The organism is Streptomyces sp. NPDC003300 (assembly GCF_040610915.1).
GTDB lineage: Bacteria > Actinomycetota > Actinomycetes > Streptomycetales > Streptomycetaceae > Actinacidiphila.
In genome coordinates, this window is the sequence record NZ_JBEXNE010000002.1 from 458,361 (window position 1) to 516,031 (window position 57,671).

Annotated in this window: 45 protein-coding genes and 1 pseudogene (1 of these 46 only partly in view); 31 read left to right on the forward strand and 15 right to left on the reverse strand. The window is 72.1% G+C overall.

All coding sequences use genetic code 11. The annotated features are described in order from the left end of the window. Positions 1 to 2 precede the first annotated feature (2 nt). Positions 3 to 1,271 carry a helix-turn-helix domain-containing protein gene (locus ABZX65_RS04515; protein WP_355334463.1) on the forward strand — a complete coding sequence of 423 codons (1,269 nt, stop codon included), beginning with the start codon at positions 3 to 5 and terminating at the stop codon, positions 1,269 to 1,271. Here ABZX65_RS04515 and ABZX65_RS04520 read toward each other — a convergent pair. Further along, the gene (locus ABZX65_RS04520; protein WP_355334465.1) at positions 1,259 to 3,505 is read right to left on the reverse strand and encodes a discoidin domain-containing protein; all 2,247 of its coding nucleotides are present in this window, start codon (positions 3,503 to 3,505) and stop codon (positions 1,259 to 1,261) included. The genes ABZX65_RS04515 and ABZX65_RS04520 overlap by 13 nt on opposite strands. Before the next feature lie 170 nt (positions 3,506 to 3,675). Between ABZX65_RS04520 and ABZX65_RS04525 the strand changes: the two genes are divergently transcribed. From ABZX65_RS04525 to ABZX65_RS04555, 7 genes are all read left to right on the forward strand, one after another. After that, on the forward strand, positions 3,676 to 4,701 hold the full coding sequence (locus ABZX65_RS04525) for a LacI family DNA-binding transcriptional regulator (RefSeq protein WP_188279764.1): 1,026 nt from the start codon (positions 3,676 to 3,678) through the stop codon (positions 4,699 to 4,701). A gap of 519 nt (positions 4,702 to 5,220) precedes the next feature. Next, on the forward strand, positions 5,221 to 6,633 hold the full coding sequence (locus ABZX65_RS04530) for an extracellular solute-binding protein (protein WP_355334468.1): 1,413 nt from the start codon (positions 5,221 to 5,223) through the stop codon (positions 6,631 to 6,633). 83 nt (positions 6,634 to 6,716) lie between these two features. Further along, positions 6,717 to 7,673, forward strand: a complete 957-nt coding sequence (locus ABZX65_RS04535; RefSeq protein WP_355334470.1) for a sugar ABC transporter permease — start codon at positions 6,717 to 6,719, stop codon at positions 7,671 to 7,673. Positions 7,674 to 7,687: 14 nt separating this feature from the next. Continuing rightward, a complete protein-coding gene (locus tag ABZX65_RS04540) occupies positions 7,688 to 8,578 on the forward strand; it encodes a carbohydrate ABC transporter permease (protein WP_355334473.1) in 891 nt (296 codons plus the stop codon). Positions 8,579 to 8,700: 122 nt separating this feature from the next. Continuing rightward, complete coding sequence (locus ABZX65_RS04545; protein WP_355334474.1) at positions 8,701 to 10,338, forward strand: alpha-amylase family glycosyl hydrolase; 1,638 nt, start codon at positions 8,701 to 8,703, stop codon at positions 10,336 to 10,338. A gap of 346 nt (positions 10,339 to 10,684) precedes the next feature. Beyond that, a complete protein-coding gene (locus ABZX65_RS04550) occupies positions 10,685 to 12,445 on the forward strand; it encodes an NAD+ synthase (RefSeq protein WP_355334477.1) in 1,761 nt (586 codons plus the stop codon). Positions 12,446 to 12,770: 325 nt separating this feature from the next. Then, positions 12,771 to 14,192: a N,N-dimethylformamidase beta subunit family domain-containing protein gene (locus ABZX65_RS04555; protein WP_355334734.1), complete on the forward strand. Its 1,422-nt coding sequence runs from the start codon at positions 12,771 to 12,773 to the stop codon at positions 14,190 to 14,192. Here ABZX65_RS04555 and ABZX65_RS04560 read toward each other — a convergent pair. The 4 genes from ABZX65_RS04560 to ABZX65_RS04575 form a co-directional block, all read right to left on the reverse strand. After that, positions 14,098 to 15,474 (reverse strand): glycosyltransferase 87 family protein, encoded by a 1,377-nt coding sequence (locus ABZX65_RS04560; protein WP_355334480.1) that lies wholly within the window; start codon positions 15,472 to 15,474, stop codon positions 14,098 to 14,100. The genes ABZX65_RS04555 and ABZX65_RS04560 overlap by 95 nt on opposite strands. Positions 15,475 to 15,614: 140 nt before the next feature. Further along, positions 15,615 to 16,646, reverse strand: coding sequence for an endonuclease/exonuclease/phosphatase family protein (locus ABZX65_RS04565; protein WP_355334483.1), 1,032 nt, complete (start codon positions 16,644 to 16,646; stop codon positions 15,615 to 15,617). A 200-nt stretch (positions 16,647 to 16,846) separates the two neighbouring features. Further along, positions 16,847 to 17,464 carry a TetR/AcrR family transcriptional regulator gene (locus tag ABZX65_RS04570; protein WP_355334485.1) on the reverse strand — a complete coding sequence of 206 codons (618 nt, stop codon included), beginning with the start codon at positions 17,462 to 17,464 and terminating at the stop codon, positions 16,847 to 16,849. Next, positions 17,461 to 19,062 carry an MFS transporter gene (locus tag ABZX65_RS04575; RefSeq protein ID WP_355334487.1) on the reverse strand — a complete coding sequence of 534 codons (1,602 nt, stop codon included), beginning with the start codon at positions 19,060 to 19,062 and terminating at the stop codon, positions 17,461 to 17,463. Before ABZX65_RS04575 ends, ABZX65_RS04570 begins: the two co-directional genes overlap by 4 nt. Before the next feature lie 160 nt (positions 19,063 to 19,222). Between ABZX65_RS04575 and panB the strand changes: the two genes are divergently transcribed. The 5 genes from panB (at position 19,223) to ABZX65_RS04600 (ending at position 23,669) form a co-directional block, all read left to right on the forward strand. Next, positions 19,223 to 20,146: a 3-methyl-2-oxobutanoate hydroxymethyltransferase gene (gene panB / locus ABZX65_RS04580; RefSeq protein ID WP_355334490.1), complete on the forward strand. Its 924-nt coding sequence runs from the start codon at positions 19,223 to 19,225 to the stop codon at positions 20,144 to 20,146. Between the two features lie 207 nt (positions 20,147 to 20,353). Beyond that, complete coding sequence (locus tag ABZX65_RS04585; protein ID WP_355334493.1) at positions 20,354 to 20,980, forward strand: sigma-70 family RNA polymerase sigma factor; 627 nt, start codon at positions 20,354 to 20,356, stop codon at positions 20,978 to 20,980. After that, a complete protein-coding gene (locus tag ABZX65_RS04590) occupies positions 20,977 to 21,654 on the forward strand; it encodes a zf-HC2 domain-containing protein (RefSeq protein WP_355334496.1) in 678 nt (225 codons plus the stop codon). Before ABZX65_RS04585 ends, ABZX65_RS04590 begins: the two co-directional genes overlap by 4 nt. A gap of 132 nt (positions 21,655 to 21,786) precedes the next feature. Beyond that, the gene (locus ABZX65_RS04595; protein ID WP_355334499.1) at positions 21,787 to 22,839 is read left to right on the forward strand and encodes an ATP-binding cassette domain-containing protein; all 1,053 of its coding nucleotides are present in this window, start codon (positions 21,787 to 21,789) and stop codon (positions 22,837 to 22,839) included. Beyond that, entirely contained in the window at positions 22,836 to 23,669 is an 834-nt protein-coding gene (locus tag ABZX65_RS04600; protein WP_188280623.1) for an ABC transporter permease, read from the forward strand. Before ABZX65_RS04595 ends, ABZX65_RS04600 begins: the two co-directional genes overlap by 4 nt. A 32-nt stretch (positions 23,670 to 23,701) precedes the next feature. On the opposite strand, the gene ABZX65_RS04605 is transcribed toward ABZX65_RS04600, so the two are convergent. Further along, the gene (locus tag ABZX65_RS04605) at positions 23,702 to 27,424 is read right to left on the reverse strand and encodes a BTAD domain-containing putative transcriptional regulator (RefSeq protein WP_355334503.1); all 3,723 of its coding nucleotides are present in this window, start codon (positions 27,422 to 27,424) and stop codon (positions 23,702 to 23,704) included. A gap of 342 nt (positions 27,425 to 27,766) precedes the next feature. Between ABZX65_RS04605 and ABZX65_RS04610 the strand changes: the two genes are divergently transcribed. Next, positions 27,767 to 28,558 (forward strand): site-2 protease family protein, encoded by a 792-nt coding sequence (locus ABZX65_RS04610; protein WP_355334506.1) that lies wholly within the window; start codon positions 27,767 to 27,769, stop codon positions 28,556 to 28,558. A 2-nt stretch (positions 28,559 to 28,560) separates the two neighbouring features. Here ABZX65_RS04610 and ABZX65_RS04615 read toward each other — a convergent pair whose 3' ends face one another. Then, positions 28,561 to 28,764 carry a hypothetical protein gene (locus tag ABZX65_RS04615; protein ID WP_355334509.1) on the reverse strand — a complete coding sequence of 68 codons (204 nt, stop codon included), beginning with the start codon at positions 28,762 to 28,764 and terminating at the stop codon, positions 28,561 to 28,563. Positions 28,765 to 28,933: 169 nt separating this feature from the next. Beyond that, positions 28,934 to 29,647 carry an NADPH-dependent F420 reductase gene (npdG, locus tag ABZX65_RS04620; RefSeq protein ID WP_355334512.1) on the reverse strand — a complete coding sequence of 238 codons (714 nt, stop codon included), beginning with the start codon at positions 29,645 to 29,647 and terminating at the stop codon, positions 28,934 to 28,936. 82 nt (positions 29,648 to 29,729) lie between these two features. Here npdG and ABZX65_RS04625 point away from each other — a divergent pair. After that, positions 29,730 to 30,331, forward strand: a pseudogene (locus ABZX65_RS04625) (hypothetical protein). Positions 30,332 to 30,592: 261 nt separating this feature from the next. Continuing rightward, positions 30,593 to 31,882: an MFS transporter gene (locus ABZX65_RS04630; RefSeq protein WP_355334515.1), complete on the forward strand. Its 1,290-nt coding sequence runs from the start codon at positions 30,593 to 30,595 to the stop codon at positions 31,880 to 31,882. Positions 31,883 to 31,907: 25 nt separating this feature from the next. On the opposite strand, the gene ABZX65_RS04635 is transcribed toward ABZX65_RS04630, so the two are convergent. Further along, entirely contained in the window at positions 31,908 to 32,165 is a 258-nt protein-coding gene (locus tag ABZX65_RS04635; protein WP_355334518.1) for a hypothetical protein, read from the reverse strand. A gap of 81 nt (positions 32,166 to 32,246) precedes the next feature. Here ABZX65_RS04635 and map point away from each other — a divergent pair, with 81 nt between their 5' ends. Together map and ABZX65_RS04645 are read left to right on the forward strand one after the other, a co-directional pair. After that, positions 32,247 to 33,104, forward strand: a complete 858-nt coding sequence (gene map, locus ABZX65_RS04640) for a type I methionyl aminopeptidase (RefSeq protein ID WP_355334521.1) — start codon at positions 32,247 to 32,249, stop codon at positions 33,102 to 33,104. Further along, complete coding sequence (locus ABZX65_RS04645; RefSeq protein WP_355334523.1) at positions 33,101 to 34,075, forward strand: hypothetical protein; 975 nt, start codon at positions 33,101 to 33,103, stop codon at positions 34,073 to 34,075. The genes map and ABZX65_RS04645 overlap by 4 nt, the downstream gene beginning before the upstream one ends. Before the next feature lie 65 nt (positions 34,076 to 34,140). On the opposite strand, the gene ABZX65_RS04650 is transcribed toward ABZX65_RS04645, so the two are convergent. Next, complete coding sequence (locus tag ABZX65_RS04650) at positions 34,141 to 34,881, reverse strand: bifunctional DNA primase/polymerase (RefSeq protein WP_355334526.1); 741 nt, start codon at positions 34,879 to 34,881, stop codon at positions 34,141 to 34,143. Positions 34,882 to 35,102: 221 nt separating this feature from the next. Here ABZX65_RS04650 and ABZX65_RS04655 point away from each other — a divergent pair, with 221 nt between their 5' ends. Further along, the gene (locus ABZX65_RS04655) at positions 35,103 to 35,801 is read left to right on the forward strand and encodes a biliverdin-producing heme oxygenase (protein WP_355334737.1); all 699 of its coding nucleotides are present in this window, start codon (positions 35,103 to 35,105) and stop codon (positions 35,799 to 35,801) included. A gap of 154 nt (positions 35,802 to 35,955) precedes the next feature. Here ABZX65_RS04655 and ABZX65_RS04660 read toward each other — a convergent pair whose 3' ends face one another. Together ABZX65_RS04660 and ABZX65_RS04665 are read right to left on the reverse strand one after the other, a co-directional pair. Continuing rightward, positions 35,956 to 37,470 carry an HtaA domain-containing protein gene (locus tag ABZX65_RS04660; protein ID WP_355334529.1) on the reverse strand — a complete coding sequence of 505 codons (1,515 nt, stop codon included), beginning with the start codon at positions 37,468 to 37,470 and terminating at the stop codon, positions 35,956 to 35,958. Between the two features lie 208 nt (positions 37,471 to 37,678). Next, positions 37,679 to 39,169: an HtaA domain-containing protein gene (locus ABZX65_RS04665; protein ID WP_355334532.1), complete on the reverse strand. Its 1,491-nt coding sequence runs from the start codon at positions 39,167 to 39,169 to the stop codon at positions 37,679 to 37,681. A gap of 562 nt (positions 39,170 to 39,731) precedes the next feature. Between ABZX65_RS04665 and ABZX65_RS04670 the strand changes: the two genes are divergently transcribed. The 6 genes from ABZX65_RS04670 (at position 39,732) to corA (ending at position 46,852) form a co-directional block, all read left to right on the forward strand. Then, complete coding sequence (locus ABZX65_RS04670) at positions 39,732 to 40,766, forward strand: ABC transporter substrate-binding protein (protein WP_355334535.1); 1,035 nt, start codon at positions 39,732 to 39,734, stop codon at positions 40,764 to 40,766. A 194-nt stretch (positions 40,767 to 40,960) separates the two neighbouring features. Continuing rightward, positions 40,961 to 42,031 carry an iron ABC transporter permease gene (locus ABZX65_RS04675; RefSeq protein ID WP_355334740.1) on the forward strand — a complete coding sequence of 357 codons (1,071 nt, stop codon included), beginning with the start codon at positions 40,961 to 40,963 and terminating at the stop codon, positions 42,029 to 42,031. Beyond that, on the forward strand, positions 42,028 to 42,858 hold the full coding sequence (locus ABZX65_RS04680; RefSeq protein ID WP_355334538.1) for a heme ABC transporter ATP-binding protein: 831 nt from the start codon (positions 42,028 to 42,030) through the stop codon (positions 42,856 to 42,858). The genes ABZX65_RS04675 and ABZX65_RS04680 overlap by 4 nt, the downstream gene beginning before the upstream one ends. A gap of 317 nt (positions 42,859 to 43,175) precedes the next feature. After that, a complete protein-coding gene (gene ddaH, locus ABZX65_RS04685; RefSeq protein WP_355334743.1) occupies positions 43,176 to 43,967 on the forward strand; it encodes a dimethylargininase in 792 nt (263 codons plus the stop codon). A 147-nt stretch (positions 43,968 to 44,114) separates the two neighbouring features. Beyond that, positions 44,115 to 45,692: an NAD(P)/FAD-dependent oxidoreductase gene (locus tag ABZX65_RS04690; RefSeq protein WP_355334541.1), complete on the forward strand. Its 1,578-nt coding sequence runs from the start codon at positions 44,115 to 44,117 to the stop codon at positions 45,690 to 45,692. Continuing rightward, complete coding sequence (corA, locus tag ABZX65_RS04695) at positions 45,689 to 46,852, forward strand: magnesium/cobalt transporter CorA (RefSeq protein WP_355334544.1); 1,164 nt, start codon at positions 45,689 to 45,691, stop codon at positions 46,850 to 46,852. The genes ABZX65_RS04690 and corA overlap by 4 nt, the downstream gene beginning before the upstream one ends. A 4-nt stretch (positions 46,853 to 46,856) precedes the next feature. Here the strand turns inward: corA and ABZX65_RS04700 are convergent, their stop codons facing one another. After that, a complete protein-coding gene (locus ABZX65_RS04700; protein WP_355334745.1) occupies positions 46,857 to 47,843 on the reverse strand; it encodes a small ribosomal subunit Rsm22 family protein in 987 nt (328 codons plus the stop codon). Positions 47,844 to 48,201: 358 nt separating this feature from the next. On the opposite strand from ABZX65_RS04700, the gene ABZX65_RS04705 reads away from it, so the two are divergent. Further along, complete coding sequence (locus tag ABZX65_RS04705; protein WP_355334547.1) at positions 48,202 to 49,635, forward strand: sugar transferase; 1,434 nt, start codon at positions 48,202 to 48,204, stop codon at positions 49,633 to 49,635. Here the strand turns inward: ABZX65_RS04705 and ABZX65_RS04710 are convergent. Further along, positions 49,632 to 50,594: a GDP-L-fucose synthase gene (locus tag ABZX65_RS04710; RefSeq protein WP_355334550.1), complete on the reverse strand. Its 963-nt coding sequence runs from the start codon at positions 50,592 to 50,594 to the stop codon at positions 49,632 to 49,634. The two genes, ABZX65_RS04705 and ABZX65_RS04710, sit on opposite strands and share 4 nt — an antisense overlap. Before the next feature lie 95 nt (positions 50,595 to 50,689). On the opposite strand from ABZX65_RS04710, the gene gmd reads away from it, so the two are divergent. The 4 genes from gmd (at position 50,690) to ABZX65_RS04730 (ending at position 55,669) form a co-directional block, all read left to right on the forward strand. Further along, positions 50,690 to 51,703 carry a GDP-mannose 4,6-dehydratase gene (gmd, locus tag ABZX65_RS04715; RefSeq protein ID WP_188285703.1) on the forward strand — a complete coding sequence of 338 codons (1,014 nt, stop codon included), beginning with the start codon at positions 50,690 to 50,692 and terminating at the stop codon, positions 51,701 to 51,703. Between the two features lie 179 nt (positions 51,704 to 51,882). Continuing rightward, positions 51,883 to 54,045, forward strand: a complete 2,163-nt coding sequence (locus tag ABZX65_RS04720; RefSeq protein WP_355334554.1) for a LamG-like jellyroll fold domain-containing protein — start codon at positions 51,883 to 51,885, stop codon at positions 54,043 to 54,045. Continuing rightward, positions 54,042 to 54,794: a hypothetical protein gene (locus tag ABZX65_RS04725; protein WP_355334557.1), complete on the forward strand. Its 753-nt coding sequence runs from the start codon at positions 54,042 to 54,044 to the stop codon at positions 54,792 to 54,794. Before ABZX65_RS04720 ends, ABZX65_RS04725 begins: the two co-directional genes overlap by 4 nt. Positions 54,795 to 54,844: 50 nt before the next feature. Continuing rightward, a complete protein-coding gene (locus ABZX65_RS04730; protein WP_355334560.1) occupies positions 54,845 to 55,669 on the forward strand; it encodes a glycosyltransferase family 2 protein in 825 nt (274 codons plus the stop codon). Between the two features lie 155 nt (positions 55,670 to 55,824). Here the strand turns inward: ABZX65_RS04730 and ABZX65_RS04735 are convergent, their stop codons facing one another. After that, positions 55,825 to 56,970: a glycosyltransferase gene (locus ABZX65_RS04735; protein ID WP_355334563.1), complete on the reverse strand. Its 1,146-nt coding sequence runs from the start codon at positions 56,968 to 56,970 to the stop codon at positions 55,825 to 55,827. A gap of 152 nt (positions 56,971 to 57,122) precedes the next feature. Here ABZX65_RS04735 and ABZX65_RS04740 point away from each other — a divergent pair, with 152 nt between their 5' ends. Beyond that, positions 57,123 to 57,671, forward strand: partial view of an O-antigen polymerase gene (locus tag ABZX65_RS04740; RefSeq protein WP_355334566.1) — the 5' portion only. 966 nt of this gene lie beyond the right edge of the window; 549 of the gene's 1,515 nt are visible here — the first part of the coding sequence; it begins with the start codon at positions 57,123 to 57,125; its stop codon lies beyond the right edge, outside the window.

Sequence of the window (57,671 nt, forward strand, 5' to 3'; positions counted from 1 at the left end):
ACATGACCGTAACGCGGCAGACGCCGGAGCAGGCGGAATCAATCGGTCCGATTCCACGGGAGTTCGCCGCCATCATGCGGCCGGAACTCCCCAGCCTTTTAAAAGAGATGGCCACGGAAATCGTCACCACGATCCCCGAATACGGCCACTTGCTGGAGGGCCCGAACGCCCGGGTGATCAAAATCGGTATCGAGCAGAGCATCGCCACTTTCGTCGACCGGGTGGCCGCGCCGACCGCGACCACCGCGCTCCGCGACGACCTGTGCCGCCAGTTCGGCCGCTTCGAGGCGTACGAGGGCCGCAGCCTGGACAACCTCCAGGCCGCGTACCGCATCGGCTGCCAGGTGGCGCTGCGCCGGGTGCGCAGCGTGGGCCGCCGCTACAACCTGTCGGCGTCCTTCATGCTGACCTTCGCCGACGCGCTCTTCGCGTACATGGGCGATCTCGCCGAACTCTCCCGCGAGGGCTATGTGCAGGCGATGGCGGAACTGGGCGAGGAGCCCGACAATCGCCGCCGCCGGCTGTTGCGGCGGATTCTCAACGGCGCCTCCGTGGCCCGCAGCGCGCTGGCGGAGCTGGCCGAGCACTCGGCGTGGCCGCTGCCGGAGGAGGTGACGCTGATCGCGGTCGCCCCCGACACGCGTCCGGCCGGGGCGGCGCTCGACAAGGACATCCTGATGGACTTCGCGGACCCGGAGCCGCATCTGCTGGTGCCGGGACCGTTCACCGACGAGCGGCGGGAGCGGCTGCACGCGGCGCTCAACGGCTGCCGGGCGGCGATCGGGCTGACCACCTCGCTGAGCGAGGCCGCGGATTCGCTGCGCTGGGCCCGGCACACACTGGCGCTGGCCGACGCCGGGATCATCGACGACGACTCGGTGGCGCTGAGCGAGAACCATCTGCTGCCGCTGTGGTTATTGGGCGATCCCGCGCTGGTCACGCAGATCGCCAAGCGCTATCTGGGGCCGCTGGTCGGGCTGACCGCCACCCAGCGCGCCCGGCTGATCGACACCCTGCGGATCTGGCTGACCACCCGAGGCACCGCGGCGCAGATCGCCGACCAGCTCGGCGTGCACCCGCAGACCGTGCGCTACCGGATCCGTATCCTCGACCGCGCTTTCGGCGACCAACTCGCCCGCCCCGACGACCGGTTCGCCACCGAGATCGCGCTGCGCGCGCTGCACCTCCAGGAGAACGGCGAAACGCCGGACGGCGGCCTCCTGTCGGAGGACCGCCGCCCGGCGCGCGACCCCTCACGCTACGAGGAGTAGACCTCGAACTCGGAGATCTGGCCCGCGGGCCAGCCGGTGTTGCCGGTGATGGTCAGCCGTACGTAGCGGGCGCTCGCGGGAGTCACCGGGATGGTGACGGTGTTCCCGCTCGCGGGGTTGAAGGTGTAGCCCGCGGACGACTTCAGCGTGCTGTAGGTGTTGTTGTCGGTGGAGCCGAGGACGCTCAGCGTCTCGGTACGGGGGGCCCACGCCGTGGCGGGCGGGAGCTTGAGGACGACCCGGCCGACGGTCCTGGCCGCGCCGAGGTCGACGGTCAGCGACTGCGGGAAGGCGTTGTTGGTGCTCTCCCAGTAGCTGTTGGCGTTGCCGTCCACCGCGTTGCCCGCGACGTAGACATCGGAGTGACCGGTGTCGGAGGCCGGGTGCCCCTGGGCCAGGTTGCCGGAGGCCGGGGTGGTGGGGGGCGTGGTCGGCGGGGTGGTCGGGTTGCCCGAGCCCGGCTGCGGCCAGGTGGAGCAGTCGTTCCAGTTGCTGTCCCAACCGCTGTTGCCCGCACCGCGGTTGATGGTGAAGGCGGGCAGGTTCGCCGGGTAGGAGCAGTTGTACGTACCCGTCGCGCCGGTGCCGGTGGCCGTCACATTGGTGAAGGTCGCGGAGCCGGGCGTCTCGGCCTGCACCACGACCGTGCCGGTGTTGCTGGCCGTCGCGCCGCTGACGGTCACGCCGTTGATGGTGTAGCCGTGGCCGCCGCCGGAGACGAACTCGAAGTCGCTGTACGGGCTGCCGATGAAGGTCGTGTTGCTGATCCGGATGTCGTTGTTGATCGCGTAGTCATAGCTGTCCACGCGCAACGCACCCATCGGGTGGCCCCAGTTGGGGTTCAGCGCGCCGGTACGGATCAGGGTGTTGCCGGAGACCGTGACGGTGCCGGACAGCGGGTTGAAGGGCTGGAGGAACGCCTGGTTGGAGATGGCGATGCCGCCGCCGAGCGCGTTGGTGTCGGCGATCACGTTGTTGGAGACGGTGTTGTTGCTGCCGCCGTAGATCGCGATGCCGTTGGCCAGGTTGGGCTGCACGATGGTGTTGTTGCTGAAGGTGTTGCCCGTGTCGGGCGCGCCGAGCGACCACATGGCGAGACTGTCGTCGCCCTGGTTGCGCAGGAAGTTGTTCTTCACCTGGACGCCGTTGGCGCTGCCGTCCAGGTTGAGGCCGTCGGCGGTGGTGCCGAGGATGCGGTTGTTCTGCACCACGAGGTTGTTGTTGTTGCCGGTCAGCCACAGACCGCACTTCTCGCGCTGCACCCAGATCCCGGAGACCACCGAGTTCGGGCCGAGGCTGCCGGTGATGAAGCTGTCGGGCGAGCCGTCGTTGCGGACGCTGACCTCGCCGAAGACGGCGAAGTCGTACAGCTTGGTGTTGCCGCTCGCGCTGGTCTGGTCGATCAGGTGCGAGCTGTGCAGCACGGAGTACCAGTTGCCCGCGCCGCGGATGGTGACGCCGTCGGCCTGGATGGTGGAGCCCAGCTTGAAGTCGCCGGACGGGATCCAGACCTCCTTGCCCTGCGACTTCGCCTGGGCGATGGTCGTGTTGAAGGCGCTGGTGGAGTCGGCGCCCCCGGTGGCGTCGGCGCCGTTGCTGACGACGGATATGGAGTTCGCCGGCGCGCTCGCCGCCCCCGCCACCTGCTCGAAGTCGGCGACGTCGATGGTGGCCTGGCCGGTGTCGCCCGCGTCGAGCTGGAGCTTGACCTTGGCGCCGGCGGCCAGATTCTGGCCCAGCTTGATCCGCGAGTCGTCGAAGAAGTGGTGGGTCTTGGAACCGGCGATCCACGACGTGTCGACGTAGCTGTACTGCGCGGTGACCGCCAGCTTCTGGCTGATCTTGGTGCCGTTGACGTAGACCGAGACGGTGCCTGAGGCGCCGCGCGGCAGGTTGTAGGCGACATCCACCGCGTTGGCCGGGGCGGTCAGGGTGAACTCGACGTACTTGCCCTGGCCGTTGAGGCTGACCGCGCGGCGGCCCGACGCCTCGGAGGCGACGGTGGACTGGGTGTAGTCGGGGCCGACCGCCGAGCCGTTGGTGGCGGCGGCCTCGGCCTCGTACTCGGTGAACGGGACGCTCGCGCCTCCGCTCACGGCGAAGGGCGAGACGGTCGATACGGAGGGGGCGGCGCTGGCCGACTGGGCCGTCACGGCGAGCGCGAGCCCGCCCGCGACGACCGCCGCCGCGGTGGCGGAAGCCAACCAGGCCGTGGAACGACGTCTGTTGTCCATGGGGTGGGGGGTGTCCCTTCTGACTGGAGTCACAGAGGTGACGCACACCCTAGAGATGTCATGCATGAGACAGCAAGATGTCGATTGGATTTCGCAAAATTTGGATGACTTGCAGAGATCTCGCAAATTCACCGCAAGAAACTTGCGCCACCTGTACTAGAATCGACGCCATGACACGACGACTTGCCGAGGTGGCAAAGAAGGTCGGGGTGAGTGAGGCCACCGTCAGCCGCGTGCTGAACGGGAAGCCTGGCGTCTCCGACGGAACCCGGGCAGCGGTCCTCACCGCTCTTGACGTGCTCGGTTACGAACGGCCCACCCAGCTCCGGGGGGAACGCGCCCGGCTGGTCGGCATGGTCATGCCCGAGCTGCAAAATCCGATCTTCCCGGCTTTCGCCGAGGTGGTCGGCGGCGCGCTGGCGCAGCAGGGCTTCACCCCGGTGCTGTGCACCCAGACCGCGGGCGGCGTCTCCGAGGCCGACTACGTGGAACTGCTGCTCCAGCAGCATGTCTCCGGCGTGGTCTTCTTCGGCGGGCTCTACGCCCAGGCCGAGTCACCGCACGACCACTACGCGCGGCTGGCCGAGCGCAATCTGCCCACCGTGCTGATGAACGCGGCCATCGACCATCTCGACTTCCCGCGCGTCAGTTGTGACGACGCGGTCGCGGTCGAGCAGGCGATGAACCACCTCATCTCGCTCGGCCATCAGCGGATAGCCCTCGTGCTCGGCCCGCCCGACCACGTACCGTCGCGCCGCAAGCTCGCCGCCGCCCGCCGGGTCGACCCGTCGGTGACCGTCGAGCACGCGCTGTTCACGTTGGAGGGCGGCCAGGCGGCGGCCAGCCGGCTGCTCGCGCGCGGCATCACGGCCTTCATCTGCGCGAGCGACCTGCTGGCGCTCGGCACCATAAGGGCGGCTCGCAGAAGGCGGCTGTCGGTGCCGGAGGACGTGTCGGTAATCGGTTACGACGACTCGTCGCTGATGAACTGCACCGAGCCGCCGCTGACCACCGTCCGGCAGCCGATCGAGGCGATGGGCCGGGCGGCCGTGGACCTGCTGGCCGGAGAGATCAGCGGGGCGTCGGTCGACCACGACGAGCTGTTCTTCGAACCGGAACTGGTAGTACGCGGTTCCACCGGTCCCGCCCCGCACCCCTCCCGCCTCCCCCACCCGGAGGCCCGCGCCAACGTCTGACCCCGCACCACGAGTCACCCGCGAACCCGGACCTGAGCCAGGGCCCGAGCCAGGATCAGGGCCAGGACCTGGGCTGAGCCCGTCCCGGGCTCGGCCCGAGCTCAGCCATGCCACCACGGCGCCGGGGCGGAGAGCCGTGCTCCCGCCCCGGCGCCGCCGTCCGCTCCCCCGGCGACCCGCCGGCCGCGGCCCCCTGGGGCCCGCCGGGCGACCCTCCCGGGCCCGTGGGCACCCCCTCCGGCCCGGCCCGCGCCGGGCCCGCGGAGGGGCCGTCACGGGCCGTCCGCGAGCACACGGCCGGTGACCCCGCTTCCACTTGCGAGCCGTCCGACGTCGTAACCAAGTCGTGTCTTTGCGAAATTCGCGCGACATCTTGCGGACATCTATCGGGTTAAGTACGTTGAGCCAACCCGAAACGGCGGCGTGCAACTGCGCCGAGCATCACGTGCACCATGTGCCGCGGGGGTCCCAGATCGCAGTCCAACGACGCGCAGTGGTTCAGGGGAAAGGGTTTTGAACATGAGCAGAATCGGCTACCGCAGACTGGTGGCGGTCGCGCTGGTCGCGGGCATCGGATTGTCCGCTGCCGCGTGTTCCAGCAGCGACGACAAGAAGGATGACCCGGGAACGAAGGCCAGCAGCAGCTCCAGCAGCGCCGGCACCCCCTTGGACCCGAAGACCAAGGTGTCGATCACGGTCGACTGTGAGCCGCCGACCACGAAGAAGGCCGAGCGCCAGCAGTGGATCGACGACGTCGCCGAGTTCAACAAGACGTACCCGAACGTCACGGTCAACAGCAAGGACGCGTTCCCTTGCGAGGACCCGGCCAAGTTCACCGCCCAGCTCCAGGGCGGTAGCCAGACCGACGCGTTCTACACGTACATGACCGACCTCCAGCAGGTGCTGGACGCCGGCCAGGCGGCCGACATCACGGAATACGTCAACGACAAGACGGTCCCGAACCTCAAGGACATCGACCCCGGTGTCCTCGACGTCCTCAAGGACGGCGGCAAGCTGTACGGTCTGCCCACCTCGAACTACCAGATGGGCCTGATCTACAACCGGAAGATCTTCAAGGACGCCGGTCTGGACCCGAACAACCCGCCCACCACGTGGGAAGGCGTCCGCGCCGCCTCCAAGCAGATCGAGGACAAGCTCGGCAGCAAGGGCATCCACGGCTTCATCGAGAACGCCGGCGGCAACCAGGGCGGCTGGCACTTCACGTCCGAGCTGTACGGCCTCGGCGGCACCATGGTGTCCGAGGACGGCAAGAAGGCGACGTTCAACGACGACAGCGCCAAGACCCTGCTGACCACGCTGCACGACATGCGCTGGACGGACAACAGCATGCCCGCCACCCCGGGCAAGGAGTGGGGCGACGTCCAGAAGGCGATGGGCACCGGCGTCGTCGGCATGTACGTCGGCGCTCCCGACGACATCCCGCTGGTCGTCCAGCAGTACAAGGCCAAGTTCGAGGACCTCGGCATGGCCCCGATCCCCGGCGGCAAGACCTCGCTGTTCGGCGGCGCCGACTACATGTTCAAGAAGTCGGCCTCCCCGGACCAGATCAAGGCCGGCATCGCCTGGATCAACTTCAAGTACCTGACCCTCGAGAAGGGCCAGTTCAACTACCCGCGGAACAAGACGGACGGCCTGCCCGTCGGTCTCCCGCAGCCCTTCTTCTTCACCGGCGCGTCGAAGGAGAAGGACAACTCCACCAAGGCCGCGAACGCGACCGTCCCGGTCGAGAACTTCAAGACGTACGTCGACGCCCAGGTGCCCGTGAAGCCCGAGCCGCCGAACGCCCAGAAGATCTACACCGTGCTCGACACGGTGATGTCCGGTGTTCTGACCAACAAGAACGCTGACATCTCCAAGCTGCTCTCCACTGCCGAGTCCCAGGTCAACAGCCTCCTGGCCGCCTCTCAGTAACGACAGCCCGCGGGGGCCGGTCCGGCGACCGGCCCCCGCTCAGCGGTACCGGCCCGACGCATCACTTCAGTCGAGGAGCACCCATGGCGGCGACAACCGTCCCCGAGAAATCGAGTAGGCGCCACGCCGGGCGTCCCGTTGGTCAGCCCGATGGAACGCAGCGCCGTTCCGGCCTGAGCCGTAAAGTCCGGCAGAACGTCCAGGCGTACGGCTTCCTGATCGGCGCGGTCCTCTGCTTCGGGTTCTTCTCGTGGTACCCGATGGTCCGCGAGTTCATCATGAGCTTCCAGAAGACCAAGCGCGGTGTCACCACCTGGGTGGGCTTCGACAATCTCAAGCAGGTCTACCACGACCCGTATTTCTGGACGGCCTGGCGCAACACCCTGCAATTCACGGTGTACGCGCTGGTGATCGGCTTCATCGTGCCGTTCTTCGTGGCGATCCTGCTCAATGAACTGCGGCACGCACAGGCGTACCTGCGCATTCTGGTGTACCTGCCGGTGATGCTTCCGCCGGTCGCCGGTGTGCTGCTGTTCAAGTACTTCTACAACCCGGAGTACGGGCTCTTCAACCACATTCTGAAGACCCTGCACCTGCCGACCTCCGCATGGCTGGACTCGTCGCACACGGCGATGATCTCGGTGGTGATCGCGGCCACCTGGATGAGCATGGGAAGCGCCACGCTGATCTATCTGGCCGCGCTCCAGAACATCCCCGGCGAGCTGTACGAGGCCGCCGACCTGGACGGGGCCGGGCTGTTCAGCAAGATCTGGCACGTCACGATCCCGCAGACCCGCATGGTGCTCTCACTCATGCTGCTGCTCCAGATCGTGGCGACCATGCAGGAGTTCACCAACGTCTATCTGCTGACCGGCGGCAACGGCCCGGAGAACTCCACCACGACGGTCGTGTACATGGTCTACCAGTACGCGTTCCGCTACAACAATTTCGGAAGCGCCGCGGCGCTGGGCCTTTTCCTGCTGCTGGTGCTGGCCGGATTCTCCGGTGTGTACGCGCGGCTGAGCCGGAACAGCGACTAGGACGGAAGACGGACATGGCAGCGTTCACCCAGCAAAACCGGACCCTGATCTCGTCGGCCGCTTTGAGCCGACCGCGGGCGAAATTCGTCTACTGGACCGTGCTGAGCCTGGTCATCCTGGTCTTCACCCTGGTGTTCCTCGGCCCGCTCTACTGGATGGTGACCGGCGGCTTCAAGTCGGCCCAGGAAGTCCTGGCGAATCCGCCGACGCTCTTCCCGAAACACCCGAAGGCGAGCAACTACTCGGACGCCTGGAGCGAGCTGAAGATCGCCCGGCTGCTCTTCAACACCTTCTATTACGCGTTCGGCGCGCTGCTGCTGCAACTCGTCTTCGACGTGGCGGCGGCGTACGCGATCTCCAAGCTCCGGCCGGTGCTCGGCAATCTGATCCTCGGCATGATGCTCGCCACGCTGATGATCCCGGCGGCGGTGCTGATCGTCCCGCAGTACATGACGGTCCTCGACCTGCCGCTGCTGCACGTGAACCTGATCGGCACCCCGTGGGCGATCTGGCTGCCCACGGTGGCCAACGGCTTCAACATCTTCCTGCTGAAGCGATTCTTCGACTCGATTCCCGAGGATCTGATGTCCGCGGCGAAGATCGACGGCGCCGGGCCGCTGCGCACGCTGTGGTCGATCGTGCTGCCGATGTCGCGTCCGATCCTCGGCGTCGTGTCGATCTTCGCGGTGGTCAACGTCTGGAAGGACTTCCTCTGGCCGATGCTGGTGGAGCCCGACCCGAAGAACCAGCCGATCAACATCGGCATCAACTCGCTCTCGCAGGGCGTACCGCAGAACGTGCTGATCGCCGCGCTGGCCATCTCCGCGGTGCCGACCCTGCTGATCTTCCTGCTCTTCCAGCGCAACATCATGTCCGGCCTGACCGCGGGCAGCCTCAAGGGCTGACGGGTCACCGGACCGCAAGCCTTCCGTAACGCACCCCCAAGCACTCCGCCGCCGGCCTCTATGCCCACATCCCCGCCTCCGGGGCCGGCGGCGGGGTCCCACCTGCCCGAAAGGACGTTGACGTGGCAGACACCCCTCAGCCCGAGGCCGACGAGAACTGGTGGCGCGGCGCGGTCATCTACCAGGTCTATCCGCGGAGCTTCGCCGACAGCAACGGCGACGGCACCGGAGACCTCGCCGGGGTGCGTTCCCGGCTGCCCTACCTGGCCGAGCTGGGCGTCAACGCCCTCTGGTTCAACCCCTGGTACCCGTCGCCGATGGCCGACGGCGGATACGACGTGGCCGACTACCGGGACATCGACCCGGTCTTCGGCACGCTCGCCGAGGCCGAGAAGCTGATCTCCGAGGGCCTGGCGCTGGGCATCAGGACGATCATCGACATCGTGCCGAACCACATATCGGCGGCCCACCCGTGGTTCCGCGAGGCGCTGGCGGCCGGTCCCGGATCGCCCGCGCGCGACCGCTTCTGGTTCCGCCCCGGCCGCGGTGACGACGGCGAGCTGCCGCCGAACAACTGGCCTTCGCAGTTCGGCGGCCCGGCCTGGACGAGGACGACCGACCCGGACGGCACGCCCGGCGACTGGTTCCTGAACCTCTTCGACTCCGAGCAGCCCGACCTCAACTGGAACCACCCGGACGTCCGGGCCGAGCACGAGGACATCCTGCGGTTCTGGTTCGACCGCGGCGCGGGCGGCGTACGGATCGACTCCGCCGCGATGGTCGCCAAGGACCCGGAGCTGCCCGATCTGAGCAGCGACCCGGCCGCCCCGCACCCGTACATCGACCGGGACGACCTGCACGAGATCTACCGCGGCTGGCGGCGGATCGCCGACGGATACGACAACACGCGGATCCTGGTCGGCGAGGTGTGGCTGCCGGACGCGGTGCGTTTCGCGCACTATCTGCGGCCGGACGAGATGCACACCGCGTTCAACTTCGACTTCCTCGCCTGCCCCTGGGCGCCGGAGCAGCTCCGCAAGTCCATCGAGACGACGCTGGCCGCGCACGAGCCGGTGGGCGCGCCCGCCACGTGGGTGCTGTGCAACCACGACGTGACGCGTACGGTCACCCGCTACGGGCGGGTCGACACCGGCTTCGACTTCGCGACCAAGGCGTTCGGCATCCCGACCGACCTGGAGCTGGGCACCCGCAGGGCGCGGGCCGCCGCGCTGCTGACCCTGGCGCTGCCCGGATCCGTCTACCTCTACCAGGGCGAGGAGCTGGGGCTGCCCGAGGTCGAGGACATTCCGGCGGCCAAGCTCCAGGACCCGATGTACCTGCGGTCCGGCGGCACCGACCCCGGCCGGGACGGCTGCCGTGTGCCGCTGCCCTGGTCCGGTGACTCCTCGCCGTTCGGCTTCAGCCCCGAGGGTTCGGCGGAGCCGTGGCTTCCGCAGCCGGCCGACTGGGCGGGGCGCACCGCCGAGATCCAGTCCGCCGACCCGGCGTCGATGCTCTCGCTGTACCGGGCGGCGCTGCGGATTCGCAGCGCGGAGGCCGGTCTGGGCGACGGTCCCATGCACTGGCTCGACTCCGACCCGGGCGTCCTCGCCTTCAGCCGCACCGACGCGTTCGTCTGCGTCGTCAACCTGGCCGACACCCCCGCGGAGCTGCCCGCGCACAGTGAGCTCCTGCTCACCAGCGGACCTCTCCTCGACGGCCGTATCCCCGCCGACACCGCCGTCTGGCTGCGCCGCTGAAACGATTTTCTTGCGAGGGACGGTAAGCCGATCTTCTCCGGGGCGCGGCCCCGGCCGGTTCCCTGACCGGGGCGGTACGCCGAATTTGTGAGGGGCGCGGGGAACCGCGCGGCCAGCCACAACGGGCCGGTGGCCCGGAGACAACCGATCCGCCCCGCGGGGGCCGGTGGTGACCTGCGGGAGCACGGTGGCTGAGCGCGCGGTTCCCCGCGCCCCTTGGGGCCTGCCCTGCACCGCGAGGTGGCCGGGCGGTGGCCGCGCGGTTCCCCGCGCCCCTTCGGGGCCGACCCCCTGGGCACGGGCACCCCGGGCGACATCTCGTCGCATTGACGATTAAGATGAGGCCATGCCTCAACTACGCCTCGCCCTGAATCAGATCGACTCCCGCGTCGGCGACATCGCCGGGAACACCGAGACCGTCGTGCGCTGGGCCCATCACGCGTCCGCGCGCGGAGCGCACCTGGCGGCGTTTCCCGAGATGATGCTCACCGGGTACCCGGTGGAGGATCTGGCGCTGCGCGCCTCGTTCGTGGACGCGAGCCGCGCGGCCCTGGTGGCGCTGGCGAAGCGGCTGGCCGACGAGGGCCTGGGCGAGCTGCCGGTGGTCGTGGGGTATCTGGGCCGCAGCGAGAACGCGCGGCCGAGGTTCGGGCAGCCCGCGGGGGCGCCGCAGAACTGCGCGGCGGTGCTGCACGGCGGCGAGGTGGCGCTGCGCTTCGCCAAGCACCACCTGCCCAACTACGGGGTCTTCGACGAATTCCGGTACTTCGTGCCGGGCGACACCATGCCGGTGATCCGGGTGCGGGGCGTGGACGTGGCGCTGGCGATCTGCGAGGACCTGTGGCAGGACGGCGGCCGGGTCCCGGCGGCCCGCGCGGCCGGCGCCGGTCTGCTGCTGTCGGTCAACGCGTCGCCGTACGAGCGGGACAAGGACGACACGCGTCTGGACCTGGTGCGCAGGCGCGCGCGGGAGGCGGGCTGCACGCTGGCGTATCTGGCGATGGTCGGCGGCCAGGACGAGCTGGTCTTCGACGGTGACACGATCGTCGTCGGCGAGGACGGCGAGGTGATCGCGCGGGCCCCGCAGTTCGCCGAGGAGTGCGTGCTGCTCGACCTCGACCTGCCCGCCGCGCCCGGGCGGGCGCCGTCCGGGCGGGTGGCCGACGGCCTGGAGATCCGCCATGTGACGCTCTCCGAGACGCCGGTCGAACCGTATCCGGCGGAGTTCACCGGCGGCGAGGCCGAGCGGCTGACCGACGACGCCGAGATCTACGGCGCGCTGGTCACCGGCCTGCGCGCGTACGTCGAGAAGAACGGCTTCCGCTCGGTGCTGATCGGTCTGTCCGGCGGCATCGACTCGGCCCTGGTGGCCGCCATCGCGGTCGACGCGATCGGCGCGGCGAACGTGTACGGCGTGTCGATGCCGTCGGCGTACTCCTCGGACCACTCCAAGGGCGACGCGGCGGAGCTGGCCCGCAGGACCGGCCTCAATCTCCGTACGGTGTCGATCGCCCCGATGTTCGACGCCTACATGGCGTCGCTGTCGCTGACCGGCCTCGCCGAGGAGAACCTCCAGTCACGGCTGCGCGGCGTCACGCTGATGGGGATCTCCAACCAGGAGGGCCAGATCGTGCTCGCGCCGGGCAACAAGAGCGAGCTGGCGGTGGGGTACTCGACGCTGTACGGCGACTCGGTCGGCGCGTACGGCCCGATCAAGGACGTCTACAAGACGACCGTCTTCCGGCTGGCGCGCTGGCGCAACGCCGACGCCGAGGCGCGCGGCGAGACCCCGCCGATCCCGGAGAACTCGATCGCGAAGCCGCCGAGCGCGGAGCTGCGCCCCGGCCAGGTCGACACCGACTCACTGCCGGACTACGACGTCCTCGACCGGGTCCTGGAGATGTACGTCGACCGGGACCAGGGCCGCGAGGCGATCATCGCGGCGGGCTTCGACGCCGAGTTGGTCACGCGTATCCTCAAGCTGACCGACACCGCCGAGTACAAGCGGCGGCAGTACCCGCCGGGCACGAAGATCTCCGCGAAGGGCTTCGGCAAGGACCGCAGGCTGCCGATCACCAACCGCTGGCGCGAGGGCGAGCAGAGCTGACCAACACCGCCCGGTGACCGCCGCGTTCGGCGCGCCGGAGCCGCGGGCGGCCGGATCACGCGCAGGATCGTCCTGACGGAGCCGAGCCGCGCCCCAGCGCCCGGCGCACCGAGAAGGGGACGCGGAAGTGGACGACGAACGCGAGCACCCGGCCGCGAAGGGCCCGGCGCCCCAGCCGGGCGCCCAGGGCCCGCCGCCCGGCCCGTACGCCCGTCCCGCGGACGACGGCGCGCCGCCCGGTCCGGCCCGGCGGCGCGTGCTTCACGCGGCCGTCGCCGGGGTGGTCGGCGCGGCGGCGGCCGGGTGCGACAGCGGCTCCGCCGCGGTGCGCCGCACCCCCACCAGCGGCCCCACCCCCGTCCGGCGGGCGGGCACCGACGACTGGCGGATCCGCTCGCTGGGACCGCCGGACGCGATCGAGGGGTACGCCGACAGGGTCAGCGTCCGGCCCGGTGAGCGCGTGGGGCTGTACGTGTCGACGACCGCGCCCGGCTTCCGCGTCGCCGCCTACCGGGTCGGCTGGTACGGCGGGTCGCAGGCCACGCGGGTGTGGACGTCGCCGCGGACGGCGGGGCACCGGCAGCCGGGGCCCAGGACGTCCGGGTCCACCAGGACCGTGACGGCGGGCTGGGAGCGCGGCCTCGACGTCCCCACCGACGGCTGGCCCGAGGGCGCCTATCTGCTGCTGCTCACCTCCGACGACGGCCATCAGCGGTACGTCCCGCTCGTGGTCCGCTCGACCGCGGCCACCGGCCGGACCCTGATCATGCACGCGCCCGCGACCTGGCAGGCGTACAACGACTGGGGCGGCTACAGCCTCTACAACGGCCGGGACGGCCGCTACGGAGACCGGTCGCTTGCCGTGTCGTTCGACCGGCCGTACGCGAAGAACGGCGCCGAGAAGTTCCTGGTGTACGAGCGCGCCCTGGTGGTCCTCGCCGAGCGGCTCGGGCTGCCGCTGGCGTACACGACGGGGATCGACGTCCACCGCGACCCCGGCGTGCTGCGCGGCGCGACCACGGCCGTGGCGCTCGGCCACGACGAGTACTGGACGCCGGAGCAGCGCGCGCACGTCACGGCGGCGCGGGACGCGGGCACCAATCTGGTCTTCCTCGGCGCGAACACCTGCTTCCGGCGGATCCGCCTCGAAGCCGTCCGGGGCGGCGAACCGCGCACCGTGGTCTGCTACAAGACCGACTATCAGAGCGACCCCGGCCTCGCGCGCGACCCGGCGAAGCCGACCAACGACTTCCGCGCCCGGCCCGCCCCCGACCCCGAGTCCTCGCTGACCGGCGTCATCTACGAGGGGTATCCGACCGACGCCCCGTACGTGGTGGAGAGCGCAGACCACTGGCTCTTCGCGGGCACCGGCGCCGCGCGGGGCGACCGCTTCGCGCACCTGGTCGGCGTCGAGTACGACCGGGTGGACCCCGGCTGTCCGACCCCGGCGCCGATCGAGGTCGTCGCCCACTCGCCGCTGGTGTGCGACGGCCGCGCCAGCCACTCGGACTCGGCGTACTACACGGTGCCCGGCGGCGCGGGCGTCTTCGCCACCGGGACGATGCGCTGGGTCGAGGGGCTGATGGCGGGCACCGGTCTGATGGGCCGCGACCACGGCATGGACGAGCGCACCCGGACGTTCGTCACCAAGGTCACGGAGAATCTGCTGACCGGCTTCGCCGCGGGGCGGGCCGCCGCTTCCCGGCCCGCCCCGCGGGCGAACGTGAGCCGGCTGTACGGGACCTGAGGCGGGCTCCGCGGGAGCGCGCCGCGCGGGCCGGGGGCGGGGACTCGGTGCGCAGCGCCGTGGTCACCACGCGGCCCGCGACGGCGAGGAAGGCGAGCCCGGCCAGCGGGTAGCAGGCCGCGAGGAGCATCTGGGCGGGGTTCTCGCGCAGTTCGGGGCGTCCCCGGCCGTGCGGGAGGGCCCAGAGCGCGTACGAGCAGAACACCAGGACGGCCGCCGCCGCGCCCCAGACCCACCGCCGGTCGTGGCGGCGTACCCCCTCGGCGACGAGCAGCACAGCCATGGGCACCGCCCAGACCCAGTGGTGGGTCCACGACACCGGGCTGACCAGGAGGGCCGTCACACCGCAGGAGACCGCGGCCCAGGCGGCGGCGAACGGCAGCCGGTCCCCGGCCGTGAGCGCGCCCACCGCGACGGCCAGTCCCGCGAGGGCGACGGCGAGCGCGACGCAGAGCCAGAGCGTGCCGGGGTCGCCGCTGTGCGTCAGCCGGGCCAGGACGCCGCGCAGCGACTGGTTGGCGACCTCTTCGGCGTAACCGGCGCGGTCGGGCGAGAAGACGTCCTGGGTCCAGTAGCGGACCGAGTCGTGCGGGAGGGCCAGCGCGGCGACTCCGACGGTGGCCGCGAAGGTCCCGGCCGCGACCGACGCGCGGCGCAGATACGGGGTGCCGCGCCCGCGGGTGGTGAAGGCGGCCAGGGCGAGCAGCGCGACGAACAGCACCGGGGTGAGCTTGATGCCCGCGGCGATGCCGATGCCGACCCCCGCCCACCTGCGGTCGGCCCGGCAGGTGAGGTCGGCCAGCACCAGCACGGCGAGCAGCAGATTGACCTGCCCGTAGCGCAGGGTCGCCCAGACCGGCTCGCACCACACCACCAGCGCGGTCAGGAGCAGCGCGGACGCCACGGTCGGCCGCCGGTCGACCAGCCGCAGCGACAGGGCGGCGAAGGCCACCGCGAGCAGCAGATTCGCCACGGTCGCGGCGGTGCGCATGGCGCCCACGTCCAGCCAGGTCAGCGGGACGAACAGCAGTCCCGCGAACGGCGGATACGTCATCGGCAGTCCGTCGGCGCGCAGCGAGTACAGGTCGCCGCCGGTGCGTACCGTCCAGCCCGCCGCCCGGTAGACCATCACGTCGATCATCGAGACCCGCACCAGGCGCTGCACCAGCCACACGCCCGCGACGGACAGCAGGCACCACCCGGCGGCGACGGCGGCCCGGGCGGGGGAAAGCCACTCACGCCACCCGCGTCTGCGCGCGGCGGCGGACATCGGTTCTTGCATGGCGACACCCTCACGGCAGCGGACCGGGCGCCGGCGACGAGCACCTGCGGGTCACGCTCGCGCAACCGCCGCCGCGCCGCCACCTCGGTGCGCCATCCGGCGGAGCGCGCCGAGCCGCGGGAAAGCCGTGTGCGGAGGGGCTACGGCACCTGGAGGCGGGCGGCGACCGGGAGGTGGTCGCTGCCGGTCTTCGGCAGGGTCCAGGACGCCTTGGGCTCGATGCCCTTGACCATGATCTGGTCGATCCTGGCCATCGGGAAGGACGCGGGCCAGCTGAAGCCGAAGCCGTTGCCCGCCGCGCCCTGCGTGGAGCGCATCTGCGAGGTGACCGAGGCCAGCGCCCGGTCGTTCATGGTGCCGTTGAGGTCGCCGAGCAGCACCACGCTGTGCAGGTTCTCGTCCGCGATGGCCCGGCCGAGCGCGTCGGCCGCGTTGTCGCGCTGTCCCGCGGTGAATCCGGCGTTGAACTTCACCCGCACGGACGGCAGATGCGCCACGTACACCGCGACCTGGCCGTCCGGGGTCTTCACCGCTGCCCGCATGGCGCGGGTCCACCCCATCTTGATGTCCACCGTGCGCACCCCGGACAGCGGGTACTTGCTCCACAGCCCGACCGTGCCCTGCACCGAGTGGTACGGGTAGGCGGCGGCGAGGTCGCGCGCGTAGCGGGGCGCCTGGCTCTCGGCCAGTTCCTCCAGGGCGACGATGTCGGCGCCGGCCGCGATGACGTCCTTGGCGGTGCCGTCGGGGTCCGGGTTCTCGGCGTTCACATTGTGGGTGAGCACCGTCAGATCGCCGCCGGAGGACGTCTTGTCGGTGACCAGGCCGCCGAAGAGGTTGAGCCAGATCACCGACGGCAGCAGCAGGGCGATCAGCGCGGTCGTGGAGCGCCGCAGCACGGCGGCCACCAGCAGCACCGGCACGGCCAGGCCGATCCAGGGCAGGAAGGTCTCCAGCAGACTGCCGAGGTTGCCGATCCGGTTGGGCAGGTCGGCGTGCACGAGCAGCAGGACGGCCACGAGGACGGCGACGACGGCGAGAATGACGCCGCGCCGCCACATGCCTTCGGGCTGCCACCAGTGACGGAACCGGGCGCGGGCTCCGGAGGCGTTCCTGGGCGGCATGGCGCTGCCGTCCGTGGTCGCGTCCGTGCCGCTCTGCGCCTGGGTCATGAGGGTCCTCACTGCCTTGCCGGGTGCTCTGCCGACCTTAGGGGATCGTTATGAGAACCGACGGACAGCGGGGTGCGGCGGGTTCCTTCACCCACCGCATCGGCCCCACCTGTGACACGACGGGGACACGGAGGACATATGTGGGGGGCGCGGTGGAGATCCCCCGCGCCCCCGTGTACTCCCGTACGCCCCGCCGCTGGTCAGCCGCGTGGGCGCATCCCGTCGAGCAGCAGATCGACCAGCCGTTCGGTGAGGTCGGGCGACAGTTCGGCGTCCGGCCGGAGCGTGGAGCGCGCCAGCATCGGTCCGGTCACGAAGTCGACCAGCAGCTCGACGTCCCTGCCCAGTTCCGGCCGGATGTCGCCGTCGGCCATGCCGCGCCGCAGCAGTTGGGCCAGCGCCTCACGGCGGGTGGCGATGACCGTGTCGTGGTAGCAGCGCCACAGATCGGGGCTGCTCTGCGCCTCGGTCAGCATCGTCCGCATCAGCGCGGACTCCCGCTTGGCCACACCGCGCCGCCGTATCGACTCGACCGCGACGATCAGATCGTCACGGAAGGACGTGCCGGGCAGTTCGGGCAGCGGGTGGGAGTCGACCGTGGCGAGCACGTCGATCAGCAGCGCCTCCTTGCCCGGCCAGCGGCGGTAGACCGTGGCCTTGCCGACCCCGGCCTCCCGCGCGATGCCCTCCATGGACAGCTCGGACAGCGAGGTGCCCTCGGCGATCAGCCGCAGCACGGTCTCGATGACCGCGCCGTCGACGGCCGCGGAGCGCGGGCGACCGCGCCGCGCGGCCGACGTACTGGGAGGGTCGATCACTGCTCGGCACCCACCTTCTCCGGCTCCGCCGCGGCGTCGGGCGCCTGTCCGACCCGCTCCTTGGCGGGCAGGAAGACCAGGGTGACGACGGCGCCGACCAGGGCGACCGCGGCCGAGCACGCGGCGGTGATGTGCATGGCGTGGATGAAGGCGTCGTTCGCGGGCTGGATCAGCGACTGGCCCTTGGGGCCGAGCTTCTCCGCGATCCCGATGGTGGCCTGGATGGACTCCCCCGCCGAGTGCCGCGCGCCGGCGGGCAGGACGTCGAGGTGGTCGTCGATGCCGTTGCGGTAGACGGTGGACAGCACCGAGCCGAGGACCGCGACGCCGATCGCCCCGCCGACCTGCCGGAAAGTGTTGTTGACCGCGGACCCGGAGCCCGCCTTCTCGCGCGGCAGCGACGACATGATCATGACGGTGGCGGGCGGCATGACGTGCGCCATCGCCGTACCCATCAGGAAGAACAGCACTTCCAGCACCCAGATCGGCGTGGACTGGCCGAGCAGCAGGAAGCCGAGGAAGGAGATCGCGGTGAGGGTCAGGCCCGCGGTGCACACCGCGCGCGCCCCGAAGCGGTCGACCACCAGCCGGGCGCGCGGCGCGAAGACCATCTGCGCGGCGGCCAGCGGGAGCAGCAGCAGACCGGTCTTGAGCGGGCTGTAGCCGCGCACGGTCTGGGTGTAGAAGACGATGAAGAAGGTGACGCCCATCAGGGCGAAGAAGACCAGGCCGATGGCCGCGACGGAGGCGGAGAAGCGGCGGTCCTTGAAGTAGGTGACGTCGAAGGCCGGGTGGTCGCTGCGCTTCTCGAACAGCACGAAGGCGCCGAGGACGACGAGGCCGCCGACGATCGTGGCCCACACCTCGGGCTTGGTGAAGTCGCCGAACTGGCCGCCCTTGATGATGCCGTAGATCAGCAGGACCAGGCCGACGATGGAGAGCACCACACCGACCGGGTCGAGGCGGCCGGGGCGCGGGTCGCGCGAGTCGGGCACCAGGATGAACATGGCGACGATCGCGGCGATCACGATCGGCACGTTGATCAGGAAGACCGAGCCCCACCAGAAGTGTTCGAGCAGCGCACCGCCGGTGATCGGGCCGATGGCGATGGCGAGGCCGACCACGCCGGTCCAGATGCCGATCGCCTTGGGCTGCTCCTTGCGCTCGAAGACGTTCATGATGATCGCCAGGGTGGCGGGCATGATGAAGGCGCCGCCGAGGCCCATCACCGCGCGGTAGCCGATCAGTTCGCCCGCGGAGCCGGAGAACGCGGACAGCGCGGAGCCGGCGCCGAACACGACCATGCCGAAGAGCAGGACCTTCTTGCGGCCGAGGCGGTCGCCGAGCAGGCCGGCGGTGAACAGCAGGCCCGCGAAGACCAGGGTGTAGGAGTTGATCGCCCATTCGAGCTGGCTCTGCGAGGCGCCGAGGCCGGTGGGTGAGGGCTGGGCGATGGTCTTCATCGCCACGTTGAGGATCGAGTTGTCCAGCACCACCACGAGGAGGCTGAACAGCAGCACGGTGAGAATCGCCCAGCGGCGGCGGTGGATCGCCTCCGGCACGTGGGACGGCGGGGCGGTTATCGAGTTGTCGGCCATGGAGGTCAGCCTAAGGTCTTATTCGATACGATCCCGTCTCGTATCGTAAAGGGGCGGCAAAAACGTGCCCCCTCTTTCCGGACCGGGCGAGCCGTGCCAGCATGGAAGGGATCCGGGGACGCCGTCAGGGCGCCTCGAGATGACTGAAGGAGCCGTCACCATGACGCAGCTTTCGGCTGCCCGCGCGCAGGGCCGTGACTCCCAGGCCGGCCAGGGCACGACCGCGACCGGCACGCCCGGCGCCCAGCCCGCCGACCACCCCAAGGCGCTCTACGGGGGCACCGGCACCCGTCGTATCACCGTCCGCGACCTGGCCCTGGCCAAGGAGCGCGGCGAGAAGTGGCCCATGCTCACCGCCTACGACGCGATGACCGCGTCGGTCTTCGACGAGGCCGGTATCCCGGTCATGCTGGTCGGCGACTCGATGGGCAACTGTCACCTCGGCTACGAGACCACCGTCCCGGTCACCATGGACGAGATGACGATCCTGGCCTCCGCCGTCGTACGCGGCACCAGCCGCGCGCTGATCGTCGGCGACCTGACCTTCGGCGCGTACCAGGAAGGTCCCGTGCAGGCCCTGCGCAGCGCCACCCGGCTGATCAAGGAGGCCGGGGTCGGCGCGGTCAAGCTGGAGGGCGGCGAGCGCTCCCTGGCCCAGACCGAGGCGATCGTCCGGGCCGGTATCCCGGTCATGGCGCACCTGGGCCTGACCCCGCAGTCCGTGAACACCATGGGCTACCGCGTGCAGGGCCGCGGTGACGAGGCCGCCCACCGGCTCGTCCAGGACGCCAAGGCCGCGCAGGAGGCCGGCGCCTTCGCCGTCGTCCTCGAACTCGTCCCCGCCGAGGTGGCGGCCGAGGTCACCCGCTCGCTCCAGATCCCCACCATCGGCATCGGGGCGGGCCCCGACACCGACGCCCAGGTGCTGGTCTGGACCGACATGGCCGGGCTCACCGGCGGCAAGGTGCCGCGCTTCACCAAGCAGTACGCCGATCTGCGCCGCGTGCTCGGCGACGCCGCCAAGTCCTTCGCCGAGGACGTCGTGGGCGGCGCCTTCCCCGCCGAGGAGCACACCTTCCACTGATCCCCTTCCCCTGATCCCGCGCCCGTCAGCGCAGGGCGGCGCCCCGGTTCTGCCGGGTGCGCCGCCCTTCTCGTTTCCGTCCGAAAACTTGCCCGCGTTCTTGCCCGCGTTCCCGTCCGGAACGGTTTTGTCCGGAACGGCCTGAGTCATCCGGGCCCGGCGTCCGTATACGGGGAGGGGAGCGGCGCGGAACGGGAGGAGGTCGGCATGGGTCCCGGCACGGGCGAACTCGACCCACGGCAGCGGGTACGGCAGGATGCCGCCGTGGACGGACCACCTCCCGGCGCCCCCGGGCCGCCGGAACCGCCGGAACCGCCGGTGTCGGCTCCGGAGGAGGAGCTGATGCGGGCGCTGTACCGCGAGCACGCGGGCGCGCTCTACGCCTATGTGCTGCGGCTCGTCGCGGGCGACCGGTTCCTGGCCGAGGACGTGGTGCAGGAGACGCTGCTGCGGGCCTGGAAGAGCGCGGCCAAGCTCGACCCGGCGGCCCGTTCACTGCGGCCCTGGCTGGTGACGGTGGCCCGGCGGATCGTGATCGACGGCCACCGCAGCCGCGGCTCCCGGCCGCCGGAGACCTCGCCCGCCGCGCTCGACCTGCTCCCCGCCAGGGACGAGCTGGAACGGTCGCTGCGGCTGATGACCATCTCCGACGCCCTGCGGGACCTGTCGGACGCGCACCGCGAGGTGCTGGTCGAGACATACTTCCGCGGCCGTACGGTCAACGAGGCGGCGGACGAACTGGGACTGCCGCAGGGCACCGTACGGTCGCGGGTGTTCTACGCGCTGCGAGCCCTGCGGAACGCGCTGGAGGAGAGAGGGGTGACCACTTCATGACACCGCACGTCGATGTGGGCGCCTATCTGCTCGGGGCGCTGGACGAAGCGGAGATGACCCGCTTCGAGGAGCACCTGGCCGAGTGCGAGAGCTGCGGCCGGGAGCTGGACGAGCTGAGCGGGCTGCTGCCGGTGCTCCACGAGATGCGCGAGGACGGCGTCGCCTTCGCGCACCCGCCCGGCGGTGACGCGATGCTCGGGCGGCTGCTGGACCAGGTGGCGCGCGAGCGCGGGGCGCGCAAGCGGCGGCGGCTGGCCGCGGTGGCCGCCGTGGCGGTGCTGGTGGTCGGCGGACCGCTGGTCGCGGTGCTGGCCACCGACGACGGCGGCGGGCGCCCGGCCGCCGGGGCCTTCGCGTCCGACCAGCGCTCCGCGACCAACCCGGAGACCGGCGTCAGGGCGACCGTCGGCATCGCGGACAAGGGCTGGGGCAGCGTGGTGGACCTGCGGCTGACGGGCGTGCGCGGCCCGCAGACGTGCCGCCTGGTCGCGGTCGCGCTGGACGGCAACGGCCAGACGGTGGCCACCTGGGCGGTGCCGGAGACCGGTTACGGCACGGACGCCCAGCCGCGACCGCTGACCGTGCACGGCGCCGCAGGACTGCACAAGGACTCGATCAGCCGCTTCGAGATCCGGGCGGCGGACGGAACACTGCTGGTCAGCGTGCCGCTCTAGCATTACCGACCGATCGGTGACCGGTCGGTGACCGGTCGCTGACAGGTCGCTGACACGCCACCGATACGGTCGGTCCCCGGCTGTCGGCGCGATGTCGGCGCGGTGTCAGCGGCGCCCGCCATTGTTGTCGGCATGACGAAGCGACTGACTGACGGCGGCGGGCACTCCGCCGTAGAGGTACGGGGTCTGGTCAAGCACTACGGTGAGACCAAGGCCCTCGACGGGGTGGATCTCGATGTCCGCCAGGGCACCGTACTCGGCGTGCTCGGCCCGAACGGAGCGGGCAAGACCACCCTGGTGCGCGTGCTGTCCACGCTGGTCCAGCCCGACGCGGGCTCGGCGTGGGTCGCCGGATACGACGTGCTCAAGCAGCCCCGGCAGCTCCGCCGGGTGATCGGCCTGACCGGCCAGTACGCCTCGGTGGACGAGAAGCTGTCCGGCCGGGAGAACCTGTACATGATCGGGCGGCTGCTCGACCTGTCCGGCAAGGACGCCAAGGCCCGCGCCAACGAGCTGCTGGAGCGCTTCTCGCTCACCGAGGCCGCCAAGCGCCCGGCCCAGGAGTACTCGGGCGGCATGCGCCGCCGCCTCGACCTGGCGGCCAGCATGATCGGCAACCCGGCGGTGCTCTACCTGGACGAGCCGACCACCGGCCTGGACCCCCGCACCCGTAACGAGGTGTGGGCCGAGGTCCAGCGGATGGTCTCCGAGGGCGCGACCGTCCTGCTCACCACCCAGTACATGGAGGAGGCCGAGCAGCTCGCCAACGAGCTGACGGTCATCGACCGCGGCCGGGTGATCGCCAACGGCCGGGTGGAGGAGCTGAAGGCGAAGGTCGGCGGGCGCACCCTGGTGATCCGGCCGAGCGAGCCCTCGATGGTGGCGGCGATGGCCGAGGCGATCTCCGGCGCCGGACTCGACGGGGTGGCGGGCGCCACCGCCGACCGCGAGGACGGCGTGGTGAGCGTGCCGATCCTCAGCGACGAGCAACTGACCGCCGTGGTCGGCCTGCTGGGCACCCGCGGTTTCTCCATCGCGCACATCGGCACCCACCTGCCCAGCCTGGACGAGGTCTTCCTCGCCATCACCGGCAAGAAGTCCGACGACGGCGCGGGCCAGCCCGACGCCCGGCCGGACGAGGACACCCGGATCGACGACAAGAACGAAGTGGAGGTCGCGGCATGAGCGCGGCTACGGCGACGGTCACCGCGCCCGCGAAGGCAGCGGCCACCGGTGAGGGACGGATCGGCCTGCGGGCCAACCTCCGGCACATCGGCGCGCTCGCGCGCCGCAACATGCTCCAGATCAAGCAGGACCCGGAGTCGATGTTCGACGCGGTCCTGATGCCCGTCATCTTCACCCTGCTGTTCGTGTACGTCTTCGGCGGCGCGGTGGCGGGCAAGGGCAACCAGCAGGAGTACGTGAACTACGTGATCCCCGGCCTGATGGCCATGATGGGCATGAACATCTCCATGGCCGTCGGCAGCGGGGTCAACGACGACTTCCGCAAGGGGGTCATGGACCGCTTCCGCACGATGCCGATCGCGCGGTCCTCGGTGCTCATCGCGAAGATCGTCGTCGAGATGGGCCGGATGATGATCGCCATCGCGATCCTGCTGGGCATGGGCTTCGCGCTCGGCCTGTCCATCCACACCGATGTCCTGCACCTGTTCGGGGCCATCGCCCTGTCGGCGGTGTTCGGCGCCTCCCTGATGTGGATCTTCATCCTGCTGGGCCTGGCCATGAAGACGCCCCAGGCGGTCCAGGGCGTCGCCATGCTGGTGCTGATGCCCCTTCAGTTCGGCAGCTCGATCTTCGCGCCGCCGACCACCATGCCCGGCTGGCTGGAGGGCTTCACCAAGGTCAACCCGCTGTCCAACCTGGCCGACGCGGCCCGCGGGCTGATCAACGGCGGCTCGGTCACCCACCCGGTGCTGATCACGCTGGCCTGGTCGGTCGGCATCACCGCGGTGACGATGCCGCTGGCGGTGGCGCGCTTCCGCAAGAAGACCTGACCCGGCCGCCGGGCACCCGGTACCGGTTCGCGTCAGTCCACGTCACGCATGAGAGCGACGGCCTCCTCCAGGGTGAGGCCGTCGCTCTCCGCGTGCGCGGCCTCGTACCCGGCGTCGGTGAGCAACTCCCGCAGCCGGCCCTCCGCCTGCTCCATGTCCTGCCGCTCGGCCGGGGCCATCACGGACGGCCGCAGGCGGCCGTTGGCGTTGAGCAGCGCCACCGCGCGGCGCGCCCTGCGCACCGCGCGCTCCTGTTCGGCGCCGTCCGCGGTGGCGAGCATCGTCAGCAGATCCACCACCCCGGGCGAGAGCATGATCGCCAGCCGCGGGGTGATGACGGTGGCCAGCGGGTGGCGGCTGAGCTCCGCGACACCGTCGTCGATCAGCCGCAGCCCGGTCTCCGGGTCGCCGGCCCGGCCGATCAGGGAGCCGCGCATGGCGTGCAGCAGCCCCTTGATGAAGCCGGGCACACCGTTGGCGTGGCGGACCGTCGCGTCGAGGGCGTCGTCGATCAGCTCCAGCGCCTCGTCGAACCTGCCGCGGCGGCTGAGCACCTGGGCGAGCAGCACCCGGCCGAAGAAGCCTGCGCCCTCGCTGGCCGCCGCGTACTTGTCGGCGTCCGCGACCCCCTCGCGCAGCAGCCGCTCGCCCTCGTCCTCCTCGCCCGAGTGGAACAGCGCCTCGCCCATCCGGACGGTGAGCACCGGTACGTGCTGGTGGGAGCCGATCTTGCGGGCCAGCGCGATGCCCTCGCGGCAGCATTGCGCGGCGCGCGCCCACTCACCGCCGTTGGAGGCCGCCTCCGCCTCGGCGGACAGCGTCTCCGCGGTGCCCCACTCGTCACCGAGCCGCTGGAAGAGCCCGCGGCTCTCCGCGATGTCGGCCAGCGCGTCGGCGAGCCGTTCACTGATGTCGTTGTTGATCTTCGCGCGCAGTTGCAGCGCGAAGGCCAGCTCCCACTGCCGCCCGTGGACGCGGCAGCTCTCCACGGTCTCGTCCATCAGCGGGCCGAGCCGGGAGAAGTCGCCGGAGAAGAAGGCGCCGTAGGGCCGCAGGATGCCGGGGAAGCGGGCGGACTGCGGCAGATGCGGCGGGTAGGTCTCTATCAGCGCGCGGCCGATACGGGCCAGCTTCGGGTGCTCCCACCAGTCGGTCTCGCCCTGCATGGACGCCATGTCCTCGATCCGCACCCAGCGCCTGGCCTCCAGCAGCCGCTCGCCCTCCAGCGGCGGCGGATCGTCCAGCGGACCGCGGTCCAGCGGTTCGAGGGCGGGCGGCGTCTCGAACGGATCGGGACCCATCGCGGCCACCGCCGCGGGCCAATGGCGGCGCTCCGACTGGTAGTTGCGGACCTCCCAGAACCAACAGCAGCTCAGCACCAGCAGCAGCGCGTCCTGCTCGTCGCCGGTCTCCACCGCCCGGCGCAGCGCGGCCCGCAGATTCTCGTGCTCGCGCTCCAGCCGTTCCAGCCATACGAGTTGGCCCACGCCCTCCTCGCCCGCGCCCCGGTGCTGACCGCGCCCCGCGCCGCGCAGCATCGGGTCGGCGGTGCGCACGTACTCCCTGAAGTACGTGAGGTGCCGCCGCTCGACGGCCGCGCGCTCGCCGGACTCCTCCAGGCGCTCGGTCGCGTACTCCGAGATCGTCTCCAGCATCCGGTGGCGTACGCCGTCGTCGGTGAGGTCGGCCAGCACGAGGGACTTGTCGACCAGGGAGGCGAGCAGCGCCGCGGCGTCGAGGGCGTCGATGCGGACGCCCTCGCGGGCGCCGTCCGCCGCTTTCGCCGGGCCGGCTTCGTCGGGGCCGGTCCCTTCGGGCTCCGGGCAGATCGCCTCGACGGCCTCCAGGGTCCAGCCGCCGCGGAAGACGGCCAGGCGGCGGAGCAGGACGCGTTCGGCCGGCTCCAGCAGGTCCCAGCTCCAGTCCACGACGGCGCGCAGCGTCTGCTGGCGGGGCAGCAGCGTACGGCTGCCGCCGGTCAGGAGGCGGAAGCGGTCGTCGAGGCGGTCGGCGAGCTGGCGCGGCGAGAGGCTGCGCAGCCGGGCCGCGGCCAGCTCGATGGCCAGCGGCAGCCCGTCCAGGCGGCGGCACAGCTCGGCGCAGGCCACCGGGTCCTCGTCCACCGAGAAGCCGGGCCTGGCCGCCACGCCCCGGTCGGCGAGCAGCCGCAGCGCCGTCGGGTCCGGCAGCGGGTCCAGCGGCCGTACCAACTCGCCCGGCACGCCCAGGGGTTCGCGGCTGGTGGCGAGCACCGAGACGCCCGGGCAGTGCGCGAGGAGCTGTTCGGTCAGGGTCGCGGCGGCGCCGATCACGTGCTCGCAGTTGTCCAGCACCAGCAGCAGCTCGCGGCTCGCGCAGTAGTCGGTGAGCTGCCGGGCCGGGTCCTTGGTCTTGGTCTCGACGGACAGCGCGGCCTCGGTGGCGCTGCCGGAGTGCAGCAGCGTCTCGCGCAGCCCCAGCGAGCTGATCACCGCCTCGGGCACCGTCCGCGGATCGCTGACCGGCGCCAGTTCGACGTACCAGACGCCGTCCTTCCAACGGGGCGCCACCAGGTCACCGGCCTCCTGCGACAGCCGCGTCTTGCCCGTGCCGCCGGGTCCGGTGAGCGTGACGAGCCGGGCGCGCGACAGGTCGCCGCGCACCGCGGCCAGGTCGGCCTCGCGGCCGACGAAGCTGGTCAGCCGCGCGCGGGCGTTCCCCGGTACGGGCCGGGCCCCGCCCGCAACGGCCGCGCCCCGATGCCCGGACGCACCGCCGTCAGCCGCCTCGCCCGCGGCGGCGCCCATGACGGCCTCGCCGGGGCCGAAGTCGGCCGGGCCGCCCTGCCCGTGTCCGCCGGAAGCGGGTCCGGTCCGGTGGTCCCGGCCGTCCTGTCCGTGATCGCCCGGGCGTGGGCCGGGGGCCGCGGTCGGGCCGCGGGTGTCGGATCCGGGGGTGGGCGTTCGGGTGCCGCGGGCGCGGCTCTGCGCCCTTCCGGCCGCGGAACCGCCCGGGCCGGGCGGATTCCCCCCGACCGGACGGTCACCCGGCAGCGGCGGGGGGTTCAGCAGTTCCGCGTGCAGGGCGCGCAGTTCGGGGCTGGGGTCGGCGCCGAGCTGGTCGGCGAGGTCACGGCGGACCGACTCGTACGCGGCCAGGGCGTCCGCGGTACGGCCCGCGGCGCGCAGGGCGCGGATGTGGAGGGCGCGCAGCGGCTCGTCCAGGGGGTGCGCGGCGGCCAACTCCGCCAGCTCGGGGAGGATCGGACCTGCCCTGCCGAGGGCCAGTTCCGCGGTGAGCCGCTGCCGCTGGGCGTCCCGGCGCAGCGCCTCGCTGCGGACGGCGGCCGTGTCCCGGTCGGGCAGGTCCGCGAGCGCGGCCCCGCGCCACAGCGCGAGCGCGTCGCCGAGCAGCCCGGCGGCCTTGACCGGGTCGCCGTCGGCCAGCGCCCGCGCCCCCTCGTCGGCCAGCCGCTCGAACCGGTAGAGATCCACGTCCTCGGGCGCCGCCTCCAGCCGGTAGCCGCCGTCGACCGAGCCGACCGCGTCATGGCCGATGGCCCGGCGCAGCCGACCGATCAGCGCTTGCAGCGCGCCGGTCGCCCCGGCGGGCGGGTCGCCGTCCCACACCTCGTCGATGAGCGCGTCCGCGCCGATCACCCGGCCGGGCCGCAGTGCGAGCGCTGTCAGCAGCGCGCGCAGCCGACCGCCCGCCAGTGCGGCGGGCGTGCCGTCGTCGCGCAGAGCCTGGGTGGTGCCGAGAATCGCGTATCGCACGGCCCCATTGTTACGGAGCCCGCACGGTCACCGCGCCCCGGTCGGCCCCGGTCCGCCCGCGGCGGCGAGGGCGTACGGTCCACGCGGGGGCGGAGGCGTGGCGTCCGCTCGCGCGCCTCCGTACAGCGGTGGCCCGGCGTGACGCGGCGTTGGAACCTGGTCACGCCGCCGGACGTTTCCCGGGCATGGCCTGTGTCGTTTCCGTCCCGGATGGCATGATCGGGCGGCTGCCTCAGTCCGCGTCCGTCCCCACCACCGTCGGTCCCCCACCGTCGGGCCGCCGGGCCCGCGCACGACCTCCCGTAGCCTCAGCGCCCCACCGCCCACGCCAGGAGCCCGTCCATGAGCGTCACATCGATCCGCAGGGCCGACCGTCGCGGCGACAGCGACCGGAGGATCAGCCCGATCTTCCTCGCCATCGTCGCGGTGATGGCCGTGTCCGGCTGGGCGGTGTGGAGCCAGTTCGCCTCCGACCACGGCTTCGCGGTCTTCCTGTTCGTCGTGTCCGGCTGGGTCGTCTCCCTATGTCTGCACGAATACGCGCACGCCCGCAGCGCCCTGCACAGCGGTGACATCTCCATCGGCGCGAAGGGCTATCTGACCCTCAACCCGCTGAAGTACACGCACGCGCTGCTGTCCATCGTGCTGCCGGTGGTCTTCGTGATCCTGGGCGGCATCGGCCTGCCCGGCGGGGCCGTCTTCATCGAGCGCGGCCGCATCCAGGGGCGCTGGCGGCACAGCCTCATCTCGGCGGCGGGCCCGCTGGTCAACGTCGCCTTCGCGGTGCTGCTGATGCTGCCGTTCGCGCTCGGCGCGCTGGACTCCTGGCCGACCGAGTTCCTGTGCGCGCTCGCCTTCCTGGCGATGCTCCAGGTGACCGCCGCGATCCTGAACCTGCTGCCGGTCCCGGGCCTGGACGGCTACGGCATCATCGAGCCGTGGCTCTCGCCCGCCGCCCGCCGCCAGTTCGAGCCCTTCTCACAGTTCGGCCTGCTGGCGGTCTTCGGTGTGCTGTGGATTCCGGCGGTGAACGTGAAGTTCTTCCACGCCATCGACACCGTGATGGGCTGGCTGCACGTGCCGCGCGACTACGTGGACTACGGCTACACGCTGTTCCAGTTCTGGCGGAAGTGACGTCAGCTCTGCGGCTGGCCCGTCGCGTCGGCGGCAGCGGCGGCGTCCATCTTCGCCTTGCGGAAGTAGTACCAGCACATGTTGCTGGTCAGCCCGGCGAGCAGCACCCACACGATGCCCAGGAAGCTGCCGTGCGCGAAGGACACCACCGCGGCGGCGACGGCGAGCAGGCACGCGATGAGGGCGTAGAGGGCGAGGCGGGGCATGGGGTGCGGCTCCTGTCCGGGCGGACGCGTACGGTCGTCCGCCATTGTCCCCCATGCCCCGGACCGCTCGGGACGGGCTCGTACGTCTCGGACGTACGGCTCGCGTGGCCGGCCCGGGTGGCCGGCCCGGCTACGGCTCGGATGCGGCGCGGCTACGGCTCGATGCGGCTCAGACGTCGGTGAGGCGCAGGCCCGCGTGGGCCTTGTAACGGCGGTTGACCGAGATGAGGTTGGCGACCAGCGACTCGACCTGGTGGGCGTTGCGCAGCCGGCCCGCGAAGACACCGCGCATACCGGGGATACGGGCGGCGAGCGCCTGGACGATGTCGGTGTCGGCGCGGGCCTCGCCGAGGACCATCACATCGGTGTCGATCTCCGCGATCTCCGGGTCCTGGAGCAGCACCGCCGACAGGTGGTGGAAGGCGGCGGTGACCCGCGAGTCCGGGAGCAGGGCGGCGGCCTGCTGGGCGGCGCTGCCCTCGTCGGGCTTGAGGGCGTACGCGCCCTGCTTGTCGAAACCGAGCGGGTTGACGCAGTCCACGACGAGCTTGCCCGCCAGTTCCTCGCGCAGTGACTCCAGGGTCTTGGCGTGGCCGTCCCACGGCACCGCGACGATCACGATGTCGCTGCGGCGGGCGCACTCCGCGTTGTCCGCGCCCTCGACGCCGAGGCCGAGTTCGGCGGCGGCGGTCTGCGCGCGCTCGGCGTTGCGGGAGCCGATGACGACCTTCTGGCCCGACCTGGCCAGCCGGTAGGCGAGCCCGCGGCCCTGGTCACCGGTGCCGCCGAGCACTCCCACCACCAGGCCCGACACGTCGGGCAGCTCCCAGGGGTCCTTGGCCGGTGCCTTGGCCGGGGTCTTCACGTCCTCAGGGGTAGTCATACCGGCGATCCTGCCAGGTGCGGGCGGTGTTCGACGGCGTTCGGTGGCGCGGATCACTCCGGGGGCGGAAGGATGCCGTGCCATGGACGCCGTACGGGTCGCGCTGCTGCGCGAAGTGCTCGCCGGAACGGAGTGGCCGCGCGCCGCCCGCGCCTTCGGCGGGACGCTCAGAACCGCGGTCCAGCGCGGGCCGGGACCGCTGTTGCTCGTCGGCACCGACGCGTACGAGCCGTGGCATCTCGCCGCGCACCTCGACGACGAGGCCGCCTGGAGCGGGGTGCCCGAACTCTCCCCCACGCTCCTGCGGTTCCGCGTGCCGCCGGGCGCGCCGCCGCATCTCGCCGTCGGTCTGCGGCGGCTGGCCGCCGCCGGGCGCGGCGAGACCGTGCTGCTCGTCGCCCCCGACCGGCCGGGGGCCGGCATCCTCGAACGCGTCCACGACGCCAGGCGCTCCGGCGCCACCGTCCTCGCCCTGTCCGCTTCCGCGGAGGGTCACCCTTTCGACGGCGTCGCCCACGACGTCCTGAGCCTGCCCTCGCCCGACGCGCCCGCGCTCTCCCTCGACGTCCTCCAGCACCTTGTCAGCTCCGCTGCGGGTGAGGCCACGGCCCCTCGCCGCCCCCTTTCCGCGACCCCCTCTCCCGCCTGGCCGACCACCTCTCCACCCCACCTCCCCGCTGGTAACCCCCACCCCGTTCACAAGCCCTCCCGCACCTCACCACCGGCCGGTGGTGAGGTGCGGCCCGCGCTCCCGCACGTCACCACCCGCCCCAGCGGGGCGATTCGGTTGTCGCCGGACCACCGGCCCGGTGGGGGGCGGGTCGGGCGGGGGGAAAAAGGCTTTGCGGGGGGAGGCCGGGCCGGGGAGCATCGCCCTACGTGACAGTGACCGTGACCGATGACCCCCCACCCCCGCGGAAGCGGAAGAGGGCGTTGCTCCCCGACATGACGCCGTGGCGCACCTCGGCGGACTTCCGGCGAATGTGGCTGGCGGGAGCCATCACGACGTTCGGAAGCTTCCTGACGTTCGTGGCCCTGCCGGTGCAGATCAAGGAGCTGACGGGCTCGGCCGTCGCGGTGGGAGCGATCGGCGCGGTGGAGCTGGTGCCGCTGATCGTGTTCGGGCTGTACGGCGGGGCGCTCGCGGACGCGATGGACCGGAAGCTGCTGATCAACGCGACCGAGGCGGCGCAGGGCCTGCTGGCGTTGGGGCTGCTGGTCAACACGGTGGTGCCGCACCCGGTGGTGTGGCCGCTGTACGTGGTGGCGGCGCTGTCGAGCGCGCTGACGGGACTCCAGCGGCCCGCCCTGGACGCGATCGTGCCCAGGATCGTCCGGCGCGACCAACTCGCCGCCGCTGCGGCGCTCAACGCGCTGCGCTGGCAGGTCGGGGCCATCGCGGGCCCGTCCGTCGCGGGCCTGGTGATCGCGTACGCGGGCCTTTCGTGGGCGTACGCGGCCGACGCGGCGACCTTCGCGCTCTCCGTCGCGCTCGGCCTGGGCCTGAGCCGTTCACCGGCCGCGCACGACGCGAAACCGCCGTCGCTGCGCTCGATCGCGGAGGGCGCGCGCTACGCGTGGAGCCGCAAGGAACTCCTCGGCACGTACGCGATCGACCTGGCGGCGATGTTCTTCGCGTACCCGGCGGCGATCTTCCCGTTCCTCGCGGACGACCTGCACGCGCCGTGGTCGCTGGGCCTGATGTACGCGGCCGGGTCGGTCGGCTCCCTGGCGGTCAGCCTGACCAGCGGCTGGACCACCCGGATCCACCGGCACGGCCGGATGGTCGTGTACGCGGCCGTGGGCTGGGGCCTGGCCATGGCCGCGGCGGGCTGGACGGGCCGGATCTGGCTCGTACTGCTGTGCCTGGCGGCGGCGGGCGGCTGCGACATGATCAGCGGCGTCGGCCGCTCCACGATGTGGAATCAGACGATCCCCGACGAGCTGCGCGGACGCCTGGCGGGGATCGAGCTGCTGTCGTACTCGGTCGGCCCGCAGCTCGGTCAGCTCCGCAGCGGCGGCGTGGCCGCCCTCACCACCGCCCGTACCTCCGTCTGGACCGGCGGTGTCGCGTGCGCGGCGGCGGTCGTCGCCCTGGCCGCCGCTCTCCCGAAGCTGATGTCGTACGACGCGCGGCAGCACCCGGCGGCGGCGGAGACGGAGAGCGGGACGGAGAGCGGAGCGGAAGGCGGCACGGAAAGCGGTACGGAAACGGCACCCGCGACCGCGTCCTGACGACCGGCCCCGCCCGACTGCTCCGTCAGGAGCCCCCCGGCCTGTCGTTCCCGGCGTCCTGGCCGTCACCGTCGGCGGTGTCGTGCCACTTCGGGTCGGTGTCCCACTGGAGATTGCGCTCCGCGGCGGTGTCCATCGCCCGCTGCGCCTCCTCGCGGGTGGAGTAGGGGCCGAAGCGGTCCTTGGCGGGGCATTCGGGCCCCTCCTCGACCTTGTGGTGCTCGATGCAGTAGAACCATTCGCCGGGCTTTCCGGCCGGCTTCTTCGCCCTGAACAGCGCCATGATCGTCTCCTGTGGTCGGGGGTGCCGCGGGTGGCCGCCTGCGGCCATGTTCCCCGATCGGGCGCGGATACACTCGTCGGCATGTCTGGTCAGTCGCTGCTCGTTCCCGGCAAGCTCTCCCCCACCCGGCACGTGCCGGCCTCGATCCCGCGCCCCGAGTACGTGGGCAGGCCGGGGCCGGCGCCGTACACCGGGCCCGAGGTGCAGGACGCGGAGACGGTCGAGAAGATGCGGACCGCCTCGCGGATCGCGGCGCGCGCGATGGAGGAGGCCGCGAAGGCCATCGCCCCGGGGGTGACGACCGACGAGCTGGACCGGATCGCGCACGCGTACATGGTGGACCATCAGGCGTACCCCTCTGACCTGGGCTACCGCGGCTTCCCCAAGTCGCTGTGCACGTCGGTGAACGAGGTGATCTGCCACGGCATCCCGGACTCGACGGTGCTGCGCGACGGCGACATCGTGAACCTGGACGTGACCGCGTTCATCCACGGGGTGCACGGGGACTGCAACGCCACGTACTTCGTGGGCGACGTCGCCGAGGAGTCGCGGCTGCTGGTGGAGCGCACACGGGAGTCGCTCGACCGGGCGATCAAGGCGGTACGTCCCGGGCGGCAGATCAATGTGATCGGCCGGGTCATCGAGTCGTACGCGAAGCGCTTCGGGTACGGCGTGGTGCGGGACTTCACCGGGCACGGCATCCACACCGCGTTCCACTCGGGGCTGATCATCCCGCACTACGACGACCCGCGGGCGACGACGGTGATGCGGCCCGGCATGACGTTCACCATCGAGCCGATGCTGACGCTGGGCACACACGAGTACGACATGTGGGACGACGGCTGGACCGTGGTCACCAAGGACCGCAAGCGCACCGCCCAGTTCGAGCACACGCTGGTGGTCACGGCGGACGGCGCGGAGGTGCTGACCCTGCCATGAACCGTCGGAGCCTGTGTCTGGCGGCGGCGGCGACCGCGCTGGCGGTGCCGTTGGCCGGTTGTGTCACCGTGCACGGTGAGCGCGCGGACATCGCGTCGGTACGGCCCGCGGAGGCGGCCGAGGTGCTGGCGAATTTCGCGAAGGTCAACAACGCGGCGACGAAGGCGTACGACGAGTCGCTGGTCGCCGAGATCGAGTCGGGCGCGCTGGGCGCCATCGACGAGGCGGGGGTGCGGGCCAAGCACGCCAACCACCCCGAGGGCAACGCGTCGTTCACGCCGCTGGCCTTCTCCGACTCACGCTTCCTGGTGCCGAGGCAGCGCGGCTGGCCGAAGTTCTTCGTGGCGGACACCGCGACCAACCGCGGCGGCGACTCGCGGTGGCTGCTGGTCTTCCGCCGGTTCACCGCGGGCGACCCGTGGAAGGCGTCCTTCCTTGCCGTCATGGCACCGGACGCGCTGCCCGCCCTCGCCACCGACAAGGACGGTCTGGTCGAGGCGTTGCCGGCCGCGGGCACCGATCTGCTCGTGCAGCCGGGCCGGTTGAGCACGGCGTACACCTCGTATCTCCAACAGGCTCCCGCCGCACCGGCGTTCGCCGACGGTCCGGCGACCTCCGAGCTGCTGGCCGGGCGCGACAAGAACCGGCGTACGGCCAACTCCGTGACGCAGTACGCCGATCAGCCCGCCGAGGGCGGCGACTTCACCCCGGTCGCGCTGCGTACCAGGTCCGGCGGCGCGCTCGTGCTGTTCGCCAGTCGCCATCAGACCCGCGCCACGTACCGCGAGGGCTACCAGCTCAGCATCGACCAGGACACCAAGGCCCTGATGACCGGCACCCCCCGCACCTCCGTCACCCTCTCCCGCATGTCCCAGCAGGCCGCCACGGTCCCCGCCCGCAGCGCGGGACCGGACGCGAAAACGGCCGTCCTCAGCCGCCTGGCGGGCCTGGTCTCGGCGACGGGCGCGTAGGGACTCAGCGGGAACGGGCTCTGCGGGGACGGGCCTCAGCGGGAACGGGCTCAGCGGGGACGGGCTCAGCGCGTGCGGGCGACCGGTTCCGGCTCGGGTTCGTAGGCGAACTGGGCGCAGGCGTCGGTGAGGATGTCGAGGACGGGGAGCGGGTCGGGCAGCGGGAGGTCGGGGCCGAGGTCGGGGAGCCAGACGACCGTGCCGCCGGACGGCAGCCGGGCCGGGGGCAGCAGCACATAGCTGCCGCGGCAGTGCCAGCGGATGCCCGGGTGCTCGTCGGCGGTCTCCGGGTTGCAGTCGAGGGCGCAGGGCCACCACTCGTCCTCGTCGGCGGGGGTGCCGCGGGTGGCGGTGAAGAACAGCATCCGGTCCTCGCCCTGGAGGGCGACCGGGCCGATGGTGGCGCCGTCGGCGGTCAGCCGTTCCAGCGCGACGCGGCCCGCTTCCGCGGGGACGTCGAGGACGTCGTGGTTGAGCCCGGTGGCGGTGATGAAGTTGGCGAGCGGCTGGCCGCTGAGCCACTGGGCGACCCGCTGCGGGTCGGTGCTCGCCTGGGTCTGCCACGCCTGCGAGACGGGGTGCACACCGGGGATGTGACAGCCGATCCGGTCGCACGAACAGCCGAAGCCCTCGGGGTGCACGGCCGGTGCGACGGGATACGAGGCGGCGACGGCCGCCTGGATCAGCTCGTCACGGCGCAGGTCGTCGGCGGCAGCGGCGGCTGCCGCCCTGGCCGCCCGGCTGTTGCCCGAAGCGCTCTCCGTACGGCGGCGCAACCAGTCGGACACCCTGCTCTTGCCTGCCATCGGGCTCCTTTCCTCGCCACTCCCGTCCCGCGGACCACGGTACGCGGACGGTGGAGCACATCCTCCCTCTTGCCAGGAATGAACACCCACCCGGGGTGGAAGTGTTCCCGTGGCGGCCGTTTCCGACATCATGTCGGCAACCTATTGACTTAGGTAAGCCTAAGTTGGGAGGATCGAGGTCGGCGCACAGCCTTGACCAGGAGGTTCCTTTGACCACGTCGATTCCGTCGGCCACTTCGGACACGTCGGCCACTCCGGACGCACCGTCCGCCGCATCCCCGTTCTCCGCCGTGATCCGCGCCGCGACCCGGGCTCAGCACCAGGAGGCGCACGACTCGACCTTCATGGACGACCTGCTCGGCGGGCGGCTCGGCGTGGACGCGTACGCGCGCTACACCGAGCAGCTCTGGTTCGTGTACCGGGCGCTGGAGGAGGGCGCGCACCTGCTGGCCGACGACTCGGTGGCCGCGCCCTTCACCCGCACCGAGCTGCTGCGCGTCGCCTCCCTCGAACAGGACCTCGACCACCTGCTCGGCGAGGGCTGGAAGGACCGCGCGAGCGCGCTGCCCGCCACCGCCCGGTACGCGGCCCGGGTGGCCGAGGTCGCCCGCGAGTGGCCCGCCGGTTATGTCGCGCACCACTACACCCGCTACCTCGGCGACCTCTCCGGCGGCCAGGTCGTCCGCGGTGTCGCGGAGAAGACCTGGGGCTTCGCCCGCAAGGGCGACGGTGTCCGCTTCTACGTCTTCGAGGGCATCGACAACCCGGCCGCCTTCAAGCGCGAGTACCGCGAACTGCTGGACGGCCTCGCGGTCGACGACCTGGAGAAGCAGCGGGTGGTCGAGGAGTGCAGGACCGCCTTCGCGCTGAACATCGCGGTCTTCCGAGAGCTGGGGGACGCCTTCCCGCTCTCCGCGTGAGGGCGCGCTGTCCGTACGACCCCCGCGAAGCCGGGCGGCCCACCTGAACTCACGGTGGGCCGCCCGGCTTTCGGCTGTGCCTGAGGTCTTCGCGGCGGACGGTGCCGCGTCAGACGGTGTTGCGTCAGGCGTCTTCGCGTCGGACGGTGTTGCGTCAGACGGTGTTGCGGCGGCGGGCCACGGTGACGGTCGCGGCGGCGCCGGTCACCACCAGGGCGCCCGCGGCGGCGAGCAGCGCGGCGGACGGGGTGCCGGAGCCGGTGGAGGCCAGCTCGCCGTCGGTGGTGAAGTCGTTGCCGGTGCCGCCGACCGTGCTGCCGGAACCGCCGGTCGTACCGCCGCTGGTGGAGCCGCCGGTCGTACCGCCGTCGGAGGAACCGCCCGACGAACCGGCCGACGGGCTCGGCGAACCGGTCGGCAGGGTGGCGCTGTCGTCCAGCGAGACGGCGACCGTCACCGGGTCGAGCGCGTCGCCCGCCTTGTAGAAGCCGCTGAACGCCTTCGCGCCGTCCTCGGTGAGCACGGCGGAGGCGCCGGAGACCGTGACGACGTCGCCGTCGGCGGTCGGCGCGACACCGCTCAGGGTGGCCACGGCGATGCCCTTGTAGTCGGTGACCTTGCCCGAGGCCATGTCCTTGGCCGACACGTCGGCGGTGAGGGTGCCGGTGGCACCCTTGGTGGCCACCGCGAAGTTGCCGAACTTCAGGTCGAGCGCGTACGTGCCCTGCTGGAGGTGGCCGAGGAAGCGGACGCCGCCGGAGAAGGAGGCGTTGAGGGTCTTGGTGTCGGCGTCGTAGGTGCCGGCGCCCTTGGGGAAGCGGTAGCCGGAGGCGGTGCCGGTGGCGCCGTCGGTGAGCTCCACCTTGCCGTCGGCGATCGGTCCTGTGACGTAGGAGCGGAAGGACTGCTTGACGCCCCAGTCGAGGTTGCCGTCCACGACGGCGGCGGGCCCGCCGGGCGCGGTCGTGGTGGGCGTGGCGGTCGGCTCGCCCGTGGGCTCGCCGGTCGGCGGGTTGGTGGTCGGCGGGTTGGTGGTCGGCGTCGTCGTCGGGGCGGCGCCCGGAGTGACGGACAGGTCCGCGGCGTCCAGCGCCGTACCGGGCTGGTACATGCCGTTGAAGGCGCTCGACCCGTCGGCGGTCAGCGTGGCCGGGATGCCGTTGAAGGTCATCGCGCCGCCCGCGCCGCCGCCGGGCCTGACGTTCGACAGGTCGAGCGTGGCGAATTCCACGTCGTTCGACGTGCTGCCCGCGGCGGTCACGTCGGCGGTGATCTTGCCCGTGGTGCCGACGGTGACGACCTTGAGGTCGGCCAGCTTGATGTCGAAGCCGTGCAGCGTGGACGCGAACTCGACGCTGCCGTCGAAGCCGACGGTCACGCCGTGCGTCGACGTGTCGTACGAGCCTTGGCCGTTGGTGAAGTGGAAGGTGCCGTTGGAGTTGGCGGTCGCGCCGTCCGCGGTGGTGATGGTGCCCCCCGCGGGGCCGGTCACGTACGAGCGGAACGACTGCTTGACGCCCCAGTCGAAGGTGCCGCCGGTGAGCGGTACGGCCGGGGACGACGGCGAGTCGGCGGCGGCGAACGCCGGGACCAGCAGGGCGGTGGCCGCCCCCGCGGTGGCGGTGGCTATGGCCAGGGCGAGCGCGCGGGAGCTGAGGCGGGCGGTCATGGGGTGGTGTGCTCCTTGTGTTCCTCGGAAGGTGGTGCTCGGTGCGGTGGTGCCCGGTGCGGGCATGCGGCCGTACGGAGGGCGTACGGACCCTGCGGCCGCACGCTGCATGCGGCCGTACGCGTCCTGCGGTGCTGCGGTTCGAGCGGGTGGTGCGAGGTGCGGGGGGAGGTGACGCGCCGTCAGCCGACGTCTGGGTGACGCGCCGTCAGCCGCCTTCTTCGGTACGGCGTTTGCGCCGTACGACGGCGAAGACGACCGCCGCCGCGGCGAGGACCGCGGCCGACCCGCCGGCCAGCAGGCCGACCGGCGCGCCGTCGTGCGAGCTGTCCGCGGCGGACTCGGTGCGCGGCGCGGCGGGTGCGGTGCTCGGCGCCGGGGACGCCGCCGGGGTGGCGGACGCCGTGGGGTCGGAGCCGATGTCGGGCAGCGCGGGCAGGGCCGCCGCCTTGTCGAGGGCGACGGAGAGGGTGAGCGGGTCCATCGAAGTACCCGCGGTGTAGAGGCCGTTGAACGCCTTGGCGCCCTGCGCCGTCAGCGTGGTCGGGACCTCGGTCAGGGAGATCAGGCCGTTCTTCGGCGCGAGCGCGGCGGGCGCGGTGAAGGTGATGAACGGCTCGCCGTCCGCGTACAGCGTGCCCTTGCCGTCGGTGACCGTGACGCGGACCGCGCTGATCGACAGGTCGAGCCCGTACGTGCCGTCCGCCGCCTTCATCCCGACGAAGCGCACCGTCCCGCCGAACCGGGCGTCCAGCGAGTGGTGCGAGGCGTCGTACGTGCCGCGGCCCGCGCCGAAGCGGAACAGGGCGCCGCCGTCCCGCGCGCCGTCGGCCACCGTCCAGCGGCCCTTGGCGATGTCGCCGGTCACGTACTCGCGGAAGGTGCGGCGTACGCCCCAGTCGGCGGCGGCGTCAACGACCGTGCCGGGCACGGCCGTCGAGGTGGCGGTCGGCTTCCCCGACGCCTTGTCGCTCGCGCCGCCGGTCGGGGTCCGCGGCGGGGCGGTGGTCGGCGAGGCGGGCGCGCGCAGGTCGACCGAGAGGCTGACCGGGTCCAGCGGGGTGCCGGTGGTGTAGTAGCCCGCGAAGGCGCGGGCGCCCTGCGAGGTGAGGGTGGCCGGGATGCCGCTGAGGGTGATCTGCGGCCCGGTGACCCCGCGGGTGTTGACGCCGCCGACGGCGAGCGAGGCGAGCGGCACCTGGGCGGTGGTGGTGACCCGACCGGTGTTCTTGTCCTTGCTGCGCATGTCGGCGTAGAGCGTGCCGTGGCCGCCGGAGATCTTGACGGTGGGACGGCTGATGGTGAGGTCGAGCTGATAGGCGCCGCTGGCCTGCCGGTGCCCCAGGAAGTGGACGCCGCCCGCGAAGGCGGCGGTCAGCGCGCCGCTGCCCGGATCGTACGAGCCCCGCGCCGAAGGGAAGCGGAACTGGTTGCTGCCGAAGGTGCCCGCGCCGCCGGTCATCGCCCAACTGCCTTTCGCGATGGGCCCGGTGACATAGCTCTGGAACGACGCCTTGATTCCCCAGTCCAGCCGTCCCCCGGCGACCGTACGGCTCGTCGCGGCGTCCGCCCTTGACGCGGGCAGCACCGCGGTCAGCGCGGTCAGCGCGACCGCGCCGAGCAGCGCGGTGCTCACGGCCGTGAGCGAGACGGCCCGGCCGCCGGTACGGCGCACGCGGGCATGACGGAACAACGGCATGGACCCCTCCAGGACTGGCAAACTCAGGTAAGGCTAACCTAAGCTAATCACCGACCGGCGGGGAACCCTCCCGCGACGTCGCCGAACGCGCTGGCGCGCGGGCACAGCGGCATCACGACATGACGGCACCACGGCAAGGGACGGGTTGGCAGTGCGAACAGGTTCCGAACGACGTCCCGACCGAGCGGATGCCGAGCCGCATGCCGCGGGCTTCCCGACGACGGGCTCGCAGGCCGGGCGCTCCCTGGGCGCCCCGGACGCCGACACTCCGCAACGCGGGCATGCCCAGGCCGACTTGGGCGACCGCACCGCGCCGGAACCCACCCGCCCACCGGCCGCCGGTCCACAGCCGACAGCCGTCCGAGCCGCCCCGGACCTCGCCGCGTCACCAACCCCGCCTTCGTCCCCCGCCCGTTCACAGCCGACCGCCGTCCGGGCCGCCCCGGACCTCGCCGCGTCACCAACCCCGCGTTCGTACCCCGCCCGTTCACAGCCGACCAGCCTCCAGGCCGCCCCGGAAGCCGGCGGCTCGGGGCGCGGTCGCTCGCGGCGCCGCGCTTCCGTGCGGCGGAACGCGTGCGCCGCGCGGGGCGTGGCGTTCTCGCTGCTCGGCGGGCTGCTGGCACTCGCGCTCACCGCGTGCGGCGGCTCGGCGGGGAAGGCGGGGCCGTCCGCGAGCGGTACGGGGGCGACGTCGAGCGCGGGAGCGGACGCCGACCGGATCGAACCGCTGGCCGGTGCGGCGCCCGTGCCCGTACTGCCCGCCACCGTCACCTCGGCGGACGGCCGGAAGGTCACCGTCACCGCCGCCGACCGGATCGTGCCGCTCACCGGCGGGCTGTCCGAGATCGTCTTCACGCTGGGCCTCGGCAAGAACGTCGTCGCGCGCGACATCACGGCGACCTTCGCGCAGGCGGCGAAGCTGCCGGTGGTGACCCGCGCCCACGACGTCTCCGCCGAGGGCGTCCTGTCCCTGCACCCCACCCTCGTCCTCGCCGAGGACACCACGGGCCCGGCCGAGGCGATCCGCCAGATCCGCGACGCGGGCGTCCCGCTCGTCGTCGTCAAGACGGCGACCTCGCTCGACGACGTGGGCCCGCGGATCGACGCCGTGGCCGCCGCGCTCGGTGTGAAGGCAGCGGGTGACACGCTGCGCGCGCGTACGGCGCAACGGATCGACGCCGTCCGCGCGACGATTCCGAGCACGTCCGACAAGCCGCGCGTCGCCTTCCTCTACCTGCGCGGCACCGCGTCGGTCTACCTGATCGGCGGGCGCGGCTCCGGCGCCGACTCCCTCATCGCGGCGGCGGGCGGCGTCGACGCCGGGACTGCCTCCGGCCTCGACAAGGACTTCACCCCCATCACCAGCGAGGCCCTGGTGAAGGCCGCGCCCGACGTCATCCTCGTCATGACCAAGGGGCTCGACTCCGTCGGCGGGGTCAGCGGCCTCGAAAAGGTCCCGGGCGTCGCCCAGACCCCCGCCGGTCTCGACCACCGTGTCGTCGCCATCGACGACGGCACCCTCCTCAACTTCGGCCCCCGCACCGACTCCGTCCTGCGCCGGCTCACCACCGGCATCCACCAAAAGGCCCGGTGACCCGGCCCATGACGACCACGGCCTCCCCGAACGAGGAACACACCGCGCCCGCCGGGACGGACGACGACACCCGGCCGACCACGACTGCGGCTCCCGCTCGGGACGCCGGCCCAGGAACCCCGGACTCCGTACCGGCGCACGATGACGCGGCGCATACGCACACGGGGCCCAAGGAAGCGAGCGGGCCCGGGGGGATCGCGGACGACGGGCCGCGGCCGACCGGCCGTCAGGCCAACCGGCGTGGCCGGGCGACCGTGTTGATCGGGGTGCTGGCCGCGGGGCTGGTCGTGCTGAGCGTCGTGTCGGCCGGGATCGGGGCGTACGGGATTCCGGCGGGGGACGTGCTGGCGTCGGTGGCGCACCGCTGCGGCCTCGGGGGCCACCGGCTGGACCGGGTGGCGGAGTCGGTGCTGTGGGACGTACGGCTGCCGCGCATCGTGCTGGCGCTGCTGGTCGGCGGCTCGCTGGGGTGCGCGGGGGCGCTGATGCAGGGCGTGTTCGGGAATCCGCTGGCCGAGCCGGGGGTGATCGGGATCTCGTCCGGCGCCGCGGTGGGCGCCGTCGGGTCGATCGCGCTCGGCCTGACCTTCGCGGGCACCTGGTCGGTGACGGTGTGCGCCTTCGTCGCCGGGCTGCTGACCGTCCTTCTCGTGTACGGCCTGTCCCGGTCCGGCGGCCGGACGGAGGTCGTCACCCTCGTCCTCACCGGCATCGCGGTGAACGCCTTCGCGGGCGCCCTCATCGGCCTGTTCGTCTTCTTCGCGGACAACTCGCAGCTCACCCAGATCACCTTCTGGCAGCTCGGTTCGCTGGCCCAGGCGAGCTGGCCGAAAGTGCTCGCGGTGCTGCCCTGCGCGCTGGCGGGTCTCGCCGTGGCGCCGTTCTTCTCCCGCCGCCTGGACCTGCTGGCGCTCGGCGAACGCCAGGCCAAGCACCTCGGCGTGGACGTCGAACGGATGCGGATCGCGGTGATCCTGATCGTGGCGCTGCTGACGGCGGCGGCCGTCGCGGTCGCGGGGATCGTCGCCTTCGTCGGGCTCGTCGTGCCGCATCTGCTGCGGATGGCCGCGGGGCCGGGACACCGTTTCCTGGTGCCGGGCAGCGCCCTCGGCGGCGCGCTCGTCCTGGTCGCCGCCGACCTCGCCGCCCGTACGCTCGCCTCGCCCGCGGAGCTGCCGCTGGGCGTGCTGACCGCCCTCGTCGGCAGCCCCTTCTTCTTCTGGCTGCTGCGCAGGACCCGCGGCCGGCAGGGGGGTTGGGCATGAGGCCGCTCGCGGTACGACGCCGGGCCCGTACGTCCCTCCCGCCGCCGCCCGCCCCCGGCGACGTCCTGGCCGAGGCCCACGACCTGGTCGTACGGCTCGGCGGGCGCCCCGTGCTCGACGGGGTCGGCGTCGCCGTCCACGCGGGCGAAGTGCTCGCCCTGGTCGGGCCCAACGGCGCGGGCAAGTCCACGCTGCTGGGGGCGCTGGCCGGTGACGTGCCCGCCGACTCCGGGGAGGTGCGGGTCGGCGGCGCGCCCCTCGGCCGCTGGACCGCCCGGCAGCTCGCCCTGCGCCGGGCCGTGCTCCCGCAGTCCTCGCCGCTCGCCTTCCCCTTCACCGCCGACGAGGTCGTACGCATGGGGCGCGCGCCGTGGGCCGGGACCGTCCTCGCCCACGAGGACGAGGCCGCGGTGGCGGCGGCCATGCGTGCCACCGAGGTCACGGGCTTCGCCGAGCGGGCCTATCCCGCGCTCTCGGGCGGCGAGCGGGCCCGCGTCGCGCTCGCGCGAGTGCTCGCCCAACGCGCGCCGCTGCTGCTGCTCGACGAGCCGACCGCCGCCCTTGACCTTCACCACCAGGAGCTCGTCCTGCGCGTCTGCCGCGAGCAGGCCGCTCTCGGGCGCGGGGTCGTCGTCGTCCTCCACGACCTCGGTCTCGCCGCCGCCCATGCCGACCGCGTCGCCGTCCTGTCCTCCGGCCGCGTCACCGCCAACGGTTCGCCTGCGGCGGTGCTCACCGCCGAACGGCTCTCCGCCGTCTACCGCCACCCCGTCGAAGTCCTCCCCCACCCCCGCAGCGGCACCCCCCTGATCCTCCCCCTCCGCTGACCCCCCACCCACCGGGCCCGGTGGTCCGGAGACAACCGAACTGCCCCACCGGGGCCGGTGGTGACCCGCAGGAGCGTCATGGCTGAGCACGCAGTTCCCCGCGCCCCTGAAAAGACCGGCGCGCCGCCCGAAGCGAAGGAACCGTACGGGGGAAAGGGGGGAACCCTTTGGGGTACTTGGTGGTGCGGGACCCCAGCGGGAGGCGCAGAATCAGGGCGTACGTACGAACTCCGGGGGGCCGACCGTCCGCCGGAGGCGGCCCTTCACCACCCCCCGAGGAGCCCTCTTTGCGCACTGCGACACCCCGCCGGTACCTGATGTGTCCACCGGCGCACTTCCGAGTGACGTACTCGATCAACCCGTGGATGGACCCGACGAAGCCGGTGGACCCGGCACTGGCCCTGTTCCAGTGGGAGGACCTGCGCGACAGGTACCGGGCGCTGGGCCACACCGTGGAGCTGCTGGACGCGGTGGAGGACCTGCCGGACATGGTGTTCGCGGCGAACGGCGCGACCGTCGTGGACGGGAAGGTGCTGGGCGCGAGGTTCGCGAACCCCGAGCGCGAGGCCGAGGCCCCGGCGCACCTGGCGTGGTTCAGGAGCAACGGCTTTCCCGATCCGCGCGAGCCGGTGCACATCAACGAGGCGGAGGGCGACTTCGCGGTCACGGCGACATGGATCCTGGCGGGCCAGGGCTTCCGGAGCAGCCCGCTGTCGCACTCGGAGGCGCAGGAGTTCTTCGGCCGTCCGGTGATCGGCCTGGAGCTGACCGACCCGCGCTACTACCACCTGGACACGGCGCTGGCCGTGCTCGACGACGCGCGGGACGAGATCATGTACTACCCCGGCGCCTTCTCCCCCGGCAGCCGCGCCGTGCTGGCCCGGCTCTTCCCCGACGCGCTGCTCGCGACGGCGCAGGACGCCGCCGCGCTCGGCCTCAACGCGGTCAGCGACGGCCGCAACGTCCTGCTGCCGCGTACCGCCACCGGCCTGCTCGGGCCGTTGCGCGACCGGGGCTTCGAGCCGGTCCCGGTGGACATGTCGGAGCTGCACAAGGCCGGCGGCAGCGTGAAGTGCTGCACGATGGAGCTGCGCCCGGCCGTCGGCTGACCGGCGCGTGGCCCGAGCCCGCGCACGCCACGCCGCGGGTCCTCCCGGCCGGGGGCCTCGGCGTGGTGGCGGCTCGGCAGCCGACCAGCTGAACCGCCCGGTCCCGACCGCCCCATGCCGTGCGCCGCCGCGTCATAGGGTGCGGGGATGGACGTTTCGAGCGGGGCACGGCATGACGTGGTGATCGTCGGCGGCGGCCACAACGGGCTGGTCGCCGCCGCCTATCTGGCCCGCGCGGGCCGCCGGGTGCTGCTGCTCGAACGGCTGCCCGCGACGGGCGGCGCGGCCGTGTCGACCCGGGCCTTCGCCGGGGTGGACGCACGGCTGTCGCGCTACTCCTACCTGGTGAGCCTGCTGCCCGCGCGGATCACCGACGAGCTGGGGCTGCGGTTCGCGGTGCGCCGCCGCCGGATCTCCTCGTACACCCCGCGCGGCACCGGCGGCCTGCTGGTGGACGCGGGCGACGCGGCCCGTACGCGGGAGCAGTTCGCCGCGCTGACCGGCGACGACCGGGACTTCGAGGCGTGGCAGCGGTTCTACGCGATGACCGGGCGGGTCGCGCAGGCGGTGTTCCCGACGCTGACCGAGCCGCTGCCCTCGCGGGCCGCGCTGGAGAGCGCGATCGGCGACTCCGCGGCCTGGGAGGCGCTGTTCGAGCGGCCGCTGGGCGAGACGGTGGAGGCGGCCTTCGCTGACGACCTGGTGCGGGGCGTGGTCCTCACCGACGCGCTGATCGGCACCTTCACGCACGCCCACGACCCGTCGCTGCGGCAGAACCGCTGTTTCCTCTACCACGTGATCGGCGGCGGGACCGGCGACTGGGACGTGCCGGTGGGCGGGATGGGCGCGTTCACCGACGCGCTGGCGGACGCGGCCCGCGCGGCGGGCGCCGAGATCGTCACCGGCGCCGAGGTCACGGGCATCGCGGCGGACGGCGTACGCGCGGAGGTGACGTACGAGCGCGACGGGCGGCAGGTGACGGTCGGGGCGCGTGACGTGCTGGTCAACGCGGCGCCGCACACGCTGGCCGGGCTGCTGGGCGAGGCGGCGCCGGGTCCGGCCCCCGAGGGCGCGCAGCTCAAGGTCAACATGCTGCTGCGCAGGCTGCCGCGGCTGCGCGACACCTCGGTGGACCCGCGCGAGGCGTTCGCCGGGACCTTCCACATCGCCGAGGGCTACGAGCAGTTGGCGACCGCGTACGAGCAGGCCGCCGCGGGGCGCCTGCCGGACGCGCCGCCGTCGGAGATCTACTGCCACAGCCTGACCGACCCGTCGATCCTCTCGCCGGAACTGGCCGGGCGGGGCGTCCACACGCTGACCCTGTTCGGACTGCACACGCCCGCGCGGCTGTTCGCGGCGGACCCGGCGGGGGCGAAGGACGCGCTGCTGGAGGCGACGCTGGCGCAACTCGACGCGGTGCTCGCCGAGCCGCTGGCGGACTGCCTGCTGCTGGACGGCGACGGCAGGCCGTGTCTGGAGGCGAAGTCGCCGCTGGACCTGGAGCGCGAGGTGGGCCTGCCCGGCGGCCACATCTTCCACCGCGACCTGTCGTGGCCGTACGCCGCGCCGGACGCGGACCAGGTGACGTACGCCACAGGCCGCTGGGGCGTCGGCACCCCGCATGAGAACGTCTTCCTCTGCGGCGCGGGCGCGGCCCGCGGCGGCGGGGTGAGCGGTGTTCCCGGGCACAACGCGGCCATGGCGGTACTGGAGAAGGCACGATGACCACCGAAGAACGCGGCATCACCCCTGGCCGGCGTCTGGACCCGCGGCTGATCGACCCCAGGCGGCTCGCCCGCCGCACGGGCGGCCGCAGGCAGTGGCGGCGCGGCGGCACCTGGCACACCCTCGGCGAGGACGGCACGGTGCCCGAGCAGCGCCGCCGCACCGCGGACGTGGTGGTCGACTGCGCGGTGTACGCGGACGGCTCGCGGGTGGCGTCGCTGCCGCCGCGCGAGGCGCTGGCGGAGGCCAGGAAGCACACCGGCGGCTTCGCCTGGATCGGGCTGCACGAGCCGGAGGCGGAGCATCTGACCGAGATCGCCGAGGTGTTCGGGCTGCATCCGCTGGCGGTCGAGGACGCGGTGACCGCGCACCAGCGGCCCAAGCTGGAGCGGTACGGCGACTCGCTGTTCATGGTGGTCAAGACGATCGTCTTCGTCGAGCACGAGAAGCTGACCGCGACCAGCGAGGTGGTCGACACCGGTGAGCTGATGATCTTCCTCGGCGCGGACTTCGTCGTGGTGGTGCGGCACGGCAGCGCGCCGGGGCTGACCCGCGTACGGCACGCCCTCGAAAGCAGCCCGGAGATGCTGGCGCACGGCCCCTCGGCGGTCCTGCACGCCATCGTCGACCAGGTCGTGGACGACTACCTGGACGTCGCCGACGAGGTCGAGCTGGATGTGGACGACCTGGAGGCCGACGTCTTCGCCGACTCGCACCGCGACGACGCCGAGCGGATCTACCAGCTCAAGCGGGAGCTCATCGAGTTCAAGCGGGCCGTGCACCCGATGGCCAGGCCCTTGCAGCGGCTGAGCGAGGAGCCGGACCGGCTCATCGGCGCCGAGGTCGCCCGCTATCTGCGCGACGTCGCCGACCACCTGACCCACGTCCGCGAGCGGCTGGTGGGCTACGGCGAGCTGGTCGACGGTCTGCTGGCGGCCAATCTCAGCCAACTCGCCGTGCAACAGAACGTCGATATGCGGCGGATCAGCGCGGGCGCCGCGATCCTCGCCGTCCCGACGATGATCGCGGGCTTCTACGGCATGAACTTCGACCACATGCCCGAGCTGCGCTGGTCCTTCGGCTACCCGCTGATGGTGGGCGTGATGGCGACGCTGTCCTTCCTGTGCTACCGCGCCTTCCACCGCTACGGCTGGCTGTAGGGCGCTAGCTCCAGGGGTCGCCCCAGGAGGCGTCGCGGGCCGCGCGGTAGGTGTCGCCGTGCCGTTTGCTGACGGTGTCGCGGACCAGGCCGCGGTCGGCGGTGCACAGGTCGAGCAGGACCAGGCCCTTGCGGATCTGCGGGTGGCGCACGACGCGGCCGGGGGCGGGGGCCGCGGGGAACCGCGCGGCGGCCACGTAGCTGAACTTCTCGTCCTCGTAGGGCAGTGAGCCGCCCTTGACCTGCCGGTGCAGCGAGCTGCGCTGGACGCGGGCGGCGAAGTGGCACCAGTCGTCGCCGGTGACCGGGCAGGCCGCGTCGTGCGGGCAGGGCGCGAGGACGGTGAGCCCGGCGGCGAGCAGCCGGTCGCGGGCGGCGATCGTGCGCGCGTACCCCTCGGGGGTGCCGGGCTCGACGACGAGCACCGCCCCGGTGGCGGCCACCGCGGCCGCGTCGATCAGCGCGGTGCGGTCGGCGGCGGTCAACTCCCCGATCACGTACGAGACGGTGACCAGGTCGGCGGCGGGCAGCGCGGGTCCGCCGCCGAGCGGCGACCGGGTCCAGCGCGCGGCGCGCAGGGCGGGCGACTCGGCGGTGCGCGCCAGTTCACCTCCCAGGTCGAGGGCGGACTGCGACCAGTCGAGGACGGTGGAGGTGTGCGCGCTCGCCGAGGGATCGCCCGGGAACGCGTCGGCCACCGCCCACGTCGCCGCGCCGGTCCCGCCGCCGAGGTCGAGATGGGTCGCGGGCGACCACTGCCCGGCCTGCAAACGGAATGCCTCGAGCGCGGCCCTGACGGCCGCGTACGTGGCGGGCATACGGTAGGCCGCGTAAGCCGCCACCGACGCCGCGTCCCGCAGAATGGGCGCTGACGTCGGCGACTTGCCACGATATGTTTCGATGAGGCGTTCCACCTCGGCGGAAGCCCTGGTGGGGGCCGTGGCGCTCAGTCGCGCCGACAGGGCTGTACGCAGGTCGTCGGGTAGGTGCACAGTGGACACAAGTCCCAAGGGTAAGGGTCGTGCACACCCGTAACGGCCTCCTTACACTCTGTGGCCATTCGATATCCATACTTGTGTTAACTCGGTCATAACAACGGCTCGAATCTGCGTAAACCGCAGCGGAAAGCCCTCGTGTTGGCCTAGCGTTCGCTCTTATCCAGGCGCACTACCCCTTGGGGAAGTGGTAGAGCGCCTCGTCGGTCGCGATGTGCCAGGGGGGTCCATGCGGCGTGTCGAAGCAAACCGGGTTCTACCGGTCATACCCATGAGTGCCGATACGAGACCCGTGCGCGCGAAAGCCGCGCACGCGTTCGGCAGGAGGGCATCGGGTTCCACCGGTGCCCTCGCTGTGCCCGGCCCTTACGGCGGGCACGGCAGGTTCAGTGACAAGGCGCGGTGGTATCTGCCGCTCGCGCTCACCGTCGACGTGCTCGGGATCGCGTTCCCGGTCGCGGCGATCTTCCATGCCACCGGCCAGCCGCACCCGCTGGTCTGCGCCGCCGTGGCGGCGCTCGCCTGGGTCGGTGTCCAGGCGGTCAGGCGGCGTTACGCGGCGGACGTCCTCGGCGAGCACCGCGGCGCCGGGGCGGTGCTCCGGGACTGGCTGATGCTGCTCGGGGTGCTCGCCGTGCTCAGGACCGCCTTCGATCAGGTGGCGGAACCGTCGTACGCGCTGGCCGGGCTGACCGCCGGTCCCGTGCTGACGACGGCTTGCCGGATGCTCACCCACCACCATCTGATCGCCGCCCGGCGCGAGGCCCACGCCGTGCGCAGGGTGCTGGTCATCGGCGAGCCGAGCTCCGCCGACCATGTGGTGGGCCACCTCGCGGCCCGTACCGAACACGCGTATGTGGTGGTCGGGGTGGTCCCGGTGGGCAACGCCAAGCTGGAGTGCGGGGCCCCGGTCACCGCACGGCTCGGCGCGGTCGCGCCGTCCGGTCTCGCCGAGGACGCGGGCATCGTGCTCGGCGCCGCCCGCGACCACGGGGCGGAGCTGGTCCTGGTGGCGCCGGGACCGCGGCTGTCCGCGGAACGGCTGCGCAGGCTGTCCTGGTCCCTGCACGACGCGGGCCTGCCGCTCGCGGTGCTGCCGGGGCTGATCGATGTGGCCGTGCGCCGGGTGCAGTTGGACGCGCCCGCGGGCCTGGCCATGCTTCACATCGCCCCGCCGTCCAGGCGCGGCGTCCAGCCGGTGCTCAAGTCGGCCCTCGACCGGGTCGGCGCGGGGCTCGGACTCCTGCTGCTCTCCCCGGTCTTCGGCCTGGTGGCGGCGGCGGTCCGGCTGACCTCGCAGGGCCCGGCCTTCCACCGGCAGATCCGGTACGGGCAGGGCTGTGTGCCGTTCACCATGTGGAAATTCCGCACGATGGTGGTCGACGCGGAGCAGCGCAAGCCCGATCTGCACGGGTCGAACGAGAACGACGGCCTGATGTTCAAGATGCGCCGTGACCCCCGGGTCACCCGCGTCGGGCGGCTGCTGCGGCGGCTGTCGCTGGACGAGCTGCCGCAGCTCGTGAACGTGCTGCGCGGCGAGATGTCGATGGTCGGCCCGCGTCCGCCGCTGCCCGACGAGGTGGCGCGGTACAACGAGGTGGAGGTCAGGCGCCTCGCGGTCAAGCCGGGCATCACGGGTCTGTGGCAGGTCAGCGGCAGGTCGGAGCTGTCCTGGGACGAGACCCTCGCGATCGATCTGCGGTACGTCGACAACTGGTCGCTCTCGGGCGACGCGGATGTGATGGCCCGCACCCTGCGGGCCGTGGTCGACGGACGCGGGGCGTACTAGTGAGTCACTGTTCCGGCCACAGACCCGGCGGTCGCCCGCCAGTCCGCGTACACCGCGGCGATCCCGTCCCGCAGCGCGATCTCCGGCCGCCAGCCGAGCGCCTGAAGACGGGACACGTCGAGCAGCTTGCGTGGCGTGCCGTCGGGTTTTGTGGTGTCCCAGCCGATCGTGCCGCGGTAGCCGACGACGTCCCTGACGGTCTCGGCCAGTTCGCGGATGGTCAGGTCCTCGCCGCAGCCGACGTTGACCGGCTCGGCGCCGTCGTAGACCCGCAGCAGCAGCGCGCAGGCCGCCGCGAGGTCGTCCACGTGCAGGAATTCGCGCCGCGGTGTGCCGCTGCCCCACAGGGTCAGTTCGGCCGCGCCGTCCCGCTCGGCCTCGTGGAAGCGGCGGATGAGGGCGGGCAGCACGTGCGAGGTGGCGAGGTCGAAGTTGTCGCCGGGGCCGTAGAGGTTGGTGGGCATCGCGGAGATGTACGAGGCGCCGTACTGCTTGCGGTAGGACTGCACCTGGACGATGCCGGCGATCTTGGCGAGCGCGTACGCCTCGTTGGTCGGCTCCAGGGGGCCGGTGAGCAGCGCGTCCTCGTGGATCGGCTGCGGGGCCAGCTTGGGGTAGATGCACGAGGAGCCGAGGAAGAGCAGGCGGGCGACGCCCGCCTCGTGGGCCCCGGCGACGACGCTGAGCTGGATCCGGAGGTTGTCCTCAAGGAACTGCACGGGGTAGGTCGAGTTGGCCATGATCCCCCCGACCTTGGCCGCCGCGAGCACCACCGCGTCGGGCCGGATGTCGCGCAGATACGCGGCGGTCGCCGCCGCGTCCCGCAGGTCCAGTTCCGCGCGGCCCCGGGTGAGCACCTGGTGGCCGTCGGCGGTGAGGCGGCGGGCCACGGCGGAGCCGACGAGGCCGCGGTGGCCCGCGACGAAGATCCGGGCCGCGTCCGGCAGTAGGTCTGTCATGGAACGGCATTCTGCCAGCACACTTCACCCGATCGGGTGCCAACCCATCTTTACGTACGAAATACAGCACAACCCGACCAGTTGGGGGGACTCACATGGGCAAGACCGCGCTCATCACCGGCGTCACCGGCCAGGACGGCTCGTATCTCGCGGAGCTGCTGCTGTCCAAGGGCTACACCGTGCACGGACTCGTGCGCCGCTCGTCGACGTTCAACACCGAACGGATCGACCACATCTACCAGGACCCCCAGGAGAAGAACCGCTCCTTCGTGCTGCATCACGCGGATCTCACCGACGGCATCGCGCTGGTGAGCCTGCTGCGTGACCTGCGGCCGGACGAGATCTACAACCTGGGCGCGCAGTCCCATGTGCGGGTCTCCTTCGACGCGCCGCTGTACACCGGGGACGTCACCGGCCTGTCCGCGCTGCGGCTGCTGGAGGCACTGCGGGCGAGCGGCATCGAGGCGCGGATCTACCAGGCGTCGTCCTCGGAGATGTTCGGCGCCGCCCCGCCGCCGCAGAACGAGCGCACCCCGTTCCACCCGCGCAGCCCGTACGGCTGCGCGAAGGTCTTCGCCTACTGGGCGACGGTGAACTATCGCGAGGCGTACGGGATGTACGCCGTCAACGGCATCCTGTTCAACCACGAGTCCCCGCGGCGCGGTGAGACCTTCGTCACGCGCAAGATCACCCGCGCCATCGCGCGGATCCAGGCCGGCCTCCAGGACCGGCTCTACCTGGGCAATCTGGACGCGGTGCGCGACTGGGGCTACGCGCCGGAGTACGTGGACGCGATGTGGCGGATGCTCCAGCGCGACGAGCCGGAGGACTACGTGGTGGCGACCGGCGAGGCCGCGACCGTACGGCAGTTCCTCGAGGTGGCCTTCGAGCACGCGGGTCTGGACTGGGCCGAGCATGTCCGGTACGACCCGAAATACGAGCGGCCCAGCGAGGTCGACGCGCTCATCGGCGACGCGAGCAAGGCACGGGACCTGCTGGACTGGAAGGCGCAGGTCAGGGTGGCGGAGCTGGCCCGGATCATGGTCGACGCGGACATCCGACAGGTGGCGGACCAGTTGTCGGGGGCCACGATTCGCATCGACAGATGATGTGATGTCACTTTATTCGTCAAAAAGGCAGACCGGGCTAAGCGGAACCCCCTACTCTGCCGTGCATCACGACGGCCGTATCGGCCGTTGCAACACATCAGGGGCCTGGGGGGCAACTCATGCGTAAATTGCCGGTGTTCTCGGCTGCCATATTGCTGGCAGCCGCGACGCTGGGAGTGATGTCGTCGCCATCGGCGACCGCGCTCCAACCACCGGTCGGCATCACCGCCGACAATCTCAGCACGTACCAGACCAACGGGATCGTGTGGGCCATGGCCCAGGCGAACGGCGTGGTCTACACAGGGGGCACCTTCTCCGCGATCCGGCCCGCCGGGTCCGCGGCCGGGACCAACGAGACGTCCGTCGCGAACTTCGCGGCCTTCGACGCCGCGACCGGCGCGCCCACCGGCTGCCAGCTCAACTTCACGGTGGGCTCCAACAACGCCACCGTGCGCGCGCTGGCCGTCTCGCCCGACGGCCAGACGCTCTACGCGGGCGGCTTCTTCGGCGCGGTCAACGGCGTCGGGGTGAGCAGCCTGGCCGCGATCAACCTGGCCACCTGCGCGGTCAGCACGACCTTCCACCCGGCGGCCTCGGGCACGGTGCGCACCATCGCCGCGACCTCGGACGCCGTGTACTTCGGCGGCGACTTCACGTCGGTCGGCGGCCAGTCCCGTGGCAAGTTCGCCGCGGTGAACACCGCGGGCGCCCTGCTGCCGTGGTCGCCCAACGCCGACCTGCCGGGCCGGGCGCTGGCGATCACCCCGGACGGCCAGAACGCCATCATCGGCGGTGACTTCAACTACGTCGGCGGCACCTACTCGCACTCGCTCGCCGTGGTCGACACCACGACCGGCGCGCTGACGAAGGCGTACCCGCCCGGGTTCCTCGACGCGACCTCGGTGACGAAGTCGATCATCGTGGACCCGGCGAGCAACGCCTTCTACACCGCCAACGAGGGCACCGGCGGCGGCGTGTTCGACGGCCGGGTGGCGCTCAGCCTCACCGACTTCAACCAGATCTGGCGGGACACCTGCCTGGGCGCCACGCAGAGCCTGGTGGTCCACGGCACCGTGCTCTACAGCGGCTCGCACGCCCACGACTGCTCCAGCATGGGCGAATTCCCCAACTCGACGCGCAAGCACCTGGTCGCCGAGTCGGTCACCGACCCGCACCTGCTGTCGTGGTACCCCGACACCAACGACGGGATCGGCGAGAAGATCGGCCCGCGCGTGATGGCGATCTCGTCGTCCGGCGGCCACGACTACATGTGGGTCGGCGGCGAGTTCACCACCGTCAACGGCGGCGCGCAGCAGGGCCTGACCCGCTTCGCCGACGGCCCCGACACCGGCGCCCCGACGCTGCCGCAGACCGCGGTGAGCAGCATCGACCCCAGTGCGGTGAAGGTGACCTGGCAGTCGAGCACCGACAACGACGACGGCACGCTGATCTACAACGTGTACCGCAACGGCGCGGCCACCCCCGTCTACACGGTCAGCGGCGACTCCAAGCCCTGGATCCGCCCGCAGATCACGTTCACCGACACCAATGTCACGCCCGGCGTGAAGTACACCTACCGGGTGTCGGCCAGTGACGGCGTCAACACCAGCGCCCAGTCGCCGAACGCGGCGGCCACCGTCCCGGCCACGGCCGAGCCGTACGCCACGCAGGTCCTCGCCGACGGCGCGAATCTGTACTGGCGCTACGACGCCGCCGCCGGTTCGTACAACGCGGACGCCTCCGCGGCCGACGACAGCGGGATCAGCGTCGGCGGCCCGGTGCACGCCGTCTCGCCGGGCGCGGTGCCCGGCTCGAAGGCGTACACCTTCAACGGCTCCACCCAGTGGACGTACAGCGACCGCTCGCACCCCACACCGTCCGCGTACAGCGTCGAGACGTGGTTCAAGACCACCACGACCTCCGGCGGCAAGCTGATCGGCTTCGGGAACCTGGCGACCGAGACCAGCGGCAACTACGACAAGCACGTCTACATGACCGACAGCGGTCAGCTCATCTTCGGCGCCTACACCGGCAGCACTCGCATCGTCTCCACGCCCACCGGCGGCTACAACGACGGCAACTGGCACCAGGTCGTCGCCACGCAGGGGGCGAACGGGATGCGGCTGTACGTGGACGGCGTCCTCAAGGGCAGTGACGCCACCGTCACCACCAGCCAGAACTACGACGGTTTCTGGCGGGTCGGCGGCGACAACCTGAACGGCTGGCCTTCCCAGCCGAAGAGCCAGTTCTTCGCGGGCTCGATCGACGAGGCGGCCGTCTTCCCGACGGTCCTCAGCCCGGCCCAGATCGCGAACCAGTACGCGCTCGGGACCGCCGGGTGACCCGGAAACACCGCTCCGCCACTGCCGCCGCCGTCCTCGTGACGGCGGCGGCGGTGCTGCTCGGCGCCTGCGGCGCCGGGGGTGGCGGAGGCGGTCACGACACGGCGAGGACCGACGCGAAGGCGTCGCCCGGCGTCTCCGCGACGGCCACGGGCGGCACTTCGGGACCGTCCGCGACCACGAGCCCCGACGCCGGTGCCGGTTCGGACGACAGCACCGAGGCGCCGGGGTCCGCGGCCGACGCCCCGAAGGTGCCGGACGCGCAGCTCACCCCGCCCGGCGGCGGGACCTTCAGCAAGCCCCAGAAGTCGTATCTGTCGGGGCGGGTGCCCAAGGGCACCGACCCGGTGGCCGTCCTCGAGGGCGGCCAGGAGATCTGCGACCGGCTGACCCGTACCGCGAAGATCGACAAGGACGCGGCGGCCGGGGCGATCGTCACCGGCGACATCAGCGGGTCCGGCGCGGCGGCGGCCGTCCGCAGCCTCTGCCCCGACCAGCAGCCGGTGATCGACGCCGCCGCGCGGGGCTTCGCCGACGGGACGTTCACGGTGGCGGCGAAGGCCGTCCCCGGCACGTCGGTCGCGCCCGGCACCTACCGCGCACCGCACCCGTCGACGCACTGCACCTGGCGGGTGACCAGCTCGAACGGCACCCTGTCGGCCGGCAGCGGCGCCCGGATGACAGTCCCCGCCGCCGCGCGCGGCGTCACCTCCAGCGGCTGCTACGCGTGGCTCGCGGGCACGGGGTGAGCGATGCGCCGTGAGCCGCAGGACGAGACCGAGATGAACGGAGGGACCGCATGAGCAAGCTCCCGATCGTGGTGGCGATACCGACCAAGAACGAGGCGGAGAACATCGCCCGTACGGTGTCGTCGGTCATCGACCACGTCGAGGCCGTGGTGGTGGTCGACTCGGCCAGCACCGACGACACCTGCAAGATCGCCGAGGGCCTCGGCGCGGAGATCGTCGAGTACGCGTGGGACGGCAAGTACCCCAAAAAGAAGCAGTGGTGTCTGGACCATGTGCGCACCGAGATCCCCTGGCTGCTCTTCCTCGACGGCGACGAGACGCCGAGCCCCGAGCTGCTGGCCGAGCTGAAGGCCGCCTTCGCGGCCGGGCCGCCGTCGGTGGCCGCCTTCGACATCCCGCTGGGCTACTGGTTCGCGGGGCGGCGGCTGCGGCACGGCTACACCATCGTCAAGCGCGCGCTGCTGGACCGCACGCGCTGCCACTTTCCCGAGGTCGGCGACCTCGAAGCGCCCGGCATGGGCGAGCAGGAGGGCCACTATCAGCCGGTCGCGCCGTCGGCCGCCCGGCTGCGCTCACCGATCGAGCACGAGGATCTCGACCCGGTGCGCACCTGGTTCGAGCGGCACAACCGCTACTCCGACTGGGAGGCGTGGCTGGAGCTGAACCCCCGGGTGAAGGAGGAGATCCGGCAGGTCAAGACCCGCCAGGGCCAGCTCTTCCACAAGGCGCCGTTCAAGCCGCTGGTGTCCTTCACCTACGCCTACGTCTACAAGCGCGGCTTCCTCGACGGCCGGGCGGGCTTCGACTACGCGCTCGCCATGAGCTTCTACCGCTGGCAGATCGGCCTCAAGACGCGGGAGGGGCGCAAGCCCTGACCCGCGGTCGGCCGTGACCCGCGGTCGGCCGTGACCCGCGGTCGGCCGTGACCCGCGGTCGCTGATCGCGCCGCCCGAGGCCGGCCCCGGTCCTCCCGGGGCCGGCCCGCGGACCGCGCTCCGGGACCCGGGGTCCGGAAGCGCACGCGGGGGCGTCACCCGGCGCGGGTGACGCCCCCGTACACCTCCATGAGCGTGTCGACGACGGCGCCGATGGAGAAGCGGTCGCGGATGAGCCGCCAGGCGGCGTCCGACGCCTCCTCGTTGGCGGCCGGGTCGAGCAGTTCCAGGATCGCCTGGCCGACCAGCGGGCCGTTGTCCGCGTCGGGGTCGCTGTCGGTGATCCGCCCCGCGCCCGCCGCCTCGACGTCGGGCGACAGGCCGCCGGTCCGGGTCACCACCACGGGCAGGCCGACCGACATCGCCTCCAGGATCGAGACGGCGAACGGCTCGACCACCGACGGCAGCACGTACACATCGGACTTCCTGAGCTGCTCCAGCACCTGCTCGTGGCCGAGCGCGCCGACGCACTCCAGCGAGTCCGCCACGCCCAGCTTCGCCGCCAGCTCCCGCATGGGGCCGGTCAGATCGCCGGTGTCGGGGCCCGCCAGCACGAAGCGCGCGTCCGGGTACTTGGCCAGCACCACGGGCATCGCCGACACGAAGTCCTCGGGGCGCTTGCGCTTCTGCACCCGCGCCAGATAGAGCACGGTCGGCGGGCGGTCGGCCCGCGCGGGCCTGCGGTCCTGCAACGTCACGCCGTTGACCAGCCGGTGGAAGGTGGTCAGCGGAGTGTCGGGCACCACCGCCTGCACACCGTCGCGCTCCATCCGCGTCAGGTGCAAGATCGCGTCCGCCTTGCGCAGCACCCGCTTCATGCCCAGGACGTCGACGGCCTTCGCGAAGAGCTTCTCCGTCGGGTCGATCATGCCGTGCGTCTGGATCACCAGCGGCACCCCGGCCTCCAGCGCGACCAGCGCGAACGGCAGCGTGATCAGGTCCCGCATCAGGTGCACATGGACCACGTCCGCCGACTTCACCATCCGGCGCGCCTTCGCCAGCAGCCCCGGCGACGTGATGCCGCTCACCTCGAACGGCAGCACGTGGCGCGCCTGGTGCACGAACGACGGCACGCCCTCCAGCTCCGTCGGCAGCGGGCCCGTGAAGCCGTCGCCCAGCGTCGCGATCCGGGCGTCGACACCCCGGGCCCGCAGGCCCTTGGACAGATTCAGCGCCACCCGTGTCGGGCCGCCGAAGTCGTTCGTCGGCGTATGCAGCGTGACGACATGCAGCACCTTCATATGACTCCCCACCCCTGATTTTCGGCGCCCCCGCGCCTCGGGTTCACAATATCGACACCGAACCCTCATCGGGGCACTTCCGGCCCCGGACGCCCTGATCCTCCCGGCCGGAGGCCATAGACTCGGCGCGGGGAGCATGAAGGGGGTGGGCCATGGCCCTGGACGTGGCACAGGACCAGGCCGGTGCGGGCGGGCCGCTGGAGCGGCCCGGCCCGGACGAGGCGCAGGCCACGACGTCGGTGCCGCGTGCGGCGCTGTCGCGGGCGCTGGCGGTGCCGCTGGTCATCGCGTTGGTGGGGTTCCTGCCCGCGTACGTGGCGGCCCAGCCCGGCACGGGCGTGCGGGACACCGCGTACTGGCTCCAGTTGACGCTGACGGTGTACGGCGGCGGCCGGTTGGCGGCGATGGTGCTGACCCGGCGACGGCGGCTGATCCAGGGCGCGTTCTGGCTGTTCGTGTACGTGGCGATGGGCGTGGCCCCGCTGGCGCAGGCGGTCATCGGGCAGGTCCCGACGCCGGTGGTGGGCCCGCGCTCCGACACGACGACGGCGATCACGCTCGTCCTGATCGGCTGCGTGGCCTTCGACGTCGGCGCGCTGCTGGCCCGGCACCGCCCGGCGGCCCGTATCCGCAAGGCCCGCCCGCAGGCGTCCGTGTCGCGGCGCCGCCTGTGGCTGCTGATCGTGGTCGCGTACCTCGGC

Bases quoted from the DNA above. Each gene is read 5' to 3' on its own strand.
- ABZX65_RS04680 (WP_355334538.1), top strand. From the start codon at position 42,028: ATGAGGCCGCTCGCGGTACGACGCCGGGCCCGTACGTCCCTCCCGCCG.
- ABZX65_RS04635 (WP_355334518.1), bottom strand. From the start codon at position 32,165: ATGGCGCTGTTCAGGGCGAAGAAGCCGGCCGGAAAGCCCGGCGAATGG.
- ABZX65_RS04650 (WP_355334526.1), bottom strand. From the start codon at position 34,881: ATGGCAGGCAAGAGCAGGGTGTCCGACTGGTTGCGCCGCCGTACGGAG.
- ABZX65_RS04590 (WP_355334496.1), top strand. From the start codon at position 20,977: ATGACACCGCACGTCGATGTGGGCGCCTATCTGCTCGGGGCGCTGGAC.
- ABZX65_RS04735 (WP_355334563.1), bottom strand. From the start codon at position 56,970: ATGAAGGTGCTGCATGTCGTCACGCTGCATACGCCGACGAACGACTTC.
- npdG (WP_355334512.1), bottom strand. From the start codon at position 29,647: ATGACTACCCCTGAGGACGTGAAGACCCCGGCCAAGGCACCGGCCAAG.
- ABZX65_RS04710 (WP_355334550.1), bottom strand. From the start codon at position 50,594: ATGACAGACCTACTGCCGGACGCGGCCCGGATCTTCGTCGCGGGCCAC.
- ABZX65_RS04615 (WP_355334509.1), bottom strand. From the start codon at position 28,764: ATGCCCCGCCTCGCCCTCTACGCCCTCATCGCGTGCCTGCTCGCCGTC.
- ABZX65_RS04565 (WP_355334483.1), bottom strand. From the start codon at position 16,646: ATGACCCAGGCGCAGAGCGGCACGGACGCGACCACGGACGGCAGCGCC.
- ABZX65_RS04730 (WP_355334560.1), top strand. From the start codon at position 54,845: ATGAGCAAGCTCCCGATCGTGGTGGCGATACCGACCAAGAACGAGGCG.
- ddaH (WP_355334743.1), top strand. From the start codon at position 43,176: ATGTGTCCACCGGCGCACTTCCGAGTGACGTACTCGATCAACCCGTGG.
- ABZX65_RS04665 (WP_355334532.1), bottom strand. From the start codon at position 39,169: ATGCCGTTGTTCCGTCATGCCCGCGTGCGCCGTACCGGCGGCCGGGCC.
- ABZX65_RS04600 (WP_188280623.1), top strand. From the start codon at position 22,836: ATGAGCGCGGCTACGGCGACGGTCACCGCGCCCGCGAAGGCAGCGGCC.
- ABZX65_RS04660 (WP_355334529.1), bottom strand. From the start codon at position 37,470: ATGACCGCCCGCCTCAGCTCCCGCGCGCTCGCCCTGGCCATAGCCACC.
- ABZX65_RS04690 (WP_355334541.1), top strand. From the start codon at position 44,115: ATGGACGTTTCGAGCGGGGCACGGCATGACGTGGTGATCGTCGGCGGC.
- ABZX65_RS04530 (WP_355334468.1), top strand. From the start codon at position 5,221: ATGAGCAGAATCGGCTACCGCAGACTGGTGGCGGTCGCGCTGGTCGCG.
- ABZX65_RS04630 (WP_355334515.1), top strand. From the start codon at position 30,593: ATGACGCCGTGGCGCACCTCGGCGGACTTCCGGCGAATGTGGCTGGCG.
- ABZX65_RS04515 (WP_355334463.1), top strand. From the start codon at position 3: ATGACCGTAACGCGGCAGACGCCGGAGCAGGCGGAATCAATCGGTCCG.
- ABZX65_RS04595 (WP_355334499.1), top strand. From the start codon at position 21,787: ATGACGAAGCGACTGACTGACGGCGGCGGGCACTCCGCCGTAGAGGTA.
- ABZX65_RS04610 (WP_355334506.1), top strand. From the start codon at position 27,767: ATGAGCGTCACATCGATCCGCAGGGCCGACCGTCGCGGCGACAGCGAC.
- ABZX65_RS04535 (WP_355334470.1), top strand. From the start codon at position 6,717: ATGGCGGCGACAACCGTCCCCGAGAAATCGAGTAGGCGCCACGCCGGG.
- ABZX65_RS04550 (WP_355334477.1), top strand. From the start codon at position 10,685: ATGCCTCAACTACGCCTCGCCCTGAATCAGATCGACTCCCGCGTCGGC.
- ABZX65_RS04560 (WP_355334480.1), bottom strand. From the start codon at position 15,474: ATGCAAGAACCGATGTCCGCCGCCGCGCGCAGACGCGGGTGGCGTGAG.
- ABZX65_RS04525 (WP_188279764.1), top strand. From the start codon at position 3,676: ATGACACGACGACTTGCCGAGGTGGCAAAGAAGGTCGGGGTGAGTGAG.
- panB (WP_355334490.1), top strand. From the start codon at position 19,223: ATGACGCAGCTTTCGGCTGCCCGCGCGCAGGGCCGTGACTCCCAGGCC.
- ABZX65_RS04520 (WP_355334465.1), bottom strand. From the start codon at position 3,505: ATGGACAACAGACGTCGTTCCACGGCCTGGTTGGCTTCCGCCACCGCG.
- corA (WP_355334544.1), top strand. From the start codon at position 45,689: ATGACCACCGAAGAACGCGGCATCACCCCTGGCCGGCGTCTGGACCCG.
- map (WP_355334521.1), top strand. From the start codon at position 32,247: ATGTCTGGTCAGTCGCTGCTCGTTCCCGGCAAGCTCTCCCCCACCCGG.
- ABZX65_RS04645 (WP_355334523.1), top strand. From the start codon at position 33,101: ATGAACCGTCGGAGCCTGTGTCTGGCGGCGGCGGCGACCGCGCTGGCG.
- ABZX65_RS04720 (WP_355334554.1), top strand. From the start codon at position 51,883: ATGTCGTCGCCATCGGCGACCGCGCTCCAACCACCGGTCGGCATCACC.
- gmd (WP_188285703.1), top strand. From the start codon at position 50,690: ATGGGCAAGACCGCGCTCATCACCGGCGTCACCGGCCAGGACGGCTCG.
- ABZX65_RS04575 (WP_355334487.1), bottom strand. From the start codon at position 19,062: ATGGCCGACAACTCGATAACCGCCCCGCCGTCCCACGTGCCGGAGGCG.
- ABZX65_RS04585 (WP_355334493.1), top strand. From the start codon at position 20,354: ATGGGTCCCGGCACGGGCGAACTCGACCCACGGCAGCGGGTACGGCAG.
- ABZX65_RS04540 (WP_355334473.1), top strand. From the start codon at position 7,688: ATGGCAGCGTTCACCCAGCAAAACCGGACCCTGATCTCGTCGGCCGCT.